Genomic DNA, 57671 nt, shown 5'->3' with positions numbered 1-57671 from the left:
CTCGAAGCCGCATCCATGCCGGCGAAACTCTCCGACTGCCAGCCCGGCAACGACGATATCGCCGAACTGTTCATCGTCGAGGGCGATTCCGCGCTTGGCACGGCGAAAGCCGCCAGAAACTCAAGCTTCCAGGCCCTACTGCCGATCCGAGGCAAGATTCTCAACGTGCAGAAGGCGAGCCTGTCGCAAATGCTGTCCAACAAGGAATGCGCCTCGATCATCCAAGTGGTGGGCGCGGGTTCCGGCGCGAGCTTCGACCTGAGCCAGGCACGGTACAACAAGATCATCATGATGACCGATGCCGATGTTGACGGCGCGCATATCCGCATCCTGCTGCTCACGCTGTTCTACCGGTATATGCGGCCGCTGATTGAAGCCGGCCACGTATATGCGGCTGTCCCACCGTTGCATCGCATCGCGCTCGCTGGCAAGCACAAGGGCGAGTTCATCTACACGTATTCGGACGATGAGCTCTCCGGCAAGCTCGCCGACCTTGAACGCCGGCATATCGACTACAACCCCGACATCCAGAGGTATAAGGGCTTAGGTGAAATGGACGCCGACCAACTGGCGGACACGACCATGGACCCGCGCTCGCGCATGCTGCGGCGCATCCGCATGGAGGACGCGCAGAAGGCGGCGGGTATTTTCGACCTGCTCATGGGTGGGGAGGTGCCGCCGAGACGGCAGTTCATCGTCGAGAACGCGGACGATTTCGATCGCAGCAAGATCGACACCTGATTTGGCGCGCTTGGTGTCCGCCGGCGTGTGCGTGAATACCGCCGGCGGATGCCGGTATTACGATTGAGGCCGCATCGGGCTGGGTTTGCGGGCATCCCGATCCCCGCCTGTTGTGTGGCCTCAATCGTTGTATCGGGCTGTTCTGCGAAGGCTGTGTTCTCAGGCTGCCCGACCTGCCCGGCGCTTGGCAATCGCCTGCGCGTACACCTGTTCGACCTGGTCGGCAATGGTGCGCACGTCATAACGTTCAAGCAGGAGTTTCTCGCGTCGATGCACTTGTTTCGCCCATGCGGCATCATCGATGGCGCGCGCGATGCGTTGTGCCAGTATCCGCGCGGTTTCGCGGCCGCGCACAGGGAACAGCGCATCGGTGTCGCCCAGCAGTGTGGAATGGTATCCGGGATTGTCTCCGGCCAGCGTGACTTTCGCGCCCGAGGCGATTGCCTCCAGCAACACGATGCCGAAGGACTCGCCGCCCGTCGCGGGGAAGACAGCGACATCGGCGCTGCGCAACAGGGCGGGTTTGGCGGATTCCTCGATGAATCCGGTGAAGGTGACCGGCGTGTCGAACCCGGCGGCCCGGCGCCGGCATTCCTCGAGCAACGGGCCCTTGCCGGCCATCGTCACATGGGTGCCGGCGGGGAAGAGCCGATGTCGTTCGCCGTATTCGATTGCATCAAGCAGGATATCCGCGCCCTTGCGTTTGACGAAACGGCCGAGGAACACGATATGCGGGGCGATGGTGTCACCGTCCAATGTGCCGACATTGACAGCGGCAGCCCGATCGCGCATCATGGCCACATCCACCGGATTTGCGATGACGCGTGCGTTCGTATGTGCGGTCAGCGCCGCATAGCGCGCCGCGACATCGGACACTGCGATGACTTCGTCGATACGCCGGTGAGTGTGCGCGTTGATCGCCCCAAGCGCCAGCCCGCCGATGGCTGATAGCGGGTCGCTGACCGCGATATGGTAGGTCGCCACGACGCCGGTATTCGGCGACGCCGCCTTGAGCACCCGACCCGCCATGAACGGGCTGTAAGGCGCTTGGACGTGCAAGATGTCGAAATCGCCTTCCGCAAGCGTGCGTGCGATGAGCCGGCGGCTTGCCGGCAGGGGGATGCGCATGCGGTTCCCGTTCGCGCTCACCATCACGTTCCGTGACATGACGTGCGTATTGGGCACGGGGGAGTGTTCGGTCTGCCCGACCAGGTAATGCACGTCATGGCCGCGGCGGGCGAGTTCCTTGCCCAGGGTCACGATATGCTGCTGCACGCCGTCGAGCACGTCGAGCGTGTCGTCGAATACGAATGCGATGCGGTAAGACATGGTCTCCAGTCTAGTGCCGTTCCTGCTGGACCGCGCTCAGCGGCTGGAGCTCATATCGCATCGGTGATCTGACGCGCCTGGTTGAAGGCGTCGATGATGTTGTTCGGATTCGACAGCACCAGTGCCACATACCATATGACCACGAGAATGAAACCGATGGTTGCCAGCGGCAGACGAGGCACGAACAGGCGTACGAGGCACAGGATGAGCACGGCGATGAGCATCCACATGAAGGTCAGGGATTCCAAACGCAGCCAGGTGAGCCCATACGCGCCAATGTACAAGTGCAGACGCCACAGAGCCGAGGCAAGCATGACCCCGGTTTCGCCGATCAGCACGATGAGCATGCCGGTCAGGGGTGTGGTGCGGCGTACCCGGCACAGGATCAACGCGTAGCCGACGAGGTTCACGTATACGACGGCGAGCAGCTGGAAGAATCCTTCCCGGGCGTACCGGGAGTAGGTGTAGCCGTCAGGCAGTTGCCGGCCGCTGAACAGGAAAGCGAACTGGATCGCGCAGAACATTGCGTACAGGACGAGTACCAGTGCGAGGACAACGGCGGCCACTGTCGTGTCGAAGGCGTGTTTGTCTTGGCTGGGCTGGGCGGCGGATGCGGTCGCCGGCGTGCACGCGTGCATGCGCAGCCGGTTGGTGACTTCGGTCTGCGCGAGGATGGACAGGCAGAAGGGGAACAGGAACACGATGATGAGCACGTGGCGCACGAATTCGGAGATGTCGATCGATCCGATCATGCGGCGCAGCGCGTAATTGAACACCAGATCGCTGGAAGCCAGAAGCGCTGTGAGCGCGACGAGCAGGGGAACGGCGACCACGATGATAAGCAGGATGCGGCAGGCTGTGGTCATTTGTCCAGCATGCAACTCGCTGCGTGTACTGTCGCTATCCGATGGGGTTGTATTGTCGTCATTCTTCGATGAGAATGCGTGTATAGCGTGTTGGGCGTGACTCAGTGTCGAGCCGACCGCATTGAGTTTGGTGAAGGGAGAAATCCATCCGAGCATCCAGCGTTTGACGGTCGGCCATGGGTGGTGGGAGTCGAACCTGCCATCCGACAATTGTAGGGACATCATTGTCAGGCAGGGAACGGCGAGGAAGGTGGTGGTCGCCCAGCTGTCGTCGATTTTGCCGGCCGCATGCATCGCAATCGCATAGGCGCACAGCATCGCCGTGGCGATGGTGGTGAAGCACCACATGAGGCTGCGATGCGCGGTGCGGAAGAACAGGACGGCGACGGTGGCAATGACGGCGAGCCAGAATCCGTCGAACCATGGCGTATACGTGTTGGCGTCCGACCATGCGAACACGAGACGGTCGCACAGAATCGGCAGAATAATCGCGGCGCTGGTGATGGCGAGGAGCCTGCGGTCGGCCGGCTTCGAGCCGTCGGGGGCGGCGAGCGGGTCGCGTCTGGGCGCGAAGGGTGCTGTGGGTGGGGTGGTGTACGGTGTGCCGGCAGCTCCGTGCGGATAGGGGTGTGTCAGTGGCATGGGATGCTGCTGTTGCACGGGCCGAGGCATTTGCTTCGCCTGTGTCTGCTTTGCCTGTGTCTGCTTCGCCTGCTGCACCAGTGTTTGTTGGGTCTGTGTTTGTTGGGTCTGATGTACTGGTTTGTCCTGATGCTGCGATGGTGTCGGCGATGTCATGGTTGCTCCTTCTCGACCTTGGATATCCTCATCGTAAGTATCGAATGTCGATACATGTCTATCGATAATCGATTTATCACAGATATTACACATCGAGAAACGATATGTTTCTCTCGTTTATCGATACTGCTATGCTGGACATACCGACGCGGCAACCGCCGTGTGAGGAAGGAAGACATCCATGGCAATCGAACAGCCGCAGCATCCACGGCAGCACAATGGGAAGCCGCCTGTGCGCAGCAGACACAACGAATCGGCTACGTCGGGCAATCTGGGCGACAATCCGTCCACAGTGGAACAACCCGCGGATTCAGACAGCGGCATCAGCCCGGTCGTAATTGTGGTGCTCAAAGTCGCGCTGGTCGTATTCATCGCCATGTCCGTTGCCGCGCAGGTATGGGCCCTGCCGCTTGTCGCACGGCGCAGCGCCCAGGACGCCCCGCAATACGCGCCATATGCGACCGGCTACCTGCTGGCGGTGATTGCAGCGCTCGCATGTTTCGAAATCGGTCTGGTCGCCGTATGGAAACTGGCGTCGCTGTCGGGCCGCGGCATCGTATTCACACACGATTCTCTGATCTGGGTCGATATCATCATCGCCTGCGTCAGCATCGCCGCAATCATCGCGCTCGCCTTGTTTGTGCATACCGCGTTCATCGCGCATCTCAAACCACTCGCCGTGCCGTTGGGCGCGCTGCTCGTCGCCTTGGGACTGTTCGCAATGCTGCTGCTCATCATCGTCCTGCGCGCCCTGCTGGTCTCGGCCACGGCGCAGCGTGACGAACTTCAGGCGGTGATTTGAATGGCGATCCAGGTCAATCTCGATGTCCTGCTCGCCCAGCGGGGTATGTCGGTAGGGGAATTCGCCAAAGAGGTGGGCATCACGCCGGCGAATGTCTCTGTGCTCAAGAACGGCCGGGCCAAGGCAATCCGTTTCTCCACGCTCGAAGGCATCTGCCGCACGCTTGACTGCCAGCCGGGCGATGTGCTGCAATGGGTCCGCGATGATGACGGGGATGATGTCGCGGCCGAAGCCTGACTCCCTCTGCTTCTGCCTGACTTTTTCCGCTTCTGCCGACGCTGAGTGGGTGTGAGCATCGGTGGAGACAGGGTGGTAACGTTCTGCCGACGCCGAGGGAGCCTCCCGGCGCAGACGAACATCAATCTGCATGGACCATGAGAGGAGAAGACCGGCGTGTTCAATCTGTTGCTTCCTGTAATCTACCTCGCTTTCATCAGCCTCGGCTTGCCTGATTCCTTGCTTGGAGCTGCGTGGCCGTCCATGGACCAACAGTTCGGGGTACCGATGTCATGGGCGGGCGGCATATCGATGGTGATCTCCGCAGGCACCATCGTCTCCGCGCTCCTGTCGGATCGCTTGACGCTTCGATTCGGCCCGGGCGTGGTGACGGCGACCAGTGTCGGACTGACCGCCGCGGCGCTGCTCGGATTCTCATTCGCGCCGAACTACTGGATTCTGCTTGCAATCGGCATACCGTATGGTCTCGGGGCTGGGGGAGTGGATGCCGCATTGAACAACTATGTCGCCCTGCACTACGCGAGTCGGCATATGAGCTGGCTGCACTGCATGTGGGGGCTCGGCGCTACCGTCGGTCCGTATATCATGGGCTTTGCGCTATCCCGCGGTCAAGGCTGGCATTGGGGGTACCGGTATATCGCCATTGTCCAGATTGTGCTGACCGCAATTATCGTGCTCAGCCTGCCGTTGTGGAAGAACAGGCGAAACAACATGAGGGACAATACGTCTTCCGCTACGGATGATGCCGGCGCCGTCGCAGCGCGAAAGCCGCTTGGCGTCCGCGGGGTCCTGCGAATCCGTGGCGCGAAGGCGATTCTTCTCATGTTCTTCTGCTATTGCGCCATCGAGCTGACCGCCGGGTTGTGGGCGAGCAGCTATCTGGTGATGTATCACGGGGTCGACAAGGTCGTCGCCGCGGGCTGGGCGAGTCTGTTCTATCTCGGGATTACTGCCGGCCGTGGTATCAGTGGATTCCTGACCATGCGGTTCGACGACCCTACGATGATTCGCATGGGACAGGCGATCCTGTTGATCGGACTGGTGCTGATGATACTTCCGTTGCCGGGAACGGTTCCCGCGTGCTGCGGCTTGGTGCTCTCCGGCGTCGGCTGCGCGCCGATTTATCCGTGTGTTATCCATTCAACGCCGGCGTATTTTGGAGCTGATTTGTCACAGGCCATTGTCGGCGTGCAGATGGCCTGCGCATACATGGGTTCCATGGTTATGCCGCCGTTGTTCGGCTCGATTGCGCAACACACATCCATTGCCATCTACCCGTGGTATCTGCTGGTTCTGCTCGCTGTGATGACCGCTATGCATGAGGTGCTTCGGCGTCAGCGTGCAGACGCCTGAACTGCGTGGGTATGAACGGCGAAGCTTGACTTCTTTCGCTTCTGTCGACGCTGGGACGCTCCTCAGCGTCGACAGAAGCGAAAGGGAGTTCAGCTCAGCCGGCGAAGGCGATCGGGGCGGCGAGTTCGACACCCGAACCGTCTCGACGCATATCTGGCTTCGGCAACTCCACCGGGGTACCATGCTCTGTGCTTGCATGCAGTGGGTACATGCCCACCCAGGCGAACAGCAGCGCGTTCTGTCCCTTGAGGAAGCGCTGCGACCTCACGCCGCCCGTGCCGCGGCCCTTGGTCGGGTACATTTCCAGCGGTGTGACCTTCGCTGCCCCGTTATCGGTTCCGGGCAGCGCTTCGGCATCGCCGGCAACCGTCAGCACCACCGCTCCGGACGCGGAGAACAGGCCATTGTCGCCTTCCTCATAGGTCCAGGCGATCTTGCCGGCCTCAATCGCGTTGAACGCGACCACATGGCAGCCTTCGGCCAGCCTGATGCCCGCCATACCGCCCGCGGTACGCCCTTGCGGCCTGACATTGCCCGCTTCGTACGTGAGCAGCGAGGCGTCGGATGATATGAACACCAGACGGTCCTCATCGGACGCCGGGGCGGCGAACACTACGCTGTCCCCGTCCTTCAGATCGATGATGCCCCAGGAATCCATCGTGGTCGGCGATTCGCGGTTCCAGCGCTTGACTACGCCGTTGAGTGTACCGATGGCGAGCGGTGGCTGGCCATCCGACATCGACACGGCCGTCACCACACGTTCCCCGATGACCGGGTCGGTGCTTTCCGTCGAACGCAGCAGCTCCTCGGCGTGCACTCCGCCGGCCACCGACAGCGTGTCCTGGGCGGGCAGGGCGGGCAGTTCGGCTACATCCGCGAGCACCAGACGTCCGGCGGAGGTGACCAGACCATAGCGCGACCGGGTCGTGGTGGGGAACACCGTGACGATCTGGTCGTCGGCGGCGCGACGCCGGTCATCTTCCATCCCACCGGATGCATGGGATTTCCATACATCGACGGCGCTCGCCGCGGTTCTGGCGATCAGCCCGGAAGCGCTCATCATCACCGCGCACGGCGTGTCGTCCAGTTGTAGCGCCGCGGTCGCATCCTCCTCATTGCCGGCTTTGCGGGCAGCCGCTGCGGCGGCGACATCCTCCGCGGCTGCCGACACGCGGGATGCCGCATGGATGGCTTCCAACGCCGTGTCCTGCACCCCGTCCTCGCTGCGGCCTTGCACCGGGACAGGGGAGAGCGACCCGTCGGGGTTGAGGTCGAGCAGCACCGTGCGCCGCGGCGTACCCCATTGGACGACCGCCTGGTCCATTTCCTCGACCACCACACGGTCAAGCTCCTCGTCGGAGCCGAGAATACGTTCCAACTCCTCGATTTTGCGCTTGAGCTCGTCGCGCTCGGCCTCAAGCTCGATCCGGCTCATCTTGGTCAGTCGGCGAAGCCGCAAGTCGAGAATGTATTGCGCCTGCACTTCGTCAAGGTCGAACACCGCCATCAAGCGGGTTTTCGCCTTGTCGGCGTCGTCGGAGGTGCGGATGACCTGGATCACCTCGTCGATATCCACCAGCGCGAGCAGCAACCCGTCAACCAGATGAAGACGCTCCAACGCCTTCTTGCGCCTGAATTCGCTGCGGCGCCGGATCACATTGCGCCGGTGCGCGATCCACACCTCGAGCATCTCCTTGAGACCCATGGTGTGCGGGCGCCCGTCGACAAGCGCGACGTTGTTCATGGTGAAGCTGTCCTCGAGCGGCGTGTGCTTGAACAGTTGCGCAAGCACGGCATTGGGGTCGAACCCGGTTTTGATTTCGATGACCAGCCGCGTGCCGTTATGCCGATCCGTCAGGTCGATTGCGCTGGAAATGCCTTCGATACGGCGGTTCTTCACGCCTTCGGAAATACGTTCCAGCACGCGTTCCGGGCCGACCATGAACGGCAGCTCCGTCACCACAATCGCCTTCTTGCGCGCCGTCACATTCTCGATATGTGTCGCCGCACGGGTGACGAACGCGCCACGGCCGGTCTCGTACGCCTGCCGGATGCCGTCACGGCCGATGATGATGCCGCCGCCCGGCCAGTCAGGCCCCGGCACATAGCGCATGAGCTCCTCAAGCGTGGCATCGGGGTGGCGCATCAGGTGTTTCGCTGCTTGGACGACCTCGCCCAGATTGTGCGTGGCCATATTGGTCGCCATACCGACGGCGATGCCGGACGCGCCGTTGACCAGCAGGTTCGGGATGGCCGACGGCAGAACAGACGGTTCCTTGAGCTTGTTGTCGTAATTCGGGGTGAAATCAACGGTGTCCTCGTCAATGTCCGCGTTCATGCCGAGCGCTGCAGGCGCCAGCCTCGCCTCGGTGTATCGCGAGGCCGCGGGGCCGTCGTCAAGCGAACCGAAATTACCGTGCCCGTCCACCAGCGGCAGACGCATCGCGAACGGCTGGGCGAGACGTACCATAGCTTCGTAAATCGCGGAATCGCCGTGCGGGTGAAGCTTGCCCATCACCTCGCCGACCACACGGGCCGATTTCATGTATGGCCGATCCGGGTTCAGGTTCATCTGCCCCATCTGGTAGATGATGCGCCGCTGCACGGGCTTCAAACCGTCACGGGCGTCAGGGAGGGCACGCGCGTAAATCACCGAGTACGCGTATTCGAGGAAGGACTTGCTCATCTCGTCCTTCAACGGCGTTTCGACGATGTTCTCCTTGACCGAACGCGGATCATACGACGGGCGTGCCGGTTTGCGGTGTGATGCCATGTGCTCTCCTTCACAGATAACCGGACTATTCTACCCTCAAGCCCACCCAGCATGCCATTTTCAGGTCGCGGTGCTTCAATGGTGCATATGAGTGTCGAAGTGCCGGATAGTGATGAATTGCTGCGATTGACGTCCCCTGCGGTCTATGGTGACGGCGGTGTGGCACGCGGCGGGGCGCTTCACCTCTCATCGGTCCTGCCTGCGGTATCCGATGCGATTGGCAGTCCTGTGACGACCCGCGTACATGCCGATCCGGCGGCCTTGCGCGACGCGATGGGCATGCCACGCGCCTCCAGTGTCATTGTCGTGCTCGTGGACGGGCTGGGCTACTGGAATATCGCGTCACGGATCGGACATGCCCCGTATCTGCGCTCGCTGCTCGCCGATAGTGTGAACACCTGGCCTATCAGCACATGCTCGCCGTCCACCACGGTGGCGGCCATGGCGACCTTTGGAACCGGTTCTTGCCCGGGGCTGACCGGAATGACCGGGTATACACAATGCAACCCCGCAACCGGGCAGTTGTGTCAGCTCATCCAGTTCCGCGACGCCCCTGACCCACAGGATCTGCAGCGGATGCCGACCGTGTTCGAGACGCTTTCCGGTCGCGGTGTGCGGGTGACCAGTGTCGGGCTGCCGAAATTCTCGAATTCCCCGCTCACCCGTGCCGCGTTGCGCGGGCCGGACTACCACGGCAGCATCAGGCCGACCGACCGGGTGCGATTGGCGTGCGAGGCTGCCCGTGAGCCGGGGCTGACATACTTGTACATCAGGGACACTGATAAGGTCGGGCACAATTACGGGTGGAATTCCGACCATTGGATTGCGGCATTCGAGGGGGTGGACGCGCAGTTGCATCTGCTGCGCCGGCGTGCGCCGCGGGGCACGCTGATTGTTATCACCGCCGACCACGGCATGATCGAGGTCGATCCCGATCAGCGTATCGACATCGCCGAGCAGCCCGATCTTGCCCGTGGGGTGCGTCTGGTCGGCGGCGAGCCGCGCGCGGTCATGCTGTACACCGAGGACGACGCCGACCCCGATGAGGTTGCGGAGCGCTGGCAGAACATCCTCGGGGAGCGTGCCGTGGTGCGTACGCGGGCGCAGGCTATTGCCTTGGGTTTATTCGGACCTGTTGATGATCGGGTCAGGCCCATGATTGGTGATGTGCTCGTTCACGCGGCGGGGCGCGTGACCATCGTGGATTCCAGAACCCAGACCGATAAGGCGACCCGGCTGCCGAGCGTCCATGGTTCGCTCAGTATGGCCGAGTCGGATATCCCGCTGTTGATGGACGTGGCGTGAGTGTCGATTGAACCCACGAAGTGAGGGAGCGGCTTTTATACCGCGGCAGGCGGCGCAATCTGCAATAAGTCTGCGGGATCAGTCTCCGAACAGGATTTCATCCCAGCTGGGCATTTTGCGGCCTTTGCCGTGGGCACGCCGTTGTGTTTTTGCGTTATGGGCCTGATCGGCAGCGGTCTGAGCCGGGTTGGTATCTCCGGATAACTTCCGTGTGGCGGTCGCGTCCGCATTGGATGCGTTCTGGACGGCGGATTGCCTTGATTGCCCGGTGGCAGTGTCCACATGGTGGACATCGTGTTCTGTCGGCATGTCGCGCCGGGCGCTTGCCGGGGATGCCGACGCCTGCTGTGTGCGCGTGTCGTGCGCCGGAGTCAATGCGGAAACCGGTGTTGTCTGCTGGTGCGGGCGTGTCGCGGCGGCCGGGTTCGGCACCGGTTTGGACGCTGACGGCAGTGGCGGCTTGCTTGAGGCATCGCGGTCTTGCGACGGGGTTGCGGCAGAGGGGGTTGCGGCAGACGATGCCGTCGCAGGCGCTGGCCGGACCGGTGAAGCCGCGGAATCGGATTGCGGCGCCCTCCACGCGGAAACGGCGCGTTCGATGCGTGCCGAACGGACCGAATCGCCAGGGATGTTCAGCGAAATGGGGAAGTTCGGCCCCTCGTCGCCGTCATCGCTGGCGCGGTTTTCACCGACAAGTTTCTTGGCTGTGGCGTCGAGACACACCATGGCGTTGTCATGCATATTCCATGACCATGACGCGCTGACGCGGTTGCCGGCTGATTCGAACCGAGCGGTGATCTTCCAAGGCTCCAACCCCCGGCGTGTCGCGCTCCAGGATACCGATTCCATGCCGATTCCCGCCGCAGCGAGCGTGCGCTCGATGAGCTCGGAGACGGTGTGCACGCGGGAATCCTTGGGGGCGGGCAGCATGAAGAACTGCTCAATTGCATACTGTTTCTCGGTCTCCACCCCGCTGGAGAAGCGCCTGACCAGCGTTTCGCTCAGGCCGTAGCGTTGCGCGACCTGCTCGGGTTCAGCGCCGGCGCGAATCAGCGACTGGATCTGCGAAATCGGCAGACTGGAAGTCGGCGGGGTTTGTTGATACCGCTGTTTTTCGGCCTTGAGCTGCTTGGCTTCGAGGATGGCGTGTTCCAGTGTGTCGTCCACAGTGACGCCGAAGAGCATGCCGCGCAAGGAGAACACGAGCTCCCCGTTGCGTCCGACATGGTCGAACTTGGCTTCCTGTATAGGATTTTCAGGCATGTGCGCACCACTTTCCTCGTCTTTGGGAACACTTCCTACACTACCCCGGAAAACACCGGCTTCGTGTCGTATTTTACGATGTTTTGGAAACGTGTATCCTATGCGGGGTACAGGTCATGTATTCTATGGCGCGTAACACATAACTCATGAGGAGGATGCGATGGCCCAGGACTATGATTCCCCACGCGGCAAGGACGAGGATGAGGAGTCGCTCCAGGAACTCGGCAAGAGCACGCAGAACACGTCGAACGAGGACGATGACGAGAACGCCATCGCTGAGGACTACGAGCTGCCAGGCGCCGATTTGAGCAACGAGGACGCTTCGGTGACCGTCATCCCGATGCAGGGCGACGAATTCATCTGCTCCGAATGCTTCCTGGTCAAGCACCGCAGCCAGCTCGCCTATACGGACGAGGACGGCCAGCCGGTGTGCAAGGAGTGCGCGGCCTGATGGCGGTCGATGAAGGCTATGTCGAGCCGGAAACCACCGAGGTACTGGTCAAGTACTTGCGTCGGCCGTATCCCGACACGCTCAGATACGCGCATGCCGGCGACGCCGGCGCTGATTTGACCGCCTCCGAGGACGTCACGCTTCGTCCATTCGAGCGTGCCTTGGTGCCCACCGGAATCGCGATCGCGCTGCCCGCCGGGTATGTCGCGCTCGTCCACCCGCGCTCCGGGCTCGCGGTCAAGCAGGGGGTCACGGTTCTCAACGCCCCCGGCACAATCGATGCAGGGTATCGCGGCGAAATCAAGGTGCCGCTGATCAACCTCGACCCAGAGCACACGGTGTCGTTGCACGCGGGGGACCGCATCGCGCAGATGGTCATCCAACGGTACGTCGAGGCGACATTCGTGCCTGCCGAGCGGCTGCCCGGTTCAGACCGCGCGGAACGCGGATTCGGGTCCACAGGGCTGTCCCGTTCCTGACATGCGCGTCGAAGTGGTACTATCCGTGGTACAACGGGCTTGTTATGCCGCTTGATGGCAGGCGTACGCGTTCAGGGAGGTGGAGCGATGACTGAGTTCAACGAATCGCACGACGGCGAGGACACCGAGCCACGGCAGACGCAGGGGACGAAGGCAGGTGTCCCGGCTGGGCAGGGCGCATCCGGTCAGACATCGCAAGACGACGATTTCGCCTCCGCCCATATGCTGGGCTGCGAGATCAGCGCTGATCCGCTCGATCCGCTCCAGCCCATCCTGCGCATGTGCCAATCCCACCATCCGGACGAGGATATGGACATTCTGGAGCGCGCCTATCGGCGTGCGGTCGTCCAGCATTCCACCCAGCGGCGCAAATCCGGCGAACCGTATATCATCCACCCGCTGTCCGTCGCGCAGATTCTTGCAGACTTGGGCATGGGGCCGGTCGTCGTGGCGGCCGGGCTGCTCCACGACACGGTTGAGGACACCGATTACACGCTCGCCCAATGCCGCGCCGAATTCGGCGATACCGTAACCGGGCTCGTGGACGGGGTCACCAAACTTTCGAAGATGGAGTACGGTGATTCGGCACAGGCTGAGACCATCCGCAAAATGGTGGTCGCCATGAGCCGTGACGTGCGCGTGCTCGTCGTCAAGCTCGCCGACCGCGTGCACAACGCCCGGACGTGGCGCTATGTCAAGCCGGCGAACGCCCAACGCAAGGCGCGCGAGACGCTGGACGTCTACGCGCCGCTCGCCAACCGGCTGGGTATGAACGCCATCAAAACCGAGCTTGAGGAGCTGAGTTTCAAGGTTCTCTACCCGAAGATCTACAACGAGATTGTTGTGCTTGTCGCACGCAGGGCGGGCCAGCGCGACGTCTACCTCAAGCAGATCATCGCCGAAATCAATGAGGATCTCGACAATCTGAATATCAAGGCGACCGTCACCGGACGCCCGAAGGACTACTTCTCCATCTATCAGAAGATGATCGTGCGCGGGCACGATTTTTCGAATATCTACGATCTGGTCGGCGTGCGCATCATCGTCGACACCATCCAAGACTGCTATGCGGCGCTCGGTGCCGTGCATGCGCGGTGGAACCCGGTCCCCGGCCGGTTCAAGGACTACATCGCCATGCCGAAACTCAACATGTACCAAAGTCTGCACACCACGGTGGTCGGGCCTGGCGGTAAGCCTGTCGAGATCCAGATCCGCACTTGGGACATGCACCGGCGGGCGGAATTCGGCATCGCCGCGCACTGGAAGTACAAGGCGAACGGTCAGGCGGGCCGCGCGCTGAGCGATCCGGACAAGGACGACCGCAAGCGCGAGGACGGCAAGGACCTCGACGAGGCCGACAACCTCAAGTGGATTCAGCAGCTGGCCGACTGGACCAGCGAAACGCCGGATTCCAACGAGTTCCTCGGTTCGCTCAAGGAGGACCTCGGCGCTTCCGAAGTGTACGTGTTCACACCGAAAGGCAAAATCGTCTCTCTGCCCGCGGACGCCACGCCAGTTGATTTCGCGTACGCCGTGCATACCGAGGTAGGCCACCGCACCATGGGTGCCCGCGTCAACGGACGGCTCGTCCCGCTCGATACGAAGCTTGAAAACGGCGACACGGTTGAAGTGCTCACTTCGAAATCTGACACCGCCGGCCCGTCACGCGACTGGCTGAGCTTCGTGAAAAGTCCGAAGGCGCGCAACAAGATCCGCCAATGGTTCAGCAAGGAACGCCGCACCGAGGCGATTGAGGAAGGCAAGGACGAGCTGACGCGTGCGATGCGTAAGCGCAATCTGCCGATTTCCACGCTACTGACCCCGGAGGCGCTGGTCGGCGTGGCCGAGGAACTCAATTTCCCGAACCCCGACGCTGTGTATGCGGCGATCGGCAACGGCCAGATCTCCACACAGAACGTGATTGCCCGCCTCGTCAAGGACGCCGGACCTTCCGAAGTCAACGAGGAGGTCGAGCAAGAGGTGCTGCCGCTGCGGCAGGTGGAACGTAGCAAGAAGCATTCGAACTCGATCGGCGTTTCCGTCAAGGGCGTGGACGACGTGTGGGTGAAGCTCGCACGCTGCTGCACGCCGGTGCCAGGCGACGACATCATCGGCTTCATCACCCGCAACCAGGGTGTTTCCGTGCACCGCACCGACTGCCAGAACATGCTCGACCTGGAGAAGCGACAGCCCGAGCGTGTAATCCCGGTGGAATGGACCAGCACCAAGGGCCTGTTCATGGTCAAGATTCAGGTCGAGGCGCTGGACCGTCCGCACCTGCTGTCCGACGTGACGCGTGTGCTGTCCGATCACGGGGTCAATATCATCTCCGGTTCGATCTCCACGGGATCCGACCGCGTGGCCACCAGCCAGTTCTCCTTTGAAATGGCAGAGCCGCAGCACCTTAACACGCTGCTGGCAGCTGTGCGCAAGATCGACGGCGTCTTCGACGTCTACCGCATCACCGGTGCGAAGGATTCCGCTGAACCACGTCTGCGCCGCATGCAGGAATAGCCTCGCAAGGCGTGAGGCGCTAGGGCTGCCAGACGCTGCATCGTGGAATATACGACGACGCCCCCGCACACCTGTGCGGAGGCGTCGTTTGAATCCGGCGTGAGGCGCGTCAGCCCGAAGGCTTACTTCACGATCTCGATGGACGTGATGCCGACCGGCTCCAGCGGGGCGTCGGAACGGTCCGTCGCCACGGCGTCGAGCTTGTCGACGATCGCCTTCGAAGCGTCATCGGCGACCTCACCGAAAATGGTGTGATGCCCGTTGAGCCACGGCGTCGGGACCGTGGTGATGAAGAACTGCGAACCGTTGGTGCCGTGCGGCTGACCGTCACGACCACGACGCAGACCGGCGTTCGCCATGGCCAGCAGATACGGGCGGTCGAAGACCAGACCGGGAACGATCTCGTCATCGAACTCGTAGCCGGGGCCGCCGGTGCCGTTGCCGATCGGGCAACCGCCCTGGATCATGAAATCCTTGATGATGCGGTGGAAAGTCAGGCCGTCATAGAACGGGTCGTGCTTCTCCTCGCCGGTGAAGGGGTCGCGCCACGCCTGTTCGCCGGTGGCGAGACCGAGGAAGTTCGCCACGGTGTTCGGGGTCTGGTCGTCGAAAAGATTGAGGGTGATATCGCCCTCGGTGGTATGCATGATAACTGTGGTCATGTCTCCATCGTCTCATAGCGAGGGGACGGGGGAGCGGCTGTTACGCTCCCCGCGCCAAGCGCCGGTCGGCGGCGTTGCCCAGACATTGCGCTGCCTGGCGGATTCGATGCAGGCCACGCCGGAAACCCCACAGTCGGCATCACAGGATGCCGAAATGTTCCAAGGCGTGCAGAATACCGTCATGGTCCACGTCGTCGGTCACCCAATCCGCCGCCTGCTTGGCGTCATCGGTCGCGTTGCCCATCGCCACGCCGAGCCCGGCGTAGGCGAGCATGGTCGCATCGTTGCCGCCGTCGCCGAACGCGATTGTCTGCTCGCGTGTGAAGCCGTAATGGTCGCAAAAACGTTGGATGCCCCGCGGTTTGCCACCGTCTGCGGGAATCAGGTCCGTGAACGATGGGTGCCAGCGTACGCCCGTGGTGTGCCGGCACAACGCCGTCAGTTCGCGCTCGGCTTCAGGGGTGATATACGGGCTGATCTGGTAGGTCACATGCTTGCCGATGCGCTCATGCGGGTTGTCGACGAACACCTTGGGCGCGGTTTTACCCAGCTGACGCCATGTTTCGCGCATGGTGTCGGTGATCTGGTTGAAATACACGTAGTCGCGCTCGCAGAAATTCGCGACCACGTCCGGGTGCGCGTCCAGCCAGGAGACGATGGTGTGGATGTCGTCCGGGTCGAGCGACTCACTCTCGTGATATCCCGAGTCATCGAAGCAGTACTGGCCGTTGAGCGCGACGATGCCGTCGAAATGCACAGGGATTGTGTCCAGTACGACCCGCATATGCGAGGGTGCGCGCCCCGAGCAGATGAACACGCGGATGCCGCGATTCTGGAGCGCATGGAGCGCGTCGATCGTCGACTGCGGCACGATATGCGTGACGAAGCTGGTCAGCGTGCCGTCGATGTCGAAGAACGCGGCTTTCATCTGCGCGGCCGCCTCGGGGGAAAGTTGGAAAGTCATGTCGGTGTCGCTCCTTGTTCGTATCTGCCACCAGTGTACGCGGCACGCCTGTCCGCGCCCGGAGCGTGAAACGGGGAGCGCGGTACGACACCGGCGGCAACGCGATAGGGGAAGCAACGAGATGTGCGCCAACTGAGAAATCCTTGAATCCACGGGGTTTCGATGCAGGCTATAACGAACACGAATAGGGCAATTGGCGCAAAACGGGCGGAACCACGCCAAACTGCGGCTATGGTGTTGGATACGGCAAGCCGGAGGGATCCGGCGAATGGATCGCGGTGCATGGCATCGCACAAGAGAGAGGAACATCATGGCACAAGAATCATCCGAGCACAACCAGCCTGCAGCGCCGCTGTCCGATCCGCAGGAGCCGGTCCGCGTCAACCACACCGGCCGTAATATCGTCATCGCCGTCATCGTCATCGCGCTGATCGCGGTTGCGGTGTTCTTCGGCGTCCGTGCAGCCAAGGGTGGCAGCGATTCGGCCGCCAAGGGCTCCAAGTCCAACCCGGTGAAGATTGGCGTGGTCGGTGCGACCGACCCGCAGTGGGTGGAATTCCAGAAGGAAGCCGAAGCCGCCGGCATCTACGTGAAGATCGTTGATTTCCAGGACTACACCTCCGAGAACCCGGCGCTCGACTCCGGCGACCTCGACCTCAACGAGTTCCAGCACCTGCTGTACCTGGCGAACTACAACGTGAAGAACAACAAGGACCTCCAGCCGATCGGCGGCACTGCGATCTTCCCGCTGGGCGTCTACTCCACCAAGGTCAAGAGCATCGACGACATCCAGGCCGGGCAGACGGTCGCCATCCCGAACGACGAAACAAACCAGGCGCGCGCCATCGGCGTGCTCAAGTCCGCGGGTCTCGTGACGCTCAAGGGTAAGTGGACCGCATTCGCCACCCCGAATGACATCGACACCGCCAAATCCAAGGTGAAGGTCACCCCGCTGAAGGCCGAGCAGGTCGCCAACTCGCTCAAGGACCCGCAGGTCGTCGCCGGTGTGATCAACAACGACTATGTCGCGGACGCGGGGCTGAAGGCCAAGGACGCCATCTACCAGGATGATGCTGAAAGCGAGGAGGCCCGCCCGTACATCAACGCCTTCGTAGCCCGCAAGGCTGATGTGAACAACGCGACCTATCTCAAGCTCGTCAAGATCGCCCAGTCGAAGACGGTCTTCGATAAGCTCAACGCGCAGTCCGACGGCACCGCCGTCTCGGCGAGCAAGTTCACCGCCAAACAGCTGCAAAGCTACCTGGCGACCATCGAAAAGGAAGCCAAGGCTCAGCAGTGACCTCGCCGATGGCAGACCCGCGATTATCCTGAAACTCTAGGCCCGGTGCCAGGCGAAAGCTTGGGCCGGGCCTAGAGCGGTGGAAGACATATTGCGGAAGGCATACCAAGGAGGCAACGATGGCAGAAGCAGTCATCACCTTCGACCATGTGGTCAAAGAGTATCGCCGTCGTGCAGGCGGTGGGCAGGAACACGGGACGACCCGCGCGGTCGATGATGTCAGTCTCGAAATCGATGCGGGGGACATCTACGGCATCATCGGATATTCAGGGGCCGGCAAGTCCACGCTCGTGCGCATGGTCAACGCGTTGGAACGCCCCACATCGGGGTCGGTCACCGTGCTCGGTACGCGGGTGGACCAGCTGAGCGAGTCGAAGCTGCGTCCGATCCGCCAGAAAATCGGCATGATCTTCCAGCAATTCAACCTGTTCTCCACCAAAACGGTCGCCCAGAACATCGCCTACCCGCTGCAACTCGACCATTGGCGCAAAGATTATCAGGACAAGCGCGTGGACGAGCTGCTTGACTTCGTCGGATTGCGCGAGCACAAAGACAAATATCCCTCACAGCTGTCCGGCGGGCAGAAACAGCGGGTCGGCATTGCGCGTGCGCTCGCCACGAATCCGAAAATCCTGCTGGCAGATGAGGCGACCAGCGCGCTCGACCCCGAAACCACGGCGGAAGTGCTCGCCTTGCTCAAACGCGTCAACGAGCAGCTCGGCGTCACCATCGTGCTCATCACCCACCAGATGAACGTCGTCCAGCAGATCGCCCACAAAGTGGCGGTGATGAGTGCAGGCAAAATCGTGGAACGCGGCGACGTGTACGACGTATTCGCCGCCCCGCAGCGCAGCGTGACGCGACGGTTCATCGCCACCGCATTGTCCGGGCTTCCGGACGCCCCGCGTGTCGCGAAACTGCATGAGGAGTGGGACGGCAGGCTCGTCAGCGTCCTGGTACGGCAGAAGGACATTCCCGCGGCGGACGGCCGTCCCGCGGTCAAAGCGTCCGGACAGAACATCTCCGACCTCATCGCGCAGTACGGCATCCACAGCGGGCTGGTCTACGGCGGTATGGACACCGTGGGCGGCTCGGCGGTCGGCGCGATTACCTACGTGTTCGACGACACGAACCCGCGGTTCGGTGAATTCCTCACGGCATTGCGCGAAGACAGCGATGTCATTGATTTCGGTACCGCCAGCCACCCGGTGGAGTATGGCCGGGCGGTCGCGGCGGATGAAGGAGAGACACGATGAACGCATGGACGATTGACGCTGCGACAAGTCTCGCCAGCACATCCGATTGGACGGTGTTGAAACCCCTGTTGCTGCAATCCGTGGCGCAGACCTTGGAGATGGTGCTGGTCACCCTGCTGATCGGCGGGTTCCTGGGGCTTGTCCTTGGCGTGGTCCTGTACGGCACGCGTCCGGGCAACCTGTTCGAGAACAGCGTGGTGTATCACATCCTGGACGTAATCGTGAACATCATCCGGCCGATTCCGTTCATCATCTTCCTCGCCGCGATGCAACCGCTGACCATCAAGGTGGTTGGCACCTCCATCGGCACGGCGGCCGCGATTTTCCCGATGGTCGTCATGTGCACTTTCGCCACGTCACGACTGGTCGAACAGAACCTCGTACCAGTCGATCCCGGCGTAATCGAAGCGGCACGGGCGATGGGCGCCTCCAAATTCACCATCATCCGAACCGTGCTCATCCCCGAAGCCCTGGGGCCCCTGATCCTCGCGTATGCGTTCCTGTTCATCGGCGTACTCGACATGTCCGCGATGGCAGGGTACATCGGCGGCGGCGGCTTGGGCAATTTCGCCATCGCATACGGCTACCAGAAGTTCGACCAGACAGTCACCTGGTCTGCGGTGGTCATCATGATTGTCTTGGTACAGGTCGTGCAGGCGATCGCCAATGCGCTCGCCAAGCATGTGCTCAAACGTCAGCGTTGAGCGGTATGAGGCACGGAAGGATTCACGATCAAGGGGAGGAACCATGACATTGCACAGCGATGAACCGATGAACGAGCAGATCGAGCTCACTGATGATCTGGTCGCGATCAGACGTCATCTGCATGAGACACCGGAATTGAGTTTCAAGGAAGTCAACACCACCACATTCTTGACGAACAAACTGCGTTCGCTGGGCGTCGAAGTGTTGGACACGTCGCTGAGCACCGGAGTCATCGGTCTGATCGAAGGCGAGTACGGCGGTCCCCGTGTCGGTCTGCGCGCCGATATCGACGGCCTGCCGGTCACCGAGGAAAGCGGCGTGGAGTTCGCCTCGCGCAATCCGGGCGTCATGCACGCCTGCGGGCACGACATCCACATGACCAGCCTGCTCGGAGCGGTCGAATGGTTCGTCTCCCACCGCGACCGGATCAACGGCAGCCTGAAAATCGTGTTCCAACCCGCTGAGGAGACCGGGCGCGGCGCGAAATCCGTCGTCGATTCCGGCGCGGTGGACGATCTCGACGCGATGATCGGCACGCATAACAATCCGGACTATACGCCGGGCCAGCTGGCGGTCGGTGTTGAGCCGATGATGGCCGGATGCGTGAAATTCTACGTCGATCTGCACGCCGAAGGCACGCACGCCGGATACCCGCATCTGGGCACCGGTCCGCTGGAGGCGATGGCGTCGATGATCCTGTCCTTGCAGACCATCGTCAGCCGCAATGCGACGCCGTTCCACCCGCTGGTCGTCTCCGTGACGGAAGTCCACGGCGGTGACGTGTGGAATGTCGTGCCCGCAGAAGCCGGATTCCTCGGAACCGTCCGCTACTTCTACAAGGAGGACTCCCAGCTCGCCGAACGCCGGATGCGCGCGATCGTGGAACACACCGCCGCCGCGTACGGCATCAGCGCCGATTTCCGCTGGGATGATTTCCAGGACCCGCTGGTCTCCGACCCGTATCTGGCGAAAGCCGTCGCCAAGGATGTGCCGAACTATGCGGATCTGCAGCCGATCCACCCGTCCATGGCAGGGGAGGATTTCGTCGAGTTCAGCAAGGTCTGCCCGGTGGTCTTCGCCTTCGTCGGCTCGAACGGCGGTCCGGATCATCACGGCCTGCACAGCCCGAAGTTCATCGCCAAGGACGCAGCCGTCAAAACGGGCGCCGAGTTCTATATCAACGCCGCGTTGCGCGTACTCGACGAAGTAGCGTTTTGATCCACAGGACATCTCGTTGTGCCATACCCTCATTATGCTGGGGGTATGGCACAGATTCGCATAGCACTTGCACAGATCGATACCTGCGTCGGCGACCTTGAAGGCAACGCCGAGAAGACGCTGGAGTACGCGCACCGCGCGGCAAAGCAGCATGCGCAGGTGGTCGTATTCCCGGAGATGACCTTGACCGGGTATCCGATCGAGGATCTCGCACTCAGACGCACCTTCCGCAAAGCCGCGTGGGACAAGGCGAACTGGCTTGCCACAGAACTTGAAGCCGACGGATTGGGCGATGTGTATGTGGTCGTCGGCACGGTCGGCACCGACCATGCGTCCGACAAACCGCGCAACCGGCTCGTCGTGCTGCACGATGGCGTGGTCTGGGCGGGGTATGACAAGCATTTCCTGCCCAATTACGGCGTGTTCGACGAGTTCCGCATCTTCTCTCCGGGCGATCATTCAACCATTGTCGAAGTCGATGGCGTGCGGCTCGGATTCGCCATTTGCGAAGACATCTGGCAGGACGGAGGCCCGGTCGCCGAGCTTGCCGGCCGTGGCATCGACGTGCTGGTCACCATGAACGGTTCGCCTTACGAGGAAGGCAAGACCCACACGCGTTTCGATCTGGCCGTCCGGCGCGCGAAGGAAGTTTCAGCACCGGTGGTGTACGTCAATCAGGTCGGCGGTCAGGACGATCTTGTCTTCGACGGCGGCAGCTTCACCGTGGACGCCGACGGCACGCTGCTGCAACGCTCGCCTATGTTCGTGGAGGATCTGGGCCTGTTCGACTTCGACACCGACGCCGAGCGTCAGACGACTGGGGGCATCGCCCCGGCGCCAGACAAGGACGAGGAGGTCTACACCGCCTGCGTGCTCGGGCTCAAGGACTACATGCGCAAGAACCATTTCAGCGGCGTGTGCCTGGGCCTGTCCGGCGGCATCGATTCCGCGCTCGTAGCGGCCATGGCCGCGGACGCCTGCGGAGGGGCGAATGTATGGGGCATCTCCATGCCCAGCATGTACTCCTCCGACGGTTCGAAGGACGACGCGGCTGACCTTGCGGCCAACATCGGCGCCCACTATGACATCCAGCCGATCGAGCCGCTGTTCGTTGCCTACCAAAACCAGCTGCATCTCGAGGGTGTAGCCGCCGAAAACCTCCAGGCGCGCATCCGCGGTGTCATCGTCATGGCGTATTCCAACTCAAAGGGTGTGCTCGCGCTCGCCACAGGCAACAAATCCGAACTCGCCTGCGGATATTCGACCATCTACGGCGACGCCGTCGGCGGGTACGCGCCCATCAAGGACCTGCTCAAGACCCGTGTATGGGAACTCGCCCGGTGGCGCAACGAGGCTTGCGCGCACGGCATGGGCATCGGTGGGCTGCATATCGTCGGGAACGAAGCAGGGGAGCACGGCAAGCCCGCCCCGAACGACATCATTATCCCGGTCAATTCAATCACCAAGGCTCCGAGTGCTGAACTTCGCCCGGGACAGAAGGATTCCGACTCCCTGCCTGAATATGCGTTGCTCGACCAGGTGCTCGCCGCATACATCGAACACGCCCACGGCCGCGCCGATCTGCTGGCCGACGGCTTCGATGAGAAGACCGTCGATACGGTGATGCGGCTCGTCGACCGCGCCGAATGGAAACGCCGTCAGTACCCGCTCGGCCCGAAAGTCACTGCGCTCGCCTTCGGGCGCGACCGCCGCTTGCCGGTGACGAGCGCGTTCCGCGAGTAAGGTACTCGTATCGGGAGGATGTATATGGCTGACAAGCAATGGTATTTCAATATGGTCACCGGGCAACCGGAATACGGTATGATCTCGCCTGATTCGCAACGTATGGGGCCGTACCGGACCCGGCAGGACGCGCTCGACGCGTGGAAGATCGTCAAGGAACGCAACGCCACGTGGAACGAGCAGGACCGCCAGTGGAAACGCTGGGGCAAGTAGCCACATCTGCGCCCGCCACCGACGCTGAGTGATTCGTGAGCGTCGGCTGCGGACGTCGGCAGCCGGTCCCGTTCCTGTTTCTGCCGACGTTGGAACTGTGGTGAGCGTCGGTAGTGGGTCGTATTCCTGTTTCTCTACCGACACTGGTGACCTGTATGCGTCGGTAGAAGGTTGTGCCGACGTTGACTGGTTCGTGAGCGCCGGCAGAAACAGGGCGGGGTGGTATTGGATGCTGTCGACATCGTCGAGACGGCAGAGCAAAGTCACGAAATCTCTCTTCGAAAGCATCATTCCGAGATTTTTTCAGATTTCGCGACGGCCCCCTCATCTGGCCATCAGTCCAGAATCGTTGAAATTCCAAGCTTTTTCGGGGCCGGGCTTCGGTGCCTCGGTGTCGTTGAATCTCAATTTCTCTTGAAATCCGCCCTTGGAAGTGAGATTTTGAGACTTTTTCCTCAAAAACTCTCTGGATCGGGGTCCGGGGAAGAGGGGGAAGAGATATTGAGATTCCTGATGGGTGAGCGCGAAGATCGTGACCCGCGCGCAACTGCCGCCGACGCAAGCGGCACGGATGGGGATGGGTGAGCGCGAAGAGTCTGACCTGCACGCGACGTCGAAGTCGTCACACGTGCTGTGCTGCGCAATTCAGACACGTTTGTACGATTCAGTCACGTTGCGGATTTTGGCAGTTTTGGCGCATAGCCGTCGAGGAGCTGAATGCATTGCGTCATACCTTGACGGCCGTGCGATTGCACGCCTGTCGGATGTCGTGCTTGGCTCGTCCGGGAGAACTGCCGGATTCGCCTGATGCGCGCGGGAACTCCCACGTTGATTCGAGACTTTATCGTCCGCCGGGCGATTCCCGTACCGGCACGCACAAGACACGTCGGATGGCCAATACCGCCATGCTCGCCGTTCCGTCTGATCGCCTCGAAACAAGCCGACGCCGCTCCACCCGATTGTGATATAAGTCACGTCCCCGCCCGACACGACGCCATCATCATGGCACTACAATAGAAGTCAAACGCAGCGTAACGGTGCGTTGCGCCGACAGACACCAAGGAGTGGATATGACAGCAGTTGACCAGACCGCTCTCTCCCAAGAGGAACTTGAAGCCAAGGCATGGGACGGCTTCAACGGCGGACATTGGCAGCAGGACATCGATGTTCGCGACTTCATCCAGAAGAACTACACCCCGTACGAGGGCGATGAGTCCTTCCTCGCTGATGCCACCGAAAAGACGAAGCACATGTGGAAGTACCTCGACGACAACTATCTCGCCGTCGAGCGCCGCCAGCGTGTCTACGACGTGGACACCCACACCCCGGCCGATATCGACGCGTTCCCGGCCGGCTACATCGAGAGCCCGGAAGTCGATAACGTGGTGGTCGGTCTGCAGACCGATGAGCCCTGCAAGCGCGCGATGATGCCGAATGGCGGCTGGCGCATGGTCGAGCAGGCCATCAAGGAAGCCGGCAAGGACCCTGATCCGGAAGTCAAGAAGATTTTCACCAAGTACCGCAAGACCCACAATGACGGCGTGTTCGGCGTGTATACGAAGAACATCAAGATCGCCCGCCACAACAAGATTCTCACCGGTCTGCCGGATGCCTACGGCCGCGGCCGCATCATCGGCGACTACCGCCGTGTGGCCCTGTACGGTGTGAACACGCTGATCAAGCTCAAGCAGCGCGACAAGGATTCCGTGCCGTACCGCAACGATTTCACCGAGCCGGAGATCGAGCACTGGATTCGCTTCCGCGAAGAGCATGACGACCAGATCAAGGCACTGAAGAAGCTCATCAACCTCGGCAACGAGTACGGCCTCGACCTGTCCCGCCCGGCGCAGACCGCGCAGGAAGCCGTCCAGTGGACGTACATGGGCTATCTCGCCGCCGTCAAAAGCCAGGATGGCGCTGCCATGAGCTTCGGCCGCAACTCCGCGTTCTTCGACATCTACATCGAGCGCGACCTGAAGTCCGGCAAGCTCGACGAACAGGGCGCCCAAGAGCTCATCGACCAGATTGTCATGAAGCTGCGCATCGTGCGCTTCCTGCGTACCAAGGCCTACGACCAGATCTTCTCCGGCGATCCGTACTGGGCCACTTGGTCCGACGCCGGTTTCGGCGACGACGGCCGCTGCATGGTCACCAAGACCTCCTTCCGCCTGCTTAACACGCTGACGCTGGAGCATTTGGGACCGGGCCCCGAACCGAACATCACGATTTTCTGGGATCCGAAGCTGCCTGAAGCCTACAAGCGCTTCTGCGCCCGCATCTCCATCGACACCTCGGCCATCCAGTATGAGTCCGACAAGGAGATTCGCTCCCATTGGGGCGACGACGCGGCCATCGCCTGCTGCGTGTCCCCGATGCGCGTCGGCAAGCAGATGCAGTTCTTCGCTGCTCGCGTCAACTCCGCGAAGGCCCTGCTGTACGCGATTAACGGCGGCCGCGACGAGATGACCGGTATGCAGGTCATCGAGAAGGGCGTCATCGACCCGATCAAGCCCGAGGCCGACGGCACGCTCGACTTCGAGAAGGTCAAGACCAACTACGAGAAGGCCCTCGAATGGCTGTCCGAGACCTACGTCGAAGCGCTGAACATCATCCATTACATGCATGACAAGTACGCGTACGAGGCCATCGAGATGGCGCTGCACGACAAGGAGGTGTACCGCACCCTCGGCTGCGGCATGTCCGGTCTGTCCATTGCCGCCGACTCGCTGTCCGCGCTCAAGTACGCCAAGGTGTACCCGGTCTACAACAAGGACGCGAAGGATACCCCGGGCCACGAGAAGGAATATGTCGAAGGTGCCGATGACGACCTGGTGGTCGGCTACCGCACCGAAGGCGAGTTCCCGATTTACGGCAACGACGACGATCGCGCCGACGACCTCGCCAAGTGGGTCGTTTCCACAGTCATGGGCCAGGTCAAGCGCCTGCCGGTCTACCGCGGTGCGGTCCCGACCCAGTCGATTCTGACGATCACCTCCAACGTGGAGTACGGCAAGAACACCGGTTCCTTCCCGTCCGGCCACAAGAAGGGCACCCCGTACGCCCCGGGCGCGAACCCGGAGAACGGCATGGATTCCCACGGCATGCTTCCGTCGATGTTCTCGGTCGGCAAGATCGACTACAACGACGCGCTTGACGGCATTTCGCTGACCAACACCATCACGCCTGAAGGCCTGGGCCGCGATGAGGACGAGCGCATCAACAACCTCGTCGGCATCCTCGACGCGGGCAACGGCCATGGCCTGTACCACGCGAACATCAACGTCCTGCGCAAGGAGCAGCTTGAGGACGCCGTCGAGCATCCTGAGAAATACCCGCACCTGACCGTGCGTGTCTCTGGCTACGCGGTGAACTTCGTCAAGCTCACCCGTGAGCAGCAGCTCGACGTGATTTCGCGCACCTTCCATCAGGGCGCTGTCGTCGACTGACCCTGTCGCCCCTCGGGCGGCTGAAGCAGGCGTGTGTGGCATGACCGCACGAGCCGCATGACTGGGGGCGGGGCCGAAAGGTTCCGCCCCCAGCCGTTTCCCGGTGCCATATGCGGCACGGGTCATGACAAGGAGGACAATGATGTCATCGACAGATACGCAATCGCAATCGCGGACAGAGCCTACGGCCACCGGCTCCCAGGGATTTCATACGACCACGCCACATATGCTCAAGACGTCCAAGCAGTATGCGAGTCAGACCCTGATGGGCGGATTGTCCGGCTTCGAGTCACCGATCGGCTTGGATCGTCGAGATCGTATCGAGGCGCTTCATACGGGCGATATCGGTTTCGTACATTCGTGGGATATCAACACGTCCGTTGACGGTCCGGGCACACGGATGACCGTGTTCATGAGTGGATGCCCGCTGCGCTGCCAGTACTGCCAGAACCCTGACACCTGGAAGATGCGTGACGGCCAGCCGGTCTATTTGGAGGCGATGATCAAGAAGATCGACCGCTATCAGGACCTGTTCAAGTCCACCGGCGGCGGAATCACCTTCTCGGGCGGAGAATCCATGATGCAGCCGGCCTTCGTGTCACGCGTGTTCCGCGCAGCCAAGGAGATGGGCGTGCACACCTGCCTTGATACTTCGGGCTTCCTCAACCGTAACTACACCGACGAAATGATTGAGGATATCGACCTGTGCCTGCTAGACGTCAAATCCGGTGACGAGGAGACCTACCACCGGGTGACTGGGGGAGTGCTCGCCCCGACTATCGAATTCGGGCAGCGGCTCGCCGCGGCAGGCAAGAAGATCTGGGTGCGATTTGTGCTCGTTCCGGGCCTTACCGACGACCCGCAGAACGTGGAGAATGTGGCGCGCATTTGTGAGACTTTCGGCGATGCCGTTGAACATATCGATGTGCTGCCGTTCCACCAGCTAGGACGCCCGAAATGGCACGAATTGCGCATCCCATACCCGCTTGAGGATGCCAAGGGACCGGACGCGAAGCTCCGCGCCCGTGTCGCCAAGCAATTCGAAGATCACGGCTTCAAGGTGTACTGACACCGTTGATGCGTGCCGGGTGTCGTTGGTATGCGCGACCCCCGTGTTGAGCTGACGTCGTTGCTGTGCGTGACTTTGTTGTTGCTTGTGACTGCGTTGTTCCGTGCATGCGTTGTTTCGTGACCTCGTTCGGTACGGGGTGTCGTTTACCGCAATCGCATGAAACGCCCTAACCTGTAGCCATGGCACAGATTTTCTCATTCCCGGGTGGATTTTCCGGCCGCGGTTCTTCAGGCGGCTTTGGACGGTCAAATACCCGTCGCCCGCCGAGACGCCCCGACGGAATACCCGACCAGGTGTGGGAAGCGGTGTTGTCGGTCTATGGCACTCCGCAGATACCCGGCGTCCATTGGCATGAGGTGCCGGTGCCGCACTCCATCGCGGATTACGGGATTGGCGTGGGCATCGTCTGCGTTGCCGATGCCTCAGAACCCGCTGGCGGTCGTGGGGATTCGCAGCCCTCGACCGCCGCTCGGCACGTTGCTTCGGATTCTGATCCCTATGCCGGTGGTGATCGTAGTTCGCGCGATATAGGCGGTTTCTCCTATGGATTGGGATTGCATCGTTTTGCCGAGGACACGGCATGGGGCTGGATCACTTTGCTGTATTTCGACAATCCTCCGCGCGGATGGAACTCGCACTGGCGTTGCGTGGGATTCTGCCGCATGCCAATCAACCAGTGGGACGGCGGTTTCGCAGAGCATCACACCACACGGTGTTGGGAGACGGTCAAAGGCCGACTGATCGATGCCGGTACGGACGCAGATTCCATCGCCGGCACGGTGACAGTCAGTCATGACACGTCTTTTGGCACGGCGGACAGCGAAGTGCCGTCACGATTCGAATTCCGTGTGTCGTGGACCCCGCCTGCCAGACCGGGTACTGCGCTCGACACGGTCGATGCGGGCTTCCAGATCTCCATGTGGTCGAGACTGCTGATGGAAGGGCTGTGCCGGGCACCGATGGCTCAGCGTTGATTCGTTGATTCAATGTCGTTGCCGGTGCTGAGGCCGCGTGCGGCACCTATGCTGCATCCTACGGTCAACGGTGACGGTACTATGTCGTATCGGCGCGCGGGTGGCGGCCCGCTGCACCGGAACGTACGACGACAAGGAGTGCAGACGCAGTGAGTGTTCGACCGACGGATACCACCAGAGTGGGCGGCCCATCACGGGCGGTGACGGCCAGCGGCGACCCACGGTTCCATGGTGAACCACATCTGTTGGCTGAACCAAGAGCGGGCGTGCCCGACATCATCGACACTTTGGATGGCTTTAAGCGCTACTGTGAGTTGCTGTCTGAAGGCTCCGGCCCGTTGGCTGCCGATGCCGAACGCGCTTCGGGATACCGGTACGGCCACGAGGACTGGCTGGTTCAGTTCAAACGCGAAGGCGCGGGAATTGGTTTGCTCGACCCGGTGACATTGGCCGAGCAGGGGGCGGATTGGTCGCAGTTCAATGACGCCGTCGGAGATGTGACATGGATTCTCCATGATTCCATGCAGGATCTGCCCGGATTTTATGACATCGGCATGCGCCCCCAGCGGCTGTTCGATACGGAAATCGCCGCGAGATTGCTGGGATTGCACCGATTCGGTCTGTCCGCGGTGACGGAATACTACCTGGGAATGACGCTCGCGAAGGAACACTCCGCCGCGGATTGGTCATATCGTCCGCTGCCGCGCGATTGGCGCAACTATGCCGCGCTCGATGTCGAGCTGCTCGCCGAGCTGATGGACCATATGTCCCGTGACCTCGTGCGCCAAGGTAAGGACGAGTGGGCGCGGGAGGAATTCGCCTACGCCCTGCGCGAAGGACTTCAGCCGCGTAAACCCCACCCGGTGCCGTGGCTTCGGATCTCGCATATCAACGTTCTGAGCCATGACCGGCTTGGCCAGGCGGTCGCCAAGGCGCTTTGGGAACAGCGCGACCGGCTCGCCCGGCAGTATGACATCGAGCCGGCGCTTTTACTGCCCGATTCGGCCATCATCGAGGCAGCCCGTAAGAAACCGCACAATAACCGTGAATTCCGGGCCATTCGTTCGCTCAATGAAAGGGTGCGTATCCATACCGGCAGCGAGCAGGACAAGATGTTTGAACGGTACGCGCCAATCCAGCGGTCCATCAAGCCCTCGTTGTGGAAGACCACGATCCAGCAGGCGCTCGATTTGCCCGCCAGCCAGTGGCCAACCATGCCGCAGCCCCAGCATGACGCGCAGACCAACGCACCGCGTTCCATGAAATACTGGCAGATCCACCATCCCGGCCGCTATGACACGCTGCAGCAGGTCAGACGTATGATTCAGCAGATTGCTGAAGACACCCACACCCCGGCCGATGTCATCATCAAACCGCAGATCGTGCGCAACCTGTGCTGGACGGATCATCCAGAACGCCGTGACGTGGCCCGCTTCTTCACTGAGCAGGGCGCGCGCGACTGGCAGGTGCGGCTGCTTGCAGCGTCCGTAAGTCGCGTTATCATGTAACGGTTGCCTTATACGGCAGAAGAATGCATACTCGTCAATCAGGAGCGCAAGCGTGAAAATCAGCGTTAGGAACCTCGAGCCGACCAAGGTGAAGCTCACCATCACCGTCGATCCGGAAGAGTTCGACCCGTATCTCAACGAAGCCCGCAAGGAAATCGGCAAGCAGATCAACGTCCCCGGCTTCCGCAAGGGCCATGTGCCCGGCAAGGTCATCGACACCCGCGTCGGTTTCGGTGCCGTCGCCGGCGAAGCCGTCAACCAGGGCGTGCCGGAGCTGTACTCCAAGGCCCTCGAAGAGAAGAAGATCCGCCCGATGGCCCAGCCGGAGTTTGACGTGCAGGACGTCCCGGCTTCCGCCAAGGACGACACCAAGCTCAAGTTCACCGCGACCGTGGAGCGCCGCCCGGACATTGAGCTTCCTGAGCTCGACGGCATGACCATCGACGTGCCGGCTGCCGCCGTCACCGACGAAGACATCGCCAAGCGTCTTGATTCCCTGCGTCAGCGTTTCGCTACGCTGGTCGGCGTTGATCGTCCGGCTGCGAAGGGCGATTACGCGAATATCGACCTCGACGCCCAGATCGACGGCAAGTCCGTCGATTCCCAGGAGGGCGTGAGCTACGAGCTCGGTTCCGGCACCATGCTGGACGGTCTGGACGAGGCTCTCGAAGGCCTGTCCGCCGGTGAGGAGACCACCTTCGAAGGCACGCTGGAAGCCGGCGAGCATGAGGGTGAGAAGGCTCAGATCAAGGTGAAGGTCAACTCCGTGAAGGCTGAGGAACTGCCTGAGCTGGACGACGATTTCGCTCAGGAAGCCTCCGAGTACGACACGCTCGACGAGCTCAAGGCCGACGTGCGCAAGGCCGCCGAGCAGGACGCCAAGGGCCGTCAGGCCACCGAGGCTCGCGACGCGTTCCTCGCCAAGTTGCAGGACGGTCTCGACATCCCGGTGCCGAAGGGCGTGAAGGCCGAACTGCTCGAGCAGCAGCTCAAGAACAACGGTGTGGACGCCAAAAAGGCCACCAAGGAGCAGAAGGACGAAGCTGAGAAGGAAGTCGAGAAGGAACTTCGCGACCAGATCGTGCTTGACACCCTCGCCGAGAAGCTTGACGTGAAGGTCTCCCAGATGGACGTCACGAACTTCCTTGCTTCCATCGCCCAGCAGTACGGTATGGATCCGAGCGCCTTCATCAACGCGATCGTGCGCAACGGCCAGCTCGGCTCCGCTGTCCAGGAAGTCGGCCGTTCCAAGGGCATGCTCGCCGGTATGCGCGCCGTGTCCTTCACCTCTGACGGCCAGCCGCTCGACCTGAGCGAGTTCCTCGGCGACACCCCGGAGAACGAGGAAGAGGAAAGCGTCGAGGCGGCTTCCGCAGCTGCCGCAGTGGCGGACGAACTTTCCAACGATAAGGACGCTGAGTGACAACACGCACGCGTGCGTGAGGCACGGTCGAGAGCGAGGAATCGCTTGAAGTATGCGCGCCAGCGTGTGGCCTTGTTGCTGTGAATGATGCGGCGGCCCGGACAATCCGGACCGCCGCATCTGCGTACCCGGGCGATGCCATGCGCTGACCGCGCAATCCTCGGCCGGCGTCGATTCGAAGCGGTAGGCTGAGGACATACGATTTACCGAAGGAGACAAGGTTGAGCAATTCCAGTGCAATCCTGCCCGTCATGGCCGAAGATGACGCGCCCGCAGGACCAACCGACCCGATTTTCAACCGGCTGCTCAAAGAGCGCATCATCTGGTTGGGCTCGGAAGTGAAGGACGACAACGCGAATATCATCTGCGCCCAGATGCTCATGCTCGCGGCCGAAGATCCGAAGAAGGACATTTGGCTGTATATCAATTCGCCGGGCGGCTCCATCACCGCCGGTATGGCGATTTACGACACCATGCAGCTCATTGAGCCCGATGTCGCCACCGTGGCTGTTGGCATGGCGGCGTCCATGGGCCAGTTCCTGCTGAGCTCCGGTACGCCGGGCAAGCGCTTCATCACCTCTCACGCCCGTGTGCTCATGCACCAGCCGTCCGGCGGTATCGGCGGCACGACGACGGATGTGCGCATCAACGCCGAACTCATCATGGATATGAAGAAGACGCTTTCGGAACTGACCGCGAAGCAGACCGGCCACACAGTCGAGGAAATCTACCGCGACAACGAGTACGACCATTGGTTCACCGCCCAGGAGGCGCTGGACTACGGTTTCGTCGACAAGATCGTGACCACGCCGGGCACGATGAACTCTGACGCAGTGAAGGGGGAGTGACGTATGGCAAGTGAAGAGGCACGATTCGTTCAGCGCGCGCAGCGTCTCGCAGGCCCGCAGGGCTTCGGCGGGTATCAGCCGCAGGACCGGTATGTACTGCCGCAGTTTGGTGAGCGCACCCCGTACGGCATGAAGACGCAGGACCCGTACACCAAGCTGTTCGAGGATCGCATCATTTTCATGGGTGTGCAGGTTGATGACACGTCCGCGGACGACATCATGGCCCAGCTGCTGGTGCTTGAAAGCCAGGACCCGAACCGCGATGTGATGATGTACATCAATTCCCCGGGTGGTTCCATGACTGCAATGACCGCGATTTACGACACCATGCAGTATATCAAGCCCGACGTGCAGACAGTGTGCCTGGGGCAGGCGGCGTCCGCGGCGGCAATCCTGCTGGCTGCTGGTACCAAGGGCAAGCGCATGATTCTGCCGAATGCGCGCGTGCTCATCCATCAGCCGTCCATCGACCAAGGATTCGGTAAGGCCACGGAGATTGAGATCCAAGCCAAAGAGATGCTTCGCATGCGTGAATGGCTGGAGAACACGCTCGCCAAGCACACCGGCCAGGATGTCGAGAAGATCCGCAAGGACATCGAGGTGGACACCTTCCTGACGGCCGAAGAGGCCAAGGAGTACGGCATGGTCGATGCCGTGCTTTCTCCACGCAAGTAGCGTGACGGACGATACCCCCGGCGGCAATGCGTCGGGGGTATTCTCGTATACTGGGGTACGCTGTGCCGTATGTGTCGCATCGCGTCGGCCGCACCAAAGGAGGTTTCATGAGCCGGGTCATCAGCTATCAGGACGATATTCGGCAGTGCACGTTCTGCGGAAAAACCGAACGTCAGGTCCGCAAACTGGTCGCCGGCCCCGGGGTCGCCATCTGCGACGAATGCATCGCGTTGTGTGTTGAGATGATCGGCGATGAGGAACGTCGCGACGCCGAGCACAATGCGCTGGACGTGCCAAAACCCGCGCAGATCATGCATTATCTCGACACGCATGTCATTGGTCAGACGGAGGCGAAACGCACACTGTCGGTGGCGGTCTACAACCATTACAAGCGCGTCAACATGGAGCTTCAGGAGGCCGCTGCCGGAACGGAACGTCGGCAATTGGAACTTTTGCACAACGCGGGAGAAGGACACGCTGCTCCAGATCCGTTCGCTGATGTTCGCGTCGCGAAATCAAACATCCTGATGCTCGGCCCTACTGGTGTCGGTAAAACCTATTTGGCACAGACATTGGCCGATGTCATGCATGTGCCGTTCGTCATCGCGGACGCGACCACGCTCACCGAGGCGGGGTATGTCGGCGATGATGTCGAAACTGTGTTGCAGCGGCTTATCCAGGAGGCCGATGGAGATCTGGAACACGCGCGGCACGGCATTGTTTATATCGACGAAATCGACAAGATCGCGCGTAAAAGCGGAGAGAACACGTCCATCACCCGTGATGTGAGCGGGGAGGGCGTCCAACAGGCGCTGTTGAAAATCCTCGAGGGGACGGTTGCGACCGTGCCGTTGGAGGGTGCGCGGAAGCATCGGGAGCAGGAAAGCGTCCAGATCGACACGCGGGATATCCTGTTCATTTGCGGCGGTGCGTTCGTCGGACTGGCTGATATTGTTGCGCAGCGTGTAGGCGCGCATGAGAGCGGTTTCGGCGCGTCATGGCACGACCATGAGCCTACACAGGATGAATTGCTGGCGCAGGCGAATGCAGACGATTTGGAGGCCTTCGGGCTGTTGCCTGAGTTTATCGGCAGACTGCCGGTGGTGACGACCCTGCACGCCTTGGACTGCAAGGATCTTGAGCGGATTCTCACCGATCCGGCGAATGCGTTGGTCAAGCAGTATCAGAAGCTGTTCCTGGTGGACGGGGTGCGGCTCGATTTCACGCCTCAGGCGATTGAGGCGATTGCAGAAACCGCCATCAGGCAGGGGACAGGGGCCAGGGGACTGCGTTCAATCATCGAGCATGCGCTTGAGGGTACGATGTATGACTTGCCGCAGATGCAGGGTGTTGCCCGGGTTGTGGTGGATGCCGACGCGATTGCTGGGACTGGTAAACCGGTGTTGCTTGCGGATGGGGAGAGCCTTGAGGACGCTCGTGTTGCACTGGACGATCAGGTGGCCGGTGGCGCTGGCGGTTCCGGTGGTGCGGGTGGCTCCCGTAGTTCGGACGATACCGGAGCTTTGAGCAATGAGGATGCCGCGCCGACGGCTGATATCGCGATTATTCGTCCAGAACATCGTGGGGAACAGTCCGGCTCGCGTCGTGCTTGAACGGACGAAAGCCCTACTGTTATAAGGCGACACGCCGAAAGTTGGCATTCTGGCAACCCTGTTGTATATTAATGGAGTTGCCGGAAACGAGCTGAGAAATCAGTGAGAAGAAAGCACATGCGCCAGTAGCCCAATGGATTAGAGCAGCTGACTACGGATCAGCAGGTTGCAGGTTCGAATCCTGTCTGGCGCACAAACAAGTCCTCGGATTCGTCCGAGGACTTTTGCGTTGTAGGGGTATCGGCCGAGGAATATAGGCCAAACAGGCAGTGTCGGGGGTGTACCCGGCCAATAACCCCAATACTCCAGAAACCGGTTCCTCTCACAAACTGTCTACGCTGGAAGAGCCATTAGCGTTGAGAGTTTGTATGGCTTCTGAATCCGGTTGTGTTGGGGAAGTTGTTTGCGTAACCAGTTTGTGCTGTTTCGCAATCTGGTTACGCTGAGAGGCTGGTTCGCGTAGACAGTTTGTAGAAAGATTGGCCGAAACGGCGGCGCGGGGGCAGCATTCTATGGATTGTGTATGTCTGGGTACGCGCAAACGGAGGAAACACCGCGGAGGACGCTGGGATTCGGCGGCATCTGTCAGATTGTGCATGTCCGGGCATACGGCCCGCCCAGTCACATCATCGGCACCACGATTTTTCCTATACGCCGATTCTCCTAATGCGCCCGCGTATCCGACACGGCATGGCGTGTCAGCTCCGGGCGGAACAGTTCACATACCGTTTTTTACAATGGATGCATATGTGTTCCGCATGCCACAGGCATCATGGTACGACGGGAGTGATATGACACAGCGCAACAGGGGAGTATGGACGACTATCAGGCGCATTGCCGCCTCGGACCGGATATCCGGCTTGATTATGCTCGGATTCGCCCTGCTTGGCTTCCTGTTGGCGAATCTGCCGTGGACGATGCACGGCTTCGAAACGGTGGCCGAATACACCATCGGCATTCCGGGAACTAATCTCATGCTGCCAATCAGCCACTGGGCGCAGGACGGCCTGCTGACCGTCTTCTTCCTCATGGTCGGGCTTGATTTGAAACAGGAGCTGACCACTGGCTCGCTCGCGAATCCCAAAGCCGCCGCCGTCCCGATGCTGTGCGCGGTGGGAGGCATGCTGGTTCCGCCCATCCTGTTCGTTGCGGTGATTGGCCTGTATTCGCAATTCGCCCCTCCGGCGCCCGGCAGCATGACCATCGCAACCGGCGCGGTTGTACCATTCGGTACCGCCTCCCACGGTTGGGCGGTTCCGACCGCGACCGATATCGCGTTCTCCCTGACGGTTCTCGCCTTGTTCGCCAAGGCGTTGCCCGGCTCGATCAGGGCGTTTCTGATGACACTTGCGACGGTTGACGATTTGCTCGCCATCATTCTGATCGCCGTGTTCTTCTCCTCGCTCAACGCCTGGTATTGGTTCGTCGGCATCGCCGTGTGCGCCGCCATCTGGTACGTGCTGGTCCGCCGCAAACGTGTGCCGTGGCTGGCGGTCGGTGCTGTCGGAATCCTCGCATGGGTCATGATGTTCGAAGCTGGCGTTCATCCCACGCTCGCGGGTGTACTGGTCGGCTTGCTGACTCCGTCGCGCGAGATGTACGGCGAGGCCACACCGCGCGCCGAACGTTATCATGACAAACTGCAACCCTTCTCCGCATTTCTCGCGTTGCCGGTGTTCGCCCTGTTCGCCACGGGCGTGCATATCGGATCGCTGTCGCTGCTGCTGTTTGTTTCCCCGGTTGTCGTCGGCATCGTGGTCGCCCTCGTAGTCGGCAAACCGCTTGGCATCATGCTTACCGCTTGGCTTTCGACGCGATTCGGCGGGCTGAGCATGCCGAAGGAGCTCAAGGTTCGTGACCTGTTCCCGGCGGCCTGTGCATGCGGAATTGGCTTCACTGTGTCGTTCCTGATTGCCACGCTTGCCTACACCAATGCCGAGCTGTCCGCAGAAGCGCGATTTGGCGTACTGCTGGCTTCGCTGCTCGCCGCGGCGGTGTCGAGCGTGTTGCTCAGCCGGCAATCGAAGCGTTACGAGCATCTTGCACAATCAAGCGCTGAGGCCGTTGGCGCCCATACGCCGGCAGTTGCCGTGGAGGAGCCGGGTCTGCTGCCTGACGGCACGGAGATTGTCAGCAGCAGGGTGTTCCCTGAAGAGCGGATACGCGCGTACCGGCAGAGCCACCCGCGCGCAGGACACTGAGGAGCAGTCATGACAAACATGCGGAAGGAACCGTCGCAGGTATCACCATTCCAGCAAATCGGGCATCAGCAAACCGGAGATGAGCCGGATAATGGGATTGAATCCAGAACTGAGACTGGACGTGACGAGGGTCACGGGCACAACACTCAATCCAGCACTGGGCACAAGTCCGCACATGAGCTCGTACATGGGCAGCCTGTGCACGAGCCAGCCCATGAGGCCGGAGACGAGCAGATGACGTATATGTCCGGCCCTGTCATGCTTCGTGGCCGTATGATTCCCGAAGAGAGCGCGACCGCGAATCTGCTGCGCGACAACCAGCCGACCGACTGGCTGCATATGGATCCGTGGCGTGTGTTGCGCATTCAAGCCGAGTTCGTCGACGGATTCGGAGCGCTCGCCGAACTCGGCCCGGCGATCAGCGTGTTCGGATCCGCCCGCACGCCGCAAGACGATCCCGCTTACCAGGCGGCACGCGCGATGGGCCGAGGCATTGCGAAGGCCGGGTATGCGGTGATTACCGGGGGAGGACCGGGCATCATGGAAGCCGCGAACCGCGGCGCCAGCGAAATGAACGGCAAATCGGTGGGGCTCGGCATCGAACTGCCACGCGAGCAGGGGCTCAACGAATGGGTGAACCTCGGCATGAGCTTCCGCTACTTCTTCGTGCGTAAAACCATGTTCATGAAATACTCGTCCGGAGTCATCGTCTGCCCCGGCGGATTCGGCACCTTGGATGAGATGTTCGAACTGCTCACCCTCGTACAGACGCACAAAGTCAAATCCATTCCGATTGTCCTGTTCGATACGGCGTATTGGCGCGGATTATTCGATTGGGTCACGACCACGGTCGAGGCGCGACGGATGATTTCGCCGCTCGACCCGCATCTGGTGCGGTTCACCGATGACCCTGACGAGGCCGTGCGTATCGCGCTCGGCGCCGAGCGGGCGGACGAGACGGTAAGCGAATAACGCCCCCGGAATCCCGTAAGATCTTTCAATGGCGTAATCTTGGCTTTCTGCGAAAGACGGTGGAGTATAGGAGCGGCGTGTACAGGAGCGCGAGGTCACGTCTGCTGCCGATTGCGGAAACTAACCTGCAGCGATGTTAGCCGGCGGCAATAACCTACAACAGACTACCGGCAACAGGCAACGCCGACAATCAGCCGGGCAGTTCAACTCAGCCGGTCGGCGTCCAGCGCGGGGTGTTCAGTCTGAATTACAGATCACGGCAGCTTCCAGGCGGTGCGTCTTCAGCGTTTGACGGCGAGCAGCAGGCCTGTGCCGCTGGGGGTGAGCGTGCTTTCGAACCGTTCGTCCTCCTCGACATCAGCGAGAAGCTGTCGCATGGCGTCGGCTTTCCTCATGTCAGGCGCGTCATCCATGCCCACACCGTCACCCGCCGCGCCGTCAGCCGTCTGCCCGGCGAACGCGAGGATATCCGTGAACGCGATGATCCCGCCCTTGTTCAACAGACGAGGAGCCTGCTCATAGGTCGCACGGTAGTTGTCCACATCGCCGGCCACGACGATGAGATGGTAATCAGCCGCATTCAGCCGCGGCAGGAACACCTTGGCGGGGGCGCTCACCGCCCGCAAGGATGCCTGTGTACTGTCGGCCAGTTCGCGCAGCAGGCTGCGGATCATGGCGATGCCCTGCGCCGACGAGTCAACGGCGGTCAGCTGGCCGTGCCCGTCCAATCCGTCAAGCAGCTGGTAGGTTTCCACCACCGCGCCGGTGCCGACCACAATCACGGATGTCGCGCCCACCATATGCTCGAGCGCTCGCAGCAGCTCCGCTTGTGCCGCCGACCCTTGAGGAATGCCAGCTTCGGTCGCATCGGCCCTGGCTCTCGCGAGACCGGGGGATTGACGCTCAAGAGCGTGGTCTTCGACATTGGTCCAGATAGCGGTGAGTGGTGACTGTGGTGTGTGTTCCATGACATTTGTCCCCATGAGATGGATGGTGCCGGTGACGGCATGGGGTGTGCCGCCGCCGGATGCGGATTGCGGAATGTGCCGCGTCCCGGCGTTCCCGGACGCTCAGCGTTCCTTGACTTTGGCGATGAGCTGCCAGATTTCCTCGCCGACATCAATACCGCGCGGGCAATGACGTGAGCAGGCGCGTACCGACTGGCATGCCGCGATGCCATCCGCGGTGTCGATTGCGTCCATACGCGCGTCGGCCGCGGTATCGCGCGAATCATTGATGAACCGTGAAGCCGTAATCAGGGCGGCTGGTCCGATAAACGCTTCGCCGCCGGCGAACACCGGACAGCTGCCTTCGCATACGCCGCACGCGATGCAGTTGCTCAGCGTTTCATACGCGGCAAGTTGTTCCGGCCGTTGCAGGTATTCGAACACGTCGATTTTGCCGTCCTTCGTGGTGGCGAGCTTGCCGTCCGCCTGCAGATACGGTTTCAGACGCTTGATTTGCTCGATCATCGGGTCGATGTCGGCAATCAAGTCACGTTGCACAGGGAATCCCGGCAGTGCCGACAATTCAATGACAAGAGGGGAGCCATCATAGGCACCTGAGACACCTGAAGTACCTGAGATGTACGCGGCGTTGTCGGCGGGGTTGGCATCCGTTCCCGTCGTCTTGCGGAAACCCTCGGCGTCGGTGGTGTTCTGCGCGGTTTGGGCAACCGCCCAGTCCTTGACTTTCGCCGTGCACAGCAGCGTCGGGGTGCCGTTGATGGCGACGGCGTCCGAACCGCACATGCCGTGTCCGCAGGAATAGCGGAACGCGAGGCTTGGATCCTGCGTGCGTTTGATATCAAGCAGGCAATCCAGGATTGTGGTGTCCGGTAGTACCGAGAGCAGATAGTCCTGGGTCCACTGTTTGCCGCGAGGACGCCTGCGTGCCGTCCCCGAGCCGAAGGGAGATCCCTGTTTCGCGAACGGGCTGCCGGAGCGAGGGCGATTGCGTTCGGGGCGCGGGGTGAACCGATGCACCCGCAGCGTCACTTGGACACGGGTCCCGTCATTGCCATTCATTGCCAGCCTCCTGTTGTCAAAACCGAATATAGTGTGCCACGAGCGGTGCCCGATTAGTATTCGCGTGCCTGTGGAGGCATGTCGAGAATATGCACGGGCTGCCAGGTGACCGTACCTGTGCTGGCGACCATCGAGTGGGCGAGGTACTGCTTGTCATCGCGGTCCGGGTAGTCGGTGCGTTTGAGTGATCCGCGGGATTCATGCCGCGCGTCCGTGGCACGCAGCATCGCCTTGGCGAGTTCCAGCAGATGACGAACTTCCCAGATGGCGGTGACCTCCTGATTGAACGCCGGTGAGTCGCTGTGCGTATGCAGTGTGCGCGCCCGCTCGGCGAAATCCTCGTCCACCAGTTGTAAGGCCTCGGCGATGCTGTCATGATTGCAACGGACTGCAAGTGCGCGTTCCATGGCGGAGCCGAGGTCTGCCAGTAGCTGGTAGGCGTTGTCGTCTTGCAGGGTTTGCGGCTGCGGTGACGCTTCGCTTCCTGTGTTTTCACCGGCTCGTCCGGTCGGTTTGAGCAGGCCGGCGAGCTCCGTTCGGCGCGTTTGCGCGGTGGTTTCGACGGCGTCTTGGGACGGGTCCTCTGCCGCCACGGCATTATCATCCGGGCTCGCAACGGCATGAGAATCGGCGATCCGCGCTGCCGCGGCAGCACCCGCGCGCTGTCCGAACAGACAGGCGTCCAGCAGGGAGTTGCCGCCGAGACGGTTCGCGCCGTGGACGCTCACGCAGGAGCATTCACCCGCGGCATACAGGCCCGCGACCTTATGCCGAGCGCCGTCCGCCCAAGTGTAGACTTCGCCGTCAGTGGTGATGGGGATACCGCCCATCGTGTAGTGGGCGGTCGGTTTGACCGGCACATAGTCCTTGGTCGGATCGATGCCCGCGTAATCCTCAATGGTTTCCACGACTTGGGGGAGTACGGCGTGCATATGCTCCGGGTCGATGCCGGTCATATCAAGCCAGACGCAATCGCGCGGGCCCTGCGGGTCCTTCGGATCGGCGACGCCGCGGCCGGCGTCGATTTCCGCCATAATGGAGCGACTCACCACGTCACGCGCTGCGAGGTCGGCGTGTCCAGGCGCATAGCGCTGCATGAACGCTTCGCCGTCGCTGTTGCGCAGCACGCCGCCTTCCGCGCGCGCCGCCTCGGAGATGAGGATGCCGGTATGGGCGAGCCCGGTGGGGTGGAACTGCACGAATTCGCTGTCTTCAAGCTGCAGACCGGCTTCAAGGGTGAGCGCCATGCCGTCGCCGGTCAGATCCCACGAGTTCGACGTGGTATGGAACAGGCGCCCGGCGCCGCCTGTGGCGAGCAGCACGTTGCGTGCATGCAGCGCGTGCACCTTGCCGGTGTGCGTGTCGTAGGCGACGACGCCCTCCACACGCTCGTGGCGCTCGTCGAGTACCAGATCGGTGACATACCATTCCTCGGCGAACTCGACACCTTGCGCTATGCACTGCTGCCACAGGGTATGCAGAATCTGATGGCCGATGCGGTCCGCCGCATAGGCTGCGCGCGGCACCGGCTGTTGACCGAAGTGTGCGGTATGGCCGCCGAACTTGCGTTGCGCGATATGCCCGTCGGCGGTGCGCGAGAACGCGACCCCCGAACGTTCGAGATTGATGACGGTGGCGGGAGCCTCCTGTGCGAGCAGCTTCGCCGCATCCTGGTCGACCAGCCAATCACCGCCTTTGACTGTGTCGTAATAATGCCAATGCCAATCATCCTCGGACACGTTGCCGAGGCTCGCTGCGATCCCGCCTTCCGCGGAACCGGTGTGCGAACGTAAGGGCTGGAGCTTGGAGACCACCAGGATCTTCGGCGCGCGCCCCTCCTGCGTCATCTGCGCGATGCGTTCCGAACGCAGCAATCCGAGCGCCGCGGACAATCCGGCGGCACCCGCTCCAACAATCAGGGCATCGTACATCTGTTCCACATGTTTCGGACTCATACCTTCGATTCTCGCACAAGGCAGGACGAAGCGCCCAGCTCTCGGCGCAACGGGGCGAGTCGGCGGGTATCGGCCGGATAATGGTGGTATGGGCCAAACGTTTAATACTCAGGTGTATGACATCGTCAGACGGATTCCCGCGGGTTGCGTCGCCACATACGGGCAGGTCGCCGCGCTCGCCGGCAGACCACGCAATGCGCGCATGGTCGGCTATGCGTTGCACTCCAATCCCGAACCCGGAGTGATTCCCTGTCATCGGGTCGTGTTCAGGGATGGCTCGCTCGCTCCCGGATTCGCATTCGGTGGACCAGACCGGCAGCGCGCGCTCCTTGAAAGCGAAGGCGTGGCGTTCACCGAAGCCAGTCAACAAGGCAATGCCGGCGCGGACGGCCCGCGAGTCGATCTCAGCCGCTGCCAGTGGCAAGCCTGAATCCCTCCGGCCCGCAGATGACGACGCCGTCCAGCTCCATCAGCCCTAGTTCGGCGAGGACATCCTGGGATTGAGGCGGGCTCGCCGACGAATCATCTTGCGCTATCGCTGCAACGAGGCGTTCTGGCGGCATCGGGCGACGCAGTGCGCGCATGATGGCGATCAGACGCTCACGCAGACCATGACCCTCGGGTGACGGCGCGCCGGCAGTTTCAATGTCAGGCGGTTCGACGAGGTGTGTCTCTGCGGATTCCGCTGCCTGCGCGGTGCCTGCGAGGTCAGCGACACCGCTCGTGGCAGGCCGGTGGGCGGCATGACAGATGTCGGACACCGTCTCGCAGCTGCACAGCAGCATCGCTTTGCCGTCCGCAATTAGCCGGTTGCATCCGCCGTTGCTTGGCGTGGTGATATCCCCAGGGGCGGCGTAGATGTCACGGTTCAGTTCCGTCGCCCATGTGGCGGTGTTGAGCGCGCCTGATCGCCGGCGAGCCTGCGCCACGACCACAGTGGACGCGAGCGCGGCGATAATGCGGTTGCGCAGCAAGAACCGGTGGGGTTGCGGCACGGTGCCGGGGAATGATTCGCTGATGAGGGCACCCCTATTTGCTACGATCGCGTCGAACAGCAGCTGGTTGCTGCGCGGGCCGATATGGGTTAGCCCGCCGGCGAATACGGCGATGGTCGGCCCGGCCGAATCCCCATACTGTTCCCTTGCCCGGATCGCTCCCCAATGGGCGGCGGCGTCGGCGCCCATCGCCCCGCCAGAGACCACGGTGTGCCCGTCGCCGGCAGCATGACGTCCGAGGCTGTATGCGACGGTGCGCCCGTATTCGTTGACACCGCGTGAACCGACGATGGCCAGCGGCCTGTCACAGGCCTTGAGCGCAGGAGCATGTCCCAGACCCCACAGGCACAGCGGCGCCGCCCAATCCTTGCGGACACACAAATCGCCGACTTGCTCGGGCCACAGCGTGCTGTCCGGGCCAATCAGCCAGTACCGCCCATCCGCCGTCGCATGCGACCAGATTGCTTCGGCCAGTGTGTGGGGCATCGGGCAACAGTCACCTTCCCCGTTATCATGCCGGTCATGCCAAGGCATCTCCTTGACCCCGAAATCGTGGTGTATGACTGCCAAACTGGTGAGCAGGTCGTGCAGACGGGTCTGCCACCCCTCCAAGGACTTGCGGAAGGTGGTCAACGCGCGGGAATCCGCCCGCAGCCCCCACCGCGCCGCACCGGTGACGAACCATTCTTCCAGTCGGCTGGCTGCCATCGGTCGCTGCCATTGCATGCGTTCCGGCATCCATGAGGCGCTCGAATACATCGCCGACAGCACACTCCACGCGTCGGGCGCGCCTTTGAGTGTTGCGAACATCAAGGCGTCAGCGCTGTCGGTGCAATAGGTGAGAGCCGCCCGCGCAAGTGTGTCGTCGCTCGGCCGGGCCGAACCATGGTCGTGTTCCCCGGTCGGGGATGATGGCGGCGCGGCCGGCGCGGTCGATGTGGCCGATGCGGCCGACGTGATGGAGGAGGGATGTACTGATGACATGGATGCCTCTCTTTCAGAGCAATCGAATCCGCTCGGAATGCGGCGTATCGGGATGAACGGATGCTGTCGGATGTACTGAATGGACGGTATCGGACGGGCTGCGCCGCCGGGTGAGCGCAATCAGGTGGGCGGCAAAACGTGTGACGGAACCAAGCTGGCAGAACCAAGCTGGCAGAACCATGCGGACGGAACCAGAAGGCAGATCGGACGGGCTGCGTCGCTGAAAGCCGTTACCGCATGCGGGTCCTGAGCGCGATACCTTGCGCCATATCCTGCCTGTCTGGCGACGTCCCGCCGCGCATATCCGCAAGCGTCCACGCCAGACGCATCGCCCGGTCGGCACCGCGAAGGCTCAACCGCCCGGAATCCAAGGCGCGATTGACCAGTTCAACGGCTTGCCGTGACGTATGCTCCCGCAGCCACACGCCGTCCGCCTGCGCATTGCATGTCCAGCCGTACCCCTGGAACCGTTCCGCGGCGCAATCGCGGGCTTTGCTGACCTCAGCGCGCATGGTCGCACTGTCCTTGCCGTTTGCACCCTGATCGCCGAGCGTGATTTCATTGATGGGCGGGACTTCCACTTGGATGTCGATGCGATCGAGAATCGGGCCGGACAGCCTTGAAAAATAGCGGATACGGTCGCGTTCCCTGCACGTGCAGCGCTCGCCGTCGCCAAAGGCGTACCCGCACGGGCACGGATTGGCGGCCATGACCAACTGGAACCGGGCGGGATACCAAGCGGTGCCTTTGGTCCGGGACAAGGCGATACACCCGGATTCCAACGGTTCACGAAGCGTCTGCAACGCCCGTGTGGAGAATTCCGGGGCCTCGTCCATGAACAGGACGCCGCGATGCGCGCGGGTGATCGCCCCGGGGACGGCGACGCCTGATCCGCCGCCGACCAAGGCGGCCGAGGATGCGGTATGGTGTGGCGCCTCATATGGTGGAACATCGGTGATGCCGAATCGTGGAAGCGTCCCACACAGCGAACGCACCGACGCGACTTCAAGCTGCTCGTCGTCACTGAGCGGCCGCATGATGCCGGGCAATCGTGAGGCGAGCATTGTCTTGCCCGCCCCGGGAGGGCCGACCAGCAGCGCGTGATGGCCGCCTGCCGCGGCGACTTGCAACGCCCATTTCGTGTGATCCTGCCCGATGACTTCGCTCATATCGCCTGTCGCGGGCGCGTCCATGCGTTCGCCATCAGACAGATCGTCACCATGCGACGGCGACAGCGTGTACTTCGCATGGCTGCCCAACAACTCGATGAGCTCGCCGACATGCCGCACGCCGGTCACTGCGATGTCGGGGACGAGTTCGGCCTCCTCGATATTCGCCGCCGGGACGATGACACGTGACATGCCTTGTGATTTCGCGTGCACAACGGCTGGAAGCACCCCGGGGACCGGCAGTACGCTGCCGTCGAGATTGAGTTCGCCGAGCACCACAGTCCGTTCCAGCGCTTCACTGCTGATTTTCCCGGCCGCGCCGAGCACGCTTGCAGCAATCGCCAGATCGTGCGCGGAACCGCGTTTGGGCATCGAAGCGGGGGAGAGGTTCACCGTCACCCGGGTCTGCGGCCATGTGAATCCCGCAGCCTGGCATGCCGATCGGACCCGCTCCCGCGCCTCGCTCAAGGAGGCGTCGGGAAGCCCGATGATTGAGAAATACGGCAATCCTTGCGATACGAACGCCTGCATATGCACGGTGAACGCGCGCAAGCCAAGGAATCCGATGGAGGAAGCGCTGCCGATCCTCGCCATCAGAACGCCCCCGGGATATGCCGCAAATCCACATCCGAGCCGCGAACCTGGATGCTGACCACATCGAACCGTATGCCACGGTAATACGGCGTGTTCTCCTGCCGTTGGGAAAGCCACAACCGTCCCGCCTTGCGCAGCGCCGCCTGTTTGGCTGCGTGCACGGCTTCCTCAGGGGCGCCGAACCGGGTCGTACGCCGGGTTTTGACTTCGACGAACACTAGGGTGAGGTCGTCGGCCAGCATGATCAGGTCGATTTCCCCATAACGGGTCCGCCAGTTGGAGGCGATGAGATGCCAGTCGCGTCCGATCAGCGAGTATGCGGCGTACTGCTCCCCGGCGGTACCCAGCGTTTTCGCTGAAGTGCAGGGGTCGAGCATGACCGCCCGGCAGCGGGTGAGCATGCTCGAAGCCTGCTCATGGGCGTGCGGAAAACTACATGGCTGTGGTGTTTGATAGTCATTCATGGGCCTATTGCACCATGCCGTGACCGTCCGGTGCCAGCGCGGCGGGACAATGTGGTCAAAAGTTGAACGGAAGCGGTTAAGCCCTGTAATCAGCTGCAAATCATCTGTCAGTGACGAACCAGTCCGGTCAAATCACTCAGATCAAGTTCAAAACTCACACCGCGTTCCTCGTGATGCGGCTGATCGGCCGTATGGATCATCGCATGGCGGACGAATTCACCGGCGATTTTCGCGGATTGCGCCAGACCACGCCCCGCCATGATCGCCCCACACATGGCGGAGGCGTAAGCGTCCCCGGTGCCATGCGTCATATACGGCAGCTTGTCGTGGACCAGCTCACGCTTGCCCGCGATGCCGGTGGAAGCGCTCACCACATAGTTGCGCAGCGTGCCGTCCCCGCGATCGATGCCCTTGAGCACGATGTTCTTGGCTCCCAAAGCAAGCAGCGCCTCCAGCAAGTCGTCGACTTGACGGTCGTCGAGATTCTGCCCCGGATAGTCCCGGCCGGTCAGGATGCTCGCCTCGGTCAGATTCGGCATGAGCACGTCGGCGCCATCGACCAGATCACCCATGGCCTGGCACAGCTGGTCCGTGTATGTCGGATACATCTCGCCGCCGTCGCCCATCACCGGGTCCACAAGACGCAAGGCATGCGGGTATTCCCGATACAGCCGCTTGATGATCGCGACCTGATCGGCGGAACCCAGAAAACCGCTGTACACCCCGTCGAGATCGACATTCTCCTGCTGCCAGGCGTCCAAATAGTCATTGAGGATATCGGTCGTGTCGTGCATGGTGAACACACGGTATCTGGTATGCGCTGAGAACAAGGCGGTCGGTACCGGGCACACGTCGCACCCAGCGGCCGAAAGAATCGGGATCGCCGCCGTCAACGAGCATTTTCCGTATCCGCACATGTCATGCACCGCGGCAACGCGGGGAATGTACTTGGGGTCACGTTGATAGAGCGTTACATCTTGATTCGTCATATCTTGGGTCATGGGAAGCCTTTCTGCGCGCCGGCATCGCGGTCGCGTCGCCAATGACTGTAGTATGTCGCCTTGGACTTCTCGGTCCTCGAACCACACAGGCGCCGCCCGTCCATGTCACGCGTGGATTGTCATGTCGGTGTGTCGCGTGCTTCGCGGCAAGATTTTCCGATTCGACCGAGGCCGTCAATCCCTCTGGTCGCAAGGCGCATTAAACGGTTATAGCTAAGCACGATAACGGCGTGGTTGCAGGGCTTGCGTGGGTGGCTTAATCTCTCAATCAACACCTCACCAACCGGCTGCAAGGCCGCGGCGGCGAGGGCAAGACGGAAACACAACCACCCACCGAACCAAGGAGCACCACCATGGCTGAAAAGAACAACCACTACCGTTTCGAGACCCTCCAGCTGCACGTCGGCCAGGAAGAGGCGGATCCCGCCACCGATTCCCGCGCGGTCCCGATCTACGCCACCACGAGCTACGTCTTCCATAACTTCGATCACGCTGAGGCCCGCTTCGGCCTCCAGGACCCGGGCAACATCTACGGCCGCCTGACCAACACCACCGAGGGCGTGTTCGAGGACCGCATCGCAGCGCTCGAAGGCGGCACCGCCGGCCTCGCGGTCGCATCCGGTGCAGCAGCCGTCGAATACGCGGTGCGCAACATCACGCAGACCGGCGACCATATCGTGGCTTCCAAGCACATCTACGGCGGCACCTTCAACCTGCTTCGCCACACGCTTCCGCGTGACGGCGTGAACACCACCTTCGTCGAGCCGAGCGATCCGAAGAACTTCGAGGACGCTATCCAGGAGAACACGAAGCTCGTCTACATCGAGACCTTCGGCAACCCGAACGCTGACCTGGCCGACATCGAAGCCATCGCCGACATCGCCCACAAGCACAACCTGCCGCTCGTCGTTGACAACACCTTCGCCACCCCGTACCTGTTCCGCCCGCTGGAGCACGGCGCCGACATCGTGGTGGAATCCGCCACGAAGTTCATCGGCGGTCACGGCACCACCCTGGGCGGTGTGATCGTCGAAGGCGGCAAGTTCGACTGGGCCGCTGTTCCCGGCAAGTTCCCGACCCTGACCGAACCGGATCCCTCCTACCACAACCTCAACTTCTATGAGGCCCTCGGCCCGGTGGCCTTCGTGACCCGTGCCCGCGCCATCCTGCTGCGCGACACCGGCGCCACGCTGTCCCCGTTCGCCGCGTTCCTGCTCCTGCAGGGCACCGAGACGCTCTCCCTGCGCGTCGAGCGCCACGTGCAGAACGCTTTGAAGGTGGTCGAATACCTGCAGACCGTGCCGGAAGTCGAGTCCGTGAGCCACCCGGCCGTACCGGGACGTCCCGACCATGATCTGTACGCGAAGTACTTCCCGAACGGCGGCGGCTCCATCTTCACCTTCGATATCAAGGGTGGCAAGGACGCGGCACGCGTGTTCATCGACAACCTGCACCTGTTCTCGCTGCTCGCGAACGTCGGCGACGCCAAGTCTCTCGTCGTGCACCCGGCCTCCACCACGCACTCCCAGGAGTCCCCGGAGGAACTTGAGGACCAGGGCATCCACCAGGGCACGATCCGCCTGTCCATCGGCCTCGAGAACATCGACGACATCATCGAAGACCTCGAGGGCGGTTTCAAGGCACTGCGCGAGTCCGGTCTGGCCAAGTGACGCCAAGTAAGCACATTCAAATGCAAGCATAGCCTTGTGTGATTGGTTGCGCGGGTGCGGCGAGTGATTGTCGCGCCCGCGTTTTTCGTAATGCTGTCGTTGTGGTGGTGTCGTCAAGTCATGATTGGCGCGACCTGATTGTCGGGCTTTTTGTGACGTCGTGCGTGCACTCGTGATCGGGGCGGTCCGCGGATTGCGTTCTGAGCACAATGTCCTCGACACTATGGAATGTTGATATCGGACTTCGCATGCCGACGCTTGCGCGCCATGCACGTCCTTGACCGTGCCTGTGCGACCTGTTCGTCCTGCAACCGCACGGTAGACCAACCACATCGAACGAGAGAGAAAGAGCCGACCATGAAGAACAGCAGTCGTACCTTCCTGCAACGGGCCGCCATCGCGGTCCTCGCCGTATCCGCAATGACGCTGTCGGGGTGTTCTTCGGGGCCGTCCGCGGGCGCATCCGCCTCAGCGTCATCGAGCGCCGGGAATATCGTCACCGTCAACAATGTGGAGCCTGCCGCAGGACTGATTCCGAGCAACACTGACGACCTTGCCGGCTGGAAGGTGGTTACACAGCTGTACGAAGGTTTGGTCACCTTCGACGCTGCCGGCAAACTGGTCTACGCGGACGCCACATCCATCACCCCGAACGCCGACGCCTCGGAATACACCATCAAACTGCGTTCGGGACTCGTCTTCTCCGACGGCGAGAAGATTACCGCCTCCACCTACGCGAAATCATGGTCCTTCGCCGCCAACGCTGCTAACGGGCAGCTAGGTGCCGCCATATTCTCCACGATCAAGGGCTACGACGCGCTGCAAGACGAAAACGGCGACAAGAACGCCCAGCTGTCAGGCCTGAAGGTTGTCGACGACACTACGCTTGACGTCACGCTCGCCGCCCCTGACTCCTCATTCCCGTACAAGGTCGGCGATGTGGCGTTCCTGCCATTGCCTGCCAGCGCGTACAAGGACATCGACGCATTCGGTGAACACCCGGTCGGAAACGGGCCGTACAAGCTTGCATCCTGGTCGCATGACCAGGAAATCAAACTCGTGCCCAACCCCAGGTACACCGGTCCGCGCAAGGCGAAGAACGGGGGAGTGACCTACGAACTGTACACGAGCCTCGACGCCGCATACTCCGACTTGCTGGCAGGCAACCTCGACGTGTTGGATTCCATTCCGTCAAGCGCGCTGAAAACCTACAGCAAAGAACAGCTGCAAACCGTCAGCAAGCCCGGCCCCGGCTTCAAATCCTTCACGATACCGCAGAATATGGCGCATTTCTCCGGCAAGGAGGGCAAGTTGCGGCGTGCCGCGATCGCCCATGCGGTCGACCGCGAGACGATTATCAAGAAAGTCCTGTACGGTACCGCCACCAAGGCGACTGACTTCACTGCGCCGACCATCGCAGGGTATAGCAAAATCCTCGCCGGGGCATCCGTACTCGACTATGATGCGGCACAAGCCAAGAAACTGTGGAAACAGGCGGATGCCATCAGCCCATGGGAAGGGACTTTCCGACTCGCCTACAGCGCGGACAGCGGCAACAAGCCGTGGATCGACGCGATCTGCAATTCCATCACGAATGCGCTCGGCATCGACGCGCAACCGCTGATCTTCTCGACATCCAAGGAGCTGAGCACCGCGATTCATAACCGAACGGTCGGCGCCGCGTTCATCCAAGGCCTGCAATCTGATTATCCGCACCCCGAAGGGTATCTGGTACAGGCGTATGACTCCGCGTCGGCGGACGGCAAGGGCCTGAACAACGGCGACTACAAGAGCGCGGCGTTCGACGCGCTGATCGATCAGGCAGCCCGGCAGACCACGCTCGACGGGGCGATCGGCTACTATCACAAGGCCGAGGAACTGCTGTTTGAGGATCTTCCTGTGATTCCGCTGTGGTATACGAATGTGACGGCGGCCTCCGGCAAGCAAGTCGGTTCGCTGTCCTTCAATTACATGGGCTTGCCTGATTACTACAAGCTGACCGTGAAAGGCTGAGTCACAGGGTTCACGCGATATGGACGTGGGGCCGATCGCGTCGCCGTCATCCGTAAGATATTGGCCTGACGCATCCACATACGGGTGCACAGGATCGATGTTCAAGAAGAGAGGAAATATGGCTGCACAAACCAAAGCCAAATTCCAAGCAAGCATGATTCCGCTGATCGCCATCATGACCGCACTGACCACGGTGCTGACCATGCTGGTGAAGCTGCCGACACCGACACGCGGATACCTCAACCTGTCTGATGCAATGATCTTTTTCTCCGCCTACGCGTTCGGCCCGTGGGTCGGCGGCGTGATCGGCGGACTGGGACCGGCACTGTCGGACCTGCTGTCCGGTTATCCGCAGTGGGCGGCGTTCACTTTCGTCATCGACGGGTTGCAAGCCGTGCTCGTCGGACTGATTGTGCGTAAGTTCCGTCCGGCCAATATCATCGCCGGCTCCGTCATCGCCGGCGTGTGGAAAGTGTTCGGCTACCTCATCGCCGGAGGCATCCTGTCCGGCTGGGGTCCGGCCTTGGGCGAGGTCCTGGGCAACACCGGCCAGATGGTTGTCGGCCTGGTCATCGCCTACGCTCTGTTCGCCGCGGTCCGCACGGCCTATCCGCCGCTGGTGCGCATGGGCAATCTGGGCGTGCAGCCCGCCGTTGCGATTCCTCAGGACTACACTGGGGCATCCGCTGACACCGGTACCGGCGCAAATGTTGGTGCCGACACCGTTGACGATGCCGGTAGCGATGCCGCAGAGCGGACCGAAACGCCGGGTTCCGACCGTCGATCGGGCAGCGTCAACTGACGCCCGCTGACTGCGACAACGGCACAGACGGCACTGACGGCACAGACAATCGAACGACCTGATATGAACCACGCCCCGATCATCACGGCGAACCACCTCAGCTGGTGGTATACCCCGCAAACCGACGATGGTGAACCGGTCAAGGCATTGAACGAGCTGGATTTCTCAATCCTGCCCGGATCATTCACAGGCATCATCGGCCCGACCGGGGCCGGCAAATCCACGCTGTGCATGGCGCTCGCCGGTATCATCCCGAATCCGGACGACGGCACCATGCGCGGTACGATGACCGTCGCCGGACGTAACACCGCCGAATGCAGCATCGCCGAACTGTCAAGCGATGTCGGATACGTCCAACAGGACCCGGAATCCCAACTGTTCTGTGCCAGTGTGGAAGACGAACTCGCCTTCCCAATGGAAAGCCGCGGTGTCGATCCCGGCCGTATGGACGAGCGCATCGACGGGTTGCTGCACCTGGTCGGCATGGACGGGTATCGCCGGCGTGTACCGACTAGCCTGTCAGGAGGGCAGATGCAGCGGGTGGCGATCGCCGCGGCTTTGGCCTGTCATCCGCGCATTCTTGTGCTCGACGAGCCGACGGCGGCGCTCGATCCGGAAGGCACCCGGGAAGTATTCCAAGCGCTTGACACGATTCGCGCAGCTCGCGAGTTGACGATTGTCATGGCCCAGCAGGATACAGACGGGCTGGCCCGATACGCCGACCGCATCATGCTGTTGGATTCTGGCAGCATCGCAGCGCAAGGCGATACCACGCTGTTTACAACACATCGGGACAAGCTGATCGAGCTGGGGGTCGCCCTGCCGGGGCGAGAACCCGGCCCACCGGCGATTGTCACGGATGCTGCCGTACGGACGGGGGAGAGGCAGCCCGCGATCAGCTTCGAGCACGTCACCTACCGGTATCCCGAGGGAGGCAACGGTTCCGCCGCCCTCGACGACGTGAACCTTGCCATCGACCGCGGTGCGTTCGTTGGCCTGATTGGGCGCAACGGCTCAGGCAAAACCACCCTCGCCCGTCATCTCAACGGCATGTTGCAACCCAGCGCCGGCACTGTCACCGTTGACGGGCTGCATGTGGACGGACGCCGTGTCGGCGAGATGGCCTCCCATGTCGGGTACGCGTTCCAAAACCCCGATCATCAGATTTTCTGCTCCACCACGCGCGAGGAAATCGCCTTCGGCCCGTTGTGCCTCGGTGTGCCGCGCGAGGAAATCAGCCGCCGCGTCAGCCGGCTGCTCAGCCGCTTCGGTCTCGAGGATATCGCAGGGCAATCGCCGGCGACTTTGGGCTACGGCCAACGCCGACTGGTCGCCTTCGCGTCCGTTCTGGCCATGCACACGCCGATCCTCGTGCTGGACGAGCCGACCGCTGGACTGGACCGCCGACTGTCCGGCATGATTCTTGACGCGGCGTCGCAACGTTGCCGGCAAGGCACAACCATCGTGATGATCAGTCACGATATGCGTACGGTGCGCCAACGCTGCACCTATCTCATCGAACTCGAGGACGGGCATGTGCGCGCCGCCGGGCGGATCGAGCCGCAAAAAAACGGCCAACTGGAACATGTACAGCCGGAACTCGGGCTGCCGGAACCTTGCGAATACGGGGAGGGCCGCTGATGGACGCCGACCTGTACGTTCCCGGCGACGGCTGGCTGCATCGCGTCGACCCGCGCGTCAAATTCCTCATCTCGCTCGTCCTGCTTGTCCTGTGCCTCATCTGGCGCAGCTGGCCGCTCATGCTCGCGGCGTTGATTCTTGAACATCTCATGCTCCTCACCGACCATATTCCGCGGAAAAACATCGCATGGGTGTGGAAGATTCTCGCCGTCATCATCGTGCTGATTGTAGTGCTGTGGCCGATATTCGACCGTTCCGGCACGCATGTGCTCGTCGACTGGGGGTGGCTGCGGCTGACCCGGGAGAACCTGCTCATGGCCGCGGTGATGGGTCTGCGCATTCCTGCGCTCGGTTTCGCCTGTTTCCTCACCCTGTTCACCACCAGCCAGGCGAAACTCATCCGCGGGGCGGTCGCTTTGGGCATGCCGTACAGCGCTGGTCTGACGCTGGCGACCGCCTTGCGGTACATCCCGGTTTTCGCGCGGATTGTCACTCAGGTGCGTGACGCCCAGCGTGCGCGAGGCCTTGATCTGTCCGGGGAAGGCGCACGGATGCGAGGCATCCGCAATCCGTTTTTGCTGATGCTGGCACGGGCGCGCGCATGGGTTCCGGTCATCGTCGCCGTGTTGATCCGCGCCTACCGGATGAGCCGCAGCGTCGGCTGGGCTATGGAATCGCGCGGATTGGGACTGCCCGGTGTCAAGCGCTCCTACCGGGTGCGTCTGGCGATGCGTCCGGCTGATTGGGCGATTCTCGTAGCGACCATCGTATTCACCGTCCTCGCAATCGCCGCGATGGTCCTGCTCTAAGTCGCGCCGGCAGCCTACAGCAACCCCGACCCCATGTTCCGGCGTGTCGCCGGCATGCTCAGGGATTCCACTGATGCATCATTCTCGAGGATGATGCCGCCTCAGACGCGTTTTCCATCTCGCGCATGATGGGTTTTCCGCCTGCACTCCGATAGATTCGAGGATATACGTCCAGGAAAGGTTCCGGACGAACGAGTGGAGGGAAGATCCATGACAACCCCGAATCCCATAGCCGTCGAAGCTGTCGACCTGGTGAAGATCTACGGTACCGGCGAGAACGCGGTCCACGCGCTGCGCCATGTCAATGTCGCATTCGAACGAGGGAAGTTCACCGCGATCATGGGTCCGTCCGGTTCCGGCAAGTCCACGCTCATGCACACCCTCGCCGGCCTCGATTCCGCCACCAGCGGCCATATCCTGCTTGACGGCGCCGATATCACGACGATGAACGACAAGCAGCTAACCCTGCTGCGCCGGCACAAGATCGGCTTCATTTTCCAGAGTTTCAACCTGTTGCCGATGTTCACCGCCGAACAGAACATCGTGATGCCGCTGACCCTCGCAGGCGAGAAGCCCGACCGCCAATGGTTCGACATGCTGGTCGACACACTCGGGTTGCGTGAGCGCCTGGGCCACCGTCCGAACGAACTGTCCGGCGGCCAGCAGCAGCGAGTCGCCATCGCACGAGCCCTCATCAGCAAGCCGTCGGTCGTGTTCGCGGATGAACCGACCGGTAATCTCGACTCGGTTTCCAGCGCGGAAGTGCTGAGCTTCCTCAAACGTTCGGTCAAGGAGCTGGGACAGACCATCATCATGGTCACGCATGATGCTGTCGCCGCCTCCTATGCGGATCGTGCCATCGTCTTCGCTGACGGCCAGATCGTCGCGGATGTCGAACATCCCAGCGCCGACCAGATGAGCGAGCTGCTCATGCAGGAACGCCGTCGCGCCACACTCAATCTGTCCGAAGGCGTGCCGCTGCCGCCTGCTGCCGCCATGCCGTGTGCCGGCATCCAACGCTGAATGACAGACACGAGACAAGCAAGGACATTCCCATGTGGTCGATAACGATCAAAATGATGAAAAAGAACATGAAGATGCTGATTCCTGCGGGAATCGCCATCATGATCGGCACGGCGTTCATCGCCTGCACCTTCCTGTTCGGCAACACACTCAACGACACCCTGCGCACCCAGCTGACCGCCCAGTATGCGCAAGCGAATTACATCATCCAAAGCACGTCAAAGATGAGTGGATCAGGCTCGATACCGCCCACCATCGGTGAGGTGAACACCAAACAGATTGCTTCCACCGATGGTGTGAAATCCACGTACATCCAGCAGAACATTCCGGTCAACGCGTCAACGGGAGACAACAGCGCCACGCTGCTCGCCATCAACGCGTCGAGCGATGACCGCCTATTGCCGGTCACCATGGTCAAAGGCCATCAGCCGACGGGGGATAAGCAAATCGCACTGCCGGCCAAACTCGCCGACCAGCTGTCGGTGAACATCGGCGACAAGGTGACCCTTGCCGCGAACTACGGTTCCGGCATGAGAGGCAGCAATTCCGTCGAGTTGACGGTCAGCGGCTTCACCGAAGACGCCAAGGGCGCATTCGGCGCCTATGGCGGTGCCGCTGTCATCAGCATGCAAACCTTGGCGAACCTTGAGGGAGCGGACAGCGAATCCGACCTCATGTTCACCGGCATGACCCTGGACATCGACGAAACTAAGGCCGATACCGCCGTCGCATCGATCAAAAAGGAACTGCCGAACGGCTACAGCATCGAAACCCGGCAGAAAGCGGGGGATGAGGCGCTCAAGGCGCTCAGCCAATCAGGCACCAACGCCGTGACGGTGTTCCTCATGTGCTTCGGCATCCTCGCGATGCTCGTGGCGGCGCTCGTCATCGCCAACACCTTCCAAGTGCTGGTCGCCCAACGCCGCCGCACCTTGGCGTTGCTGCGCACGATCGGCGCGCAAAAAGGCCAGTTGTACCGTTCCGTCATCGGCGAGGCGGGCATCCTCGGCGTGATTGCTTCGATACTGGGCATCGCGTTCGGCTCCGCGATCATGGCGATCGTCGTCCACAGCCACGCGCTCAAGAGCCTGGGCATGACCGGCGGACTGGTATTCACATGGCAGGTCTTCGTGATCCCGCTCGCGTTCGGTGTCATCATGACCGTGCTCGCCTCGATCGGGTCCGCGCGTTCCGCCACGCGAGTCACCCCATTGGAAGCGTTGCGGCCCATCGATATCAGTGACAACAAGCGTGCCGGCATCGCCCGGGGCATCATCGGCTTCCTGCTGATCGCCCTCGGTGCTGCGTTGACCGTCGGCGCGGTGATGATGCTCCGCTCATCCATGTCCTCCTCGAATCTGAGCGACGATTATCCGACGATGCTGCTGTCCGCCATCGCAGGCTGCGCCCTGATCTTTATCGGTCTGGTGGTCACCGCGGCCTTCTGGATGCCGCTGCTCATGCGTCTCGGCGGTGCCTTCGCCGCATTGTTCGGTCCTGCCGCGAAAATCGCGCATGCCAATATCCAGAAGAACCCGAGGCGTGTCGCATCCACCGGTGTCGCCCTGCTGATCGGCGTGACACTCGTCTCATGCATCGGGACCGGTGCCGCCTGCGCCAAGCAGACGATGAACAACACGCTCGACACGCACTACAGCGTCGATATGATCGCCAAGGGCAGCACACTGAGCCAGTCCGTCGCCGATAAGATCGGCAAGATCGACGGCGTGACAACGACACTGTACGCGCCCATCGCCCGCGGCAGCGTCATCATCGAGGGTGAAGAGCGCAGCGCCACCCTGATCGGGGTGCCCGACACCGCCACGCTGTCCAAGGTGCTGCACGCGAATCTCAGCGGGGTCAGCCTTGACGAAGGCAAGGCCTTGGCTCCCACATACTCATCGTTCACCGGCAAGGTCTTCTCGTTCAAGAACGACGAAGTGAGCTTCAGCGCTTCACACGATGACGGCAGCGATGGCGCATCCGACGCCAACACGCTGACCTACATCGTCACCCAGAGGGATTACCGCAATGTCGATTCGGATGTCATCGTCACCTTGTTCGTCAACGAATCCTATTTCCAGAACAAGCAAGTGCAGGCGGACGGGCATATCGTCCTCGCCGCGGTCGACACGTCGAAGGCTTCCGCCGTGGACATCCTCACCAACGCGCAGACCGCCATCGGCACAAGCGCAGGTGCCTCATTGTCCGGTCCTATCGCCGAACGCGTCCGGTGGAACCAGATCGTCGACACGATGCTCACGCTTCTGGTCGCGCTGCTTGCGGTCGCCGTGCTGATCGCGCTGATCGGCGTGGCCAACACGTTGAGCCTGTCGGTCATCGAACGCACCCGCGAATCCGCGACCTTGCGAGCCATCGGTATGACTCGCGGCCAGTTGAGGTGGTCGCTGGCCGTCGAATCGCTGGTCATCTCACTGGTCGCCGGCATCGCAGGCGAGATTCTGGGCATCGCCTTCGGCTGGGTCGGCTCCTACATGGTGCTCAGTCCTTACGGCAAGGTCGCGTTCATCAGCGAATGGAAGCTCGATCTGATCGTGCTGGTGGTCGCTGCGGCGGCAGCCCTGCTCGCCAGCGTCTTCCCGGCACGGCGCGCGGTCAAGACGCCGCCGGTCGAGGCGCTCGCTGAAGCCTGATTTAGGTGTTCCGCCGGCCGGGAGCGACCGGCGGATGCGGATCGCAGATAGTTCGACAGATACGCTGTGGCCCGCCACTTCCCCAATTGCACGGGGGGCGACCCCGTATATGAATACCCGCGATGGTTTTGCTGGGCGCTAGTCCCGGCGGCGTACGGGGGGCCCC

General features: G+C 61.7%; 46 protein-coding genes and 1 tRNA gene (1 of these 47 running past the window's edge). 34 read left to right on the top strand and 13 right to left on the bottom strand.

The annotated features are described in order from the left end of the window. Positions 1-741, top strand: partial view of a DNA gyrase/topoisomerase IV subunit B gene (locus ACTQYB_RS00235; protein WP_441481665.1) — the 3' portion only. 1611 nt of this gene lie to the left of the window's left edge; 741 of the gene's 2352 nt are visible here — the last part of the coding sequence; its start codon lies off the left edge, out of view; its stop codon occupies positions 739-741. Positions 742-900: 159 nt separating this feature from the next. Here ACTQYB_RS00235 and ACTQYB_RS00230 read toward each other — a convergent pair whose 3' ends face one another. Then, positions 901-2070 carry a glycosyltransferase family 4 protein gene (locus tag ACTQYB_RS00230; protein WP_441481666.1) on the bottom strand — a complete coding sequence of 390 codons (1170 nt, stop codon included), beginning with the start codon at positions 2068-2070 and terminating at the stop codon, positions 901-903. Between the two features lie 50 nt (positions 2071-2120). Then, positions 2121-3734, bottom strand: a complete 1614-nt coding sequence (locus ACTQYB_RS00225; protein ID WP_441481667.1) for a DUF4153 domain-containing protein — start codon at positions 3732-3734, stop codon at positions 2121-2123. Positions 3735-3915: 181 nt separating this feature from the next. Between ACTQYB_RS00225 and ACTQYB_RS00220 the strand changes: the two genes are divergently transcribed. The 3 genes from ACTQYB_RS00220 to ACTQYB_RS00210 all read left to right on the top strand — a co-directional run bounded on the left by ACTQYB_RS00220 (position 3916) and on the right by ACTQYB_RS00210 (position 6126). Continuing rightward, positions 3916-4536, top strand: a complete 621-nt coding sequence (locus ACTQYB_RS00220) for a DUF2975 domain-containing protein (RefSeq protein WP_441481668.1) — start codon at positions 3916-3918, stop codon at positions 4534-4536. Next, positions 4537-4773, top strand: a complete 237-nt coding sequence (locus ACTQYB_RS00215) for a helix-turn-helix domain-containing protein (protein ID WP_029576475.1) — start codon at positions 4537-4539, stop codon at positions 4771-4773. It abuts the gene before it with no gap. Positions 4774-4929: 156 nt separating this feature from the next. After that, positions 4930-6126: an MFS transporter gene (locus tag ACTQYB_RS00210; protein WP_441481669.1), complete on the top strand. Its 1197-nt coding sequence runs from the start codon at positions 4930-4932 to the stop codon at positions 6124-6126. A 94-nt stretch (positions 6127-6220) separates the two neighbouring features. Here ACTQYB_RS00210 and ACTQYB_RS00205 read toward each other — a convergent pair whose 3' ends face one another. Next, a complete protein-coding gene (locus ACTQYB_RS00205) occupies positions 6221-8899 on the bottom strand; it encodes a DNA gyrase/topoisomerase IV subunit A (RefSeq protein ID WP_441481670.1) in 2679 nt (892 codons plus the stop codon). 87 nt (positions 8900-8986) lie between these two features. Between ACTQYB_RS00205 and ACTQYB_RS00200 the strand changes: the two genes are divergently transcribed. Then, positions 8987-10204 carry an alkaline phosphatase family protein gene (locus ACTQYB_RS00200; RefSeq protein WP_441481671.1) on the top strand — a complete coding sequence of 406 codons (1218 nt, stop codon included), beginning with the start codon at positions 8987-8989 and terminating at the stop codon, positions 10202-10204. 78 nt (positions 10205-10282) lie between these two features. Here the strand turns inward: ACTQYB_RS00200 and sepH are convergent, their stop codons facing one another. After that, positions 10283-11467: a septation protein SepH gene (gene sepH, locus ACTQYB_RS00195; RefSeq protein WP_441481672.1), complete on the bottom strand. Its 1185-nt coding sequence runs from the start codon at positions 11465-11467 to the stop codon at positions 10283-10285. Positions 11468-11627: 160 nt separating this feature from the next. On the opposite strand from sepH, the gene ACTQYB_RS00190 reads away from it, so the two are divergent. The 3 genes from ACTQYB_RS00190 to ACTQYB_RS00180 all read left to right on the top strand — a co-directional run bounded on the left by ACTQYB_RS00190 (position 11628) and on the right by ACTQYB_RS00180 (position 14911). Further along, a complete protein-coding gene (locus ACTQYB_RS00190) occupies positions 11628-11918 on the top strand; it encodes a DUF4193 domain-containing protein (RefSeq protein WP_015450273.1) in 291 nt (96 codons plus the stop codon). Beyond that, on the top strand, positions 11918-12397 hold the full coding sequence (gene dut, locus ACTQYB_RS00185; protein ID WP_033505312.1) for a dUTP diphosphatase: 480 nt from the start codon (positions 11918-11920) through the stop codon (positions 12395-12397). The genes ACTQYB_RS00190 and dut overlap by 1 nt, the downstream gene beginning before the upstream one ends. 222 nt (positions 12398-12619) lie before the next feature. Continuing rightward, complete coding sequence (locus ACTQYB_RS00180; protein WP_441481713.1) at positions 12620-14911, top strand: RelA/SpoT family protein; 2292 nt, start codon at positions 12620-12622, stop codon at positions 14909-14911. Positions 14912-15033: 122 nt separating this feature from the next. Here the strand turns inward: ACTQYB_RS00180 and ACTQYB_RS00175 are convergent, their stop codons facing one another. Together ACTQYB_RS00175 and ACTQYB_RS00170 are read right to left on the bottom strand one after the other, a co-directional pair. Beyond that, on the bottom strand, positions 15034-15573 hold the full coding sequence (locus ACTQYB_RS00175) for a peptidylprolyl isomerase (RefSeq protein ID WP_412171077.1): 540 nt from the start codon (positions 15571-15573) through the stop codon (positions 15034-15036). A 139-nt stretch (positions 15574-15712) separates the two neighbouring features. Further along, on the bottom strand, positions 15713-16537 hold the full coding sequence (locus ACTQYB_RS00170) for a Cof-type HAD-IIB family hydrolase (RefSeq protein ID WP_321046474.1): 825 nt from the start codon (positions 16535-16537) through the stop codon (positions 15713-15715). A 310-nt stretch (positions 16538-16847) separates the two neighbouring features. Here ACTQYB_RS00170 and ACTQYB_RS00165 point away from each other — a divergent pair, with 310 nt between their 5' ends. From ACTQYB_RS00165 to ACTQYB_RS00080, 18 genes are all read left to right on the top strand, one after another. Beyond that, the gene (locus ACTQYB_RS00165; RefSeq protein ID WP_441481673.1) at positions 16848-17837 is read left to right on the top strand and encodes a MetQ/NlpA family ABC transporter substrate-binding protein; all 990 of its coding nucleotides are present in this window, start codon (positions 16848-16850) and stop codon (positions 17835-17837) included. A gap of 119 nt (positions 17838-17956) precedes the next feature. Further along, positions 17957-19093: a methionine ABC transporter ATP-binding protein gene (locus tag ACTQYB_RS00160; protein WP_441481674.1), complete on the top strand. Its 1137-nt coding sequence runs from the start codon at positions 17957-17959 to the stop codon at positions 19091-19093. Beyond that, positions 19090-19797, top strand: a complete 708-nt coding sequence (locus ACTQYB_RS00155) for a methionine ABC transporter permease (RefSeq protein ID WP_441481675.1) — start codon at positions 19090-19092, stop codon at positions 19795-19797. Before ACTQYB_RS00160 ends, ACTQYB_RS00155 begins: the two co-directional genes overlap by 4 nt. A 67-nt stretch (positions 19798-19864) precedes the next feature. Continuing rightward, positions 19865-21016 carry a M20 metallopeptidase family protein gene (locus tag ACTQYB_RS00150; RefSeq protein ID WP_321046478.1) on the top strand — a complete coding sequence of 384 codons (1152 nt, stop codon included), beginning with the start codon at positions 19865-19867 and terminating at the stop codon, positions 21014-21016. Between the two features lie 45 nt (positions 21017-21061). Further along, positions 21062-22759: an NAD+ synthase gene (locus ACTQYB_RS00145; RefSeq protein WP_321046470.1), complete on the top strand. Its 1698-nt coding sequence runs from the start codon at positions 21062-21064 to the stop codon at positions 22757-22759. Between the two features lie 24 nt (positions 22760-22783). Beyond that, positions 22784-22972: a hypothetical protein gene (locus ACTQYB_RS00140; RefSeq protein ID WP_015450292.1), complete on the top strand. Its 189-nt coding sequence runs from the start codon at positions 22784-22786 to the stop codon at positions 22970-22972. A 219-nt stretch (positions 22973-23191) separates the two neighbouring features. Beyond that, on the top strand, positions 23192-23557 hold the full coding sequence (locus ACTQYB_RS00135; RefSeq protein WP_441481676.1) for a hypothetical protein: 366 nt from the start codon (positions 23192-23194) through the stop codon (positions 23555-23557). Positions 23558-24042: 485 nt separating this feature from the next. After that, on the top strand, positions 24043-26418 hold the full coding sequence (gene pflB, locus ACTQYB_RS00130; RefSeq protein WP_441481677.1) for a formate C-acetyltransferase: 2376 nt from the start codon (positions 24043-24045) through the stop codon (positions 26416-26418). A gap of 226 nt (positions 26419-26644) precedes the next feature. After that, complete coding sequence (gene pflA, locus ACTQYB_RS00125) at positions 26645-27487, top strand: pyruvate formate-lyase-activating protein (RefSeq protein ID WP_044092952.1); 843 nt, start codon at positions 26645-26647, stop codon at positions 27485-27487. 182 nt (positions 27488-27669) lie between these two features. Then, positions 27670-28464: a DUF3000 family protein gene (locus ACTQYB_RS00120; protein ID WP_441481678.1), complete on the top strand. Its 795-nt coding sequence runs from the start codon at positions 27670-27672 to the stop codon at positions 28462-28464. A gap of 242 nt (positions 28465-28706) precedes the next feature. Continuing rightward, on the top strand, positions 28707-29972 hold the full coding sequence (locus tag ACTQYB_RS00115) for an HRDC domain-containing protein (RefSeq protein WP_441481714.1): 1266 nt from the start codon (positions 28707-28709) through the stop codon (positions 29970-29972). Positions 29973-30024: 52 nt separating this feature from the next. Beyond that, positions 30025-31395 carry a trigger factor gene (gene tig, locus ACTQYB_RS00110; protein ID WP_441481679.1) on the top strand — a complete coding sequence of 457 codons (1371 nt, stop codon included), beginning with the start codon at positions 30025-30027 and terminating at the stop codon, positions 31393-31395. 221 nt (positions 31396-31616) lie between these two features. Next, a complete protein-coding gene (locus tag ACTQYB_RS00105) occupies positions 31617-32243 on the top strand; it encodes an ATP-dependent Clp protease proteolytic subunit (protein WP_029576452.1) in 627 nt (208 codons plus the stop codon). 3 nt (positions 32244-32246) lie between these two features. Further along, positions 32247-32918 (top strand): ATP-dependent Clp protease proteolytic subunit, encoded by a 672-nt coding sequence (locus ACTQYB_RS00100; RefSeq protein ID WP_033505345.1) that lies wholly within the window; start codon positions 32247-32249, stop codon positions 32916-32918. A gap of 107 nt (positions 32919-33025) precedes the next feature. Next, on the top strand, positions 33026-34531 hold the full coding sequence (clpX, locus tag ACTQYB_RS00095) for an ATP-dependent Clp protease ATP-binding subunit ClpX (protein ID WP_441481680.1): 1506 nt from the start codon (positions 33026-33028) through the stop codon (positions 34529-34531). A 119-nt stretch (positions 34532-34650) separates the two neighbouring features. After that, positions 34651-34724: transfer RNA gene (locus tag ACTQYB_RS00090), tRNA-Arg, on the top strand. Positions 34725-35322: 598 nt separating this feature from the next. Next, positions 35323-36732 (top strand): Na+/H+ antiporter NhaA, encoded by a 1410-nt coding sequence (locus ACTQYB_RS00085; protein ID WP_441481681.1) that lies wholly within the window; start codon positions 35323-35325, stop codon positions 36730-36732. Positions 36733-36966: 234 nt separating this feature from the next. Beyond that, complete coding sequence (locus ACTQYB_RS00080; protein ID WP_321046643.1) at positions 36967-37704, top strand: TIGR00730 family Rossman fold protein; 738 nt, start codon at positions 36967-36969, stop codon at positions 37702-37704. Between the two features lie 281 nt (positions 37705-37985). Here the strand turns inward: ACTQYB_RS00080 and ACTQYB_RS00075 are convergent, their stop codons facing one another. The 3 genes from ACTQYB_RS00075 to ACTQYB_RS00065 all read right to left on the bottom strand — a co-directional run bounded on the left by ACTQYB_RS00075 (position 37986) and on the right by ACTQYB_RS00065 (position 41686). After that, positions 37986-38672 (bottom strand): O-methyltransferase, encoded by a 687-nt coding sequence (locus ACTQYB_RS00075; protein WP_441481682.1) that lies wholly within the window; start codon positions 38670-38672, stop codon positions 37986-37988. Positions 38673-38774: 102 nt separating this feature from the next. Further along, positions 38775-39731 carry a succinate dehydrogenase/fumarate reductase iron-sulfur subunit gene (locus ACTQYB_RS00070; RefSeq protein WP_441481683.1) on the bottom strand — a complete coding sequence of 319 codons (957 nt, stop codon included), beginning with the start codon at positions 39729-39731 and terminating at the stop codon, positions 38775-38777. A gap of 53 nt (positions 39732-39784) precedes the next feature. Beyond that, positions 39785-41686 (bottom strand): FAD-binding protein, encoded by a 1902-nt coding sequence (locus ACTQYB_RS00065; protein ID WP_441481684.1) that lies wholly within the window; start codon positions 41684-41686, stop codon positions 39785-39787. Positions 41687-41774: 88 nt separating this feature from the next. Between ACTQYB_RS00065 and ACTQYB_RS00060 the strand changes: the two genes are divergently transcribed. After that, positions 41775-42116, top strand: coding sequence for an MGMT family protein (locus tag ACTQYB_RS00060; protein ID WP_033505354.1), 342 nt, complete (start codon positions 41775-41777; stop codon positions 42114-42116). On the opposite strand, the gene ACTQYB_RS00055 is transcribed toward ACTQYB_RS00060, so the two are convergent. The 4 genes from ACTQYB_RS00055 to ACTQYB_RS00040 all read right to left on the bottom strand — a co-directional run bounded on the left by ACTQYB_RS00055 (position 42091) and on the right by ACTQYB_RS00040 (position 46893). After that, positions 42091-43665 (bottom strand): DNA-processing protein DprA, encoded by a 1575-nt coding sequence (locus ACTQYB_RS00055; RefSeq protein ID WP_441481685.1) that lies wholly within the window; start codon positions 43663-43665, stop codon positions 42091-42093. The genes ACTQYB_RS00060 and ACTQYB_RS00055 overlap by 26 nt on opposite strands. Positions 43666-43895: 230 nt before the next feature. Continuing rightward, on the bottom strand, positions 43896-45428 hold the full coding sequence (locus ACTQYB_RS00050) for a YifB family Mg chelatase-like AAA ATPase (RefSeq protein WP_441481686.1): 1533 nt from the start codon (positions 45426-45428) through the stop codon (positions 43896-43898). Beyond that, positions 45428-45892 carry a YraN family protein gene (locus ACTQYB_RS00045; protein WP_033505359.1) on the bottom strand — a complete coding sequence of 155 codons (465 nt, stop codon included), beginning with the start codon at positions 45890-45892 and terminating at the stop codon, positions 45428-45430. The genes ACTQYB_RS00050 and ACTQYB_RS00045 overlap by 1 nt, the downstream gene beginning before the upstream one ends. Before the next feature lie 107 nt (positions 45893-45999). Next, on the bottom strand, positions 46000-46893 hold the full coding sequence (locus ACTQYB_RS00040; RefSeq protein ID WP_441495892.1) for a bifunctional hydroxymethylpyrimidine kinase/phosphomethylpyrimidine kinase: 894 nt from the start codon (positions 46891-46893) through the stop codon (positions 46000-46002). Positions 46894-47246: 353 nt separating this feature from the next. Here ACTQYB_RS00040 and ACTQYB_RS00035 point away from each other — a divergent pair, with 353 nt between their 5' ends. The 7 genes from ACTQYB_RS00035 to ACTQYB_RS00005 all read left to right on the top strand — a co-directional run bounded on the left by ACTQYB_RS00035 (position 47247) and on the right by ACTQYB_RS00005 (position 57505). Next, positions 47247-48563, top strand: a complete 1317-nt coding sequence (locus ACTQYB_RS00035; protein ID WP_321047073.1) for an O-acetylhomoserine aminocarboxypropyltransferase/cysteine synthase family protein — start codon at positions 47247-47249, stop codon at positions 48561-48563. 357 nt (positions 48564-48920) lie between these two features. Continuing rightward, on the top strand, positions 48921-50576 hold the full coding sequence (locus ACTQYB_RS00030; protein ID WP_441481688.1) for a peptide ABC transporter substrate-binding protein: 1656 nt from the start codon (positions 48921-48923) through the stop codon (positions 50574-50576). 118 nt (positions 50577-50694) lie between these two features. Then, entirely contained in the window at positions 50695-51378 is a 684-nt protein-coding gene (locus ACTQYB_RS00025; protein ID WP_441481689.1) for an ECF transporter S component, read from the top strand. A 63-nt stretch (positions 51379-51441) separates the two neighbouring features. Beyond that, positions 51442-53019, top strand: coding sequence for an ABC transporter ATP-binding protein (locus tag ACTQYB_RS00020; RefSeq protein WP_441481690.1), 1578 nt, complete (start codon positions 51442-51444; stop codon positions 53017-53019). Beyond that, on the top strand, positions 53019-53828 hold the full coding sequence (locus tag ACTQYB_RS00015) for an energy-coupling factor transporter transmembrane component T family protein (protein ID WP_441481691.1): 810 nt from the start codon (positions 53019-53021) through the stop codon (positions 53826-53828). The genes ACTQYB_RS00020 and ACTQYB_RS00015 overlap by 1 nt, the downstream gene beginning before the upstream one ends. A gap of 210 nt (positions 53829-54038) precedes the next feature. Further along, the gene (locus ACTQYB_RS00010; RefSeq protein ID WP_168983830.1) at positions 54039-54851 is read left to right on the top strand and encodes an ABC transporter ATP-binding protein; all 813 of its coding nucleotides are present in this window, start codon (positions 54039-54041) and stop codon (positions 54849-54851) included. Between the two features lie 32 nt (positions 54852-54883). Beyond that, positions 54884-57505, top strand: a complete 2622-nt coding sequence (locus ACTQYB_RS00005; RefSeq protein ID WP_441481692.1) for an ABC transporter permease — start codon at positions 54884-54886, stop codon at positions 57503-57505. Positions 57506-57671: the final 166 nt, after the last annotated feature.

It is taken from the genome of Bifidobacterium sp. LCP19S3_E9, assembly GCF_052121135.1.
GTDB classification, from domain to species: Bacteria; Actinomycetota; Actinomycetes; order Actinomycetales; family Bifidobacteriaceae; genus Bifidobacterium; species Bifidobacterium thermacidophilum.
Note: the sequence above shows the minus strand (reverse complement) of the source record. Positions and strands in the feature narration are given on the sequence as shown.

Excerpts from the sequence above, each read along its gene's own strand:
- ACTQYB_RS00205 (WP_441481670.1), bottom strand. The coding sequence starts at position 8,899 with ATGGCATCACACCGCAAACCGGCACGCCCGTCGTATGATCCGCGTTCG.
- ACTQYB_RS00165 (WP_441481673.1), top strand. The coding sequence starts at position 16,848 with ATGGCACAAGAATCATCCGAGCACAACCAGCCTGCAGCGCCGCTGTCC.
- ACTQYB_RS00230 (WP_441481666.1), bottom strand. The coding sequence starts at position 2,070 with ATGTCTTACCGCATCGCATTCGTATTCGACGACACGCTCGACGTGCTC.
- ACTQYB_RS00220 (WP_441481668.1), top strand. The coding sequence starts at position 3,916 with ATGGCAATCGAACAGCCGCAGCATCCACGGCAGCACAATGGGAAGCCG.
- ACTQYB_RS00175 (WP_412171077.1), bottom strand. The coding sequence starts at position 15,573 with ATGACCACAGTTATCATGCATACCACCGAGGGCGATATCACCCTCAAT.
- ACTQYB_RS00215 (WP_029576475.1), top strand. The coding sequence starts at position 4,537 with ATGGCGATCCAGGTCAATCTCGATGTCCTGCTCGCCCAGCGGGGTATG.
- ACTQYB_RS00075 (WP_441481682.1), bottom strand. The coding sequence starts at position 38,672 with ATGGAACACACACCACAGTCACCACTCACCGCTATCTGGACCAATGTC.
- ACTQYB_RS00060 (WP_033505354.1), top strand. The coding sequence starts at position 41,775 with ATGGGCCAAACGTTTAATACTCAGGTGTATGACATCGTCAGACGGATT.
- ACTQYB_RS00155 (WP_441481675.1), top strand. The coding sequence starts at position 19,090 with ATGAACGCATGGACGATTGACGCTGCGACAAGTCTCGCCAGCACATCC.
- ACTQYB_RS00100 (WP_033505345.1), top strand. The coding sequence starts at position 32,247 with ATGGCAAGTGAAGAGGCACGATTCGTTCAGCGCGCGCAGCGTCTCGCA.
- ACTQYB_RS00170 (WP_321046474.1), bottom strand. The coding sequence starts at position 16,537 with ATGACTTTCCAACTTTCCCCCGAGGCGGCCGCGCAGATGAAAGCCGCG.
- ACTQYB_RS00065 (WP_441481684.1), bottom strand. The coding sequence starts at position 41,686 with ATGAGTCCGAAACATGTGGAACAGATGTACGATGCCCTGATTGTTGGA.
- ACTQYB_RS00200 (WP_441481671.1), top strand. The coding sequence starts at position 8,987 with ATGAGTGTCGAAGTGCCGGATAGTGATGAATTGCTGCGATTGACGTCC.
- ACTQYB_RS00070 (WP_441481683.1), bottom strand. The coding sequence starts at position 39,731 with ATGAATGGCAATGACGGGACCCGTGTCCAAGTGACGCTGCGGGTGCAT.
- ACTQYB_RS00180 (WP_441481713.1), top strand. The coding sequence starts at position 12,620 with ATGCTGGGCTGCGAGATCAGCGCTGATCCGCTCGATCCGCTCCAGCCC.
- ACTQYB_RS00120 (WP_441481678.1), top strand. The coding sequence starts at position 27,670 with ATGGCACAGATTTTCTCATTCCCGGGTGGATTTTCCGGCCGCGGTTCT.
- ACTQYB_RS00030 (WP_441481688.1), top strand. The coding sequence starts at position 48,921 with ATGAAGAACAGCAGTCGTACCTTCCTGCAACGGGCCGCCATCGCGGTC.
- ACTQYB_RS00025 (WP_441481689.1), top strand. The coding sequence starts at position 50,695 with ATGGCTGCACAAACCAAAGCCAAATTCCAAGCAAGCATGATTCCGCTG.
- ACTQYB_RS00225 (WP_441481667.1), bottom strand. The coding sequence starts at position 3,734 with ATGACATCGCCGACACCATCGCAGCATCAGGACAAACCAGTACATCAG.
- dut (WP_033505312.1), top strand. The coding sequence starts at position 11,918 with ATGGCGGTCGATGAAGGCTATGTCGAGCCGGAAACCACCGAGGTACTG.
- ACTQYB_RS00140 (WP_015450292.1), top strand. The coding sequence starts at position 22,784 with ATGGCTGACAAGCAATGGTATTTCAATATGGTCACCGGGCAACCGGAA.
- ACTQYB_RS00150 (WP_321046478.1), top strand. The coding sequence starts at position 19,865 with ATGAACGAGCAGATCGAGCTCACTGATGATCTGGTCGCGATCAGACGT.
- ACTQYB_RS00005 (WP_441481692.1), top strand. The coding sequence starts at position 54,884 with ATGTGGTCGATAACGATCAAAATGATGAAAAAGAACATGAAGATGCTG.
- ACTQYB_RS00145 (WP_321046470.1), top strand. The coding sequence starts at position 21,062 with ATGGCACAGATTCGCATAGCACTTGCACAGATCGATACCTGCGTCGGC.
- ACTQYB_RS00160 (WP_441481674.1), top strand. The coding sequence starts at position 17,957 with ATGGCAGAAGCAGTCATCACCTTCGACCATGTGGTCAAAGAGTATCGC.
- pflA (WP_044092952.1), top strand. The coding sequence starts at position 26,645 with ATGCTCAAGACGTCCAAGCAGTATGCGAGTCAGACCCTGATGGGCGGA.
- ACTQYB_RS00085 (WP_441481681.1), top strand. The coding sequence starts at position 35,323 with ATGACACAGCGCAACAGGGGAGTATGGACGACTATCAGGCGCATTGCC.
- ACTQYB_RS00045 (WP_033505359.1), bottom strand. The coding sequence starts at position 45,892 with ATGAATGACTATCAAACACCACAGCCATGTAGTTTTCCGCACGCCCAT.
- ACTQYB_RS00020 (WP_441481690.1), top strand. The coding sequence starts at position 51,442 with ATGAACCACGCCCCGATCATCACGGCGAACCACCTCAGCTGGTGGTAT.
- sepH (WP_441481672.1), bottom strand. The coding sequence starts at position 11,467 with ATGCCTGAAAATCCTATACAGGAAGCCAAGTTCGACCATGTCGGACGC.
- ACTQYB_RS00035 (WP_321047073.1), top strand. The coding sequence starts at position 47,247 with ATGGCTGAAAAGAACAACCACTACCGTTTCGAGACCCTCCAGCTGCAC.
- pflB (WP_441481677.1), top strand. The coding sequence starts at position 24,043 with ATGACAGCAGTTGACCAGACCGCTCTCTCCCAAGAGGAACTTGAAGCC.
- ACTQYB_RS00010 (WP_168983830.1), top strand. The coding sequence starts at position 54,039 with ATGACAACCCCGAATCCCATAGCCGTCGAAGCTGTCGACCTGGTGAAG.
- ACTQYB_RS00040 (WP_441495892.1), bottom strand. The coding sequence starts at position 46,893 with ATGACCCAAGATATGACGAATCAAGATGTAACGCTCTATCAACGTGAC.
- ACTQYB_RS00190 (WP_015450273.1), top strand. The coding sequence starts at position 11,628 with ATGGCCCAGGACTATGATTCCCCACGCGGCAAGGACGAGGATGAGGAG.
- ACTQYB_RS00015 (WP_441481691.1), top strand. The coding sequence starts at position 53,019 with ATGGACGCCGACCTGTACGTTCCCGGCGACGGCTGGCTGCATCGCGTC.
- ACTQYB_RS00050 (WP_441481686.1), bottom strand. The coding sequence starts at position 45,428 with ATGGCGAGGATCGGCAGCGCTTCCTCCATCGGATTCCTTGGCTTGCGC.
- clpX (WP_441481680.1), top strand. The coding sequence starts at position 33,026 with ATGAGCCGGGTCATCAGCTATCAGGACGATATTCGGCAGTGCACGTTC.
- ACTQYB_RS00055 (WP_441481685.1), bottom strand. The coding sequence starts at position 43,665 with ATGTCATCAGTACATCCCTCCTCCATCACGTCGGCCGCATCGGCCACA.
- ACTQYB_RS00080 (WP_321046643.1), top strand. The coding sequence starts at position 36,967 with ATGACGTATATGTCCGGCCCTGTCATGCTTCGTGGCCGTATGATTCCC.